We start from the raw sequence: 56,253 nt of genomic DNA on the forward strand, positions 1-56,253 counted from the left end.
TTCGTACCGTACTGCTTGGCCAATGCACCTAAGCTCACGCCCTCTCTACGCTTAGCAGCTATCTCGCTTTGCTGAGCATCGGTTAGCGTTGCCGGTCTGCCCAAAATCTTACCCTCAGCCTTAGCTCGGCTAAGCCCGGCCTGTGTCCGCTCAATCAATAGATCACGCTCGAACTCGGCAACGGCAGCGATAACGCCCATTGTCATCTTGCCCGCTGCGCTGGTCAGATCAGTGCCGCCGAGTGCGAGGCAATGCACCTTCACACCTTCACCAGCCAGCATCTCCACAGTAGCCCGCACGTCCATTGCATTGCGGCCTAGGCGATCTAGCTTGGTCACTATCAGTACGTCGCCTGTCTCCAGTCGATCTAGGAGCTTGGCAAAGCCCTTGCGCTCCATAGCTGGCAGCGACCCCGATACCGTCTCAGTGACCACACGCTTAGGATCAATAGAGAAGCCAGCGGCCTCTATCTCTCTCACCTGATTGTCTGTGGTCTGGTCCGCTGTGCTGACGCGGCAGTATGCAAATGTCCTAGCCATGTTTGATGCTCCTGTATCGAATACGTGCATCAATAGCTGGAGTGTATCACAATGCCTGTCAAGCTAGTTTCTGATACAGGCCAGCAAGGTGTATCAAATTCGGTCGATTACGATACATTCAGAAATGCAGGAGGGCAGGGCGAGGCCCCTATGGGGACAATAAGCACACTCTTGTTTAAGTGACCGGCTCGTATAAGAATGATAAAAATAGGTCGAGGAGGATTGATGTCTATTAGACTTTCTGAGCCACTCTCAGAACTAGAACGCTGCCCTCACTGCCAAGTGTACAAACCTACTCTTGAGTTTCTTTATAATTACGTAGACGCGAGGCAGTCGCATTCAGGAGAGGGGCCGGGTTGGCTCGTTTATCGGTGCTCATCTTGCTATAATGTAATCGCATTCTGGACCCCTCTATGGAAGGTCTTCGCAAACCGTACTGATACCGTTGCGTACTTGCACCGCAATAATGTGACAGCCTATCGTATGATACCGGATGGTGGCATTGAAGTTGGCGAATTGCCGGACAAGGTGGCGCGTTATCTGAAACAAGCAGTCAGCACACAATTTGCGCCAGACGGCGCAGTGATGCTAGCCGGATCGGCGGTTGATGCTATGTTGAAAGAGAAAGGATACGATAAAGGCAGCGTGTACGAGCGGATTAAAATCGCGGTCGACGACCGTGTTTTGACTGCAGACATGGCTGAGTGGGCGCATGTCGTTCGTTTGGAAGCAAATAAGCCGCGTCATTCGGACTTAGACGATCCTCATGCAACTGAGGCAGAGGCTAAGCAGTCAATTGAGTTTGCAAAAGCACTTGGTGATTTTCTGTTTGTGTTCCCGGCGCGCGTTGCCGCAGGAAAGAATGCCGCTAATGATGCTCAGGAGCGCGCCTAACTACATCTGGCAAAAGAATGGGGCGGCCCGACCAAACCGCCCCAACCTGCAATTTCAAATTAGTTTAGGCGACTTGCGGCATTAGCAAGCACGCCAGTTCGTAGTCCCGTTTCGCATCTTCAAAGTTGAAGAAGGAATGCGCCGACATTAGGACCAGATTTCCATGCTGGTCGGTGATAAACCACCGCCAGTCATAGTTCTGATCCATGTGGAACATGGGATTTTCGTTCGGCATATTCACCTCCTTGTAAGGGGTGAGCCAAATTCATTGAGTTTTGTTCGAGATATCGCGTCGTATGTGATTGTTAGCGCCTGAGGCACATGCAGTTATCGTTGCCGTTATCTTTATACTTCTGCAATCTTTGCCGCCACCAGCGCCTAGGGATCAAGGAGCCTGCAATTTCTGACGTCACTCAATGAGCAAAATCTACCTTGTAGCTATGGTCCCATTTGATTGCTCCAAACTGGTCGGCTGCATAAATTGCAGGCTTGACGACAGCCTAGAACAGTTCGGGAACAAAGCAATAGTCCGGTCGAATTTATCCACAGGCATTTGAAACGCGAAAGTTTGATTGCCCTTTCTAGTACAAAGGGCTAGTGCAAACGTCCCGGCGCTCTAAGAAAAAGTCTTTATTTTCCAATGCTTGGTGGAAATTTTACCGATCCCCCTCGGCTCCACCATTCCCCTCATCGCAGACCTGTTGGGCGCCATAGAGCGTGCCCCGTCGTGAATGTGCGACGTCGGGCCAGCGCTGCGTCTGAAGCGTCCGGAACGCATCCTCAGCTCTTTCTTAACGGCGACCGACCTGGCTCCGCAGCTTCGCGTCACCCGGTCCACCCTGCCTCTCTCGACAAAAAGTTGGTCGCCCGGCGCAAAGCCAGTCGTGGCGGCGGTTGGTACACATCTTCTCAGCCTGGGGTGCTTCGCGCTGCATGGCGGTTCTGGCCGAGGGTCGGGACTGGACGCGCGGCGCGGCATGGACGCCAATTGCGAGGATGTGACATGACTCTTCTGACCGACAAGTTCTTCGACAGCTTTGCCTCCTCGGTGAAGCCCACGGAAGAGGCGGAGACGCTGCCGCCGGAGATCTACACGAGTCAGGAGTTCTACGAGTTCGAGAAGGACGCGCTGTTTTATCGCGAATGGCTGTGCGTCGGGCGGGACGAGTGGATCGCGGATGTCGGGGATTTCTTCACGACCAGCCACGCCAATGAGCCGATCATCATTTCGCGCGGGCGGGACGGGGAGATCAAGGCCATGTCTGCCGTGTGCCAGCACCGCGCCATGCTGGTGGCGGAAGGCAAGGGCAATACGCGCGGTTTCACCTGCCCCTATCACCACTGGTCCTATGATCTGGACGGCAAGCTGGTCGGCGCACCGGCGATGGGCCGCACCTGCAATTTCGACAAGGCGCAGTATAATCTGCCCAAGCTCAAGGTGGAGCTGTGGCACGGCTTCATCTTCGTCAATTTCGATCCGGAAGCGGAATCGCTGGCCTCGCGCATGGGGCCGATCGAGCCGGTGGTGGCGAATTACGAGTTTGCCAGCCTGCGCGGCCCCGAGCCGCTGTCCCACGAATATCCGTGGAACTGGAAGGTCCAGTTCGAGAATAACAATGATGGCTATCATGCCAGCCGGCTCCACCAGGGGCTGCACGATTTCGTGCCGAGTTCGCTGGCGAGCTTCCCCGAGGTGCCGCGTGAGACGGCCGGCTATTATCGCCTCAATGGCTCCACGCATCCCAATGCGAGCTTCAACCCCACCGAGAAGGCGCTGCTGCCGGTCTTCCCCAAGCTGACGGAGGAGGAGCAGAGCCGGCTGCTGTTCGTGAACCTGCCGCCGACGCTCTCGCTGGTCGTGCTCAACGATGTGGTGATCTACCTCATCATGGATGCGCGTTCGCCGACCACGCACGGCCTGACCTTCGGCAGCCTCTATCATCCCAGCGCCTTCGAGGACCCGGAGTTCGAGGAAAAGCGCCGGATCAATGACGAGCACACGGCGGATATCGTCGCGCAGGATCTGCATGTCGACCTGCTGGTGCAGCAGGGCCTCTCGTCCCGCTTCGCCCCGCGCGGGCGCTACAGCTGGCAGGAAGATGCGCAGCGCCAGCTCAATGTGTGGCTGGTGGACCGCTACCAGCAGGAGTGGGACCGTCGTCGCGGCCCCTCTGCGCCTGTCACGCGGCTGCACGCGACCTCCTGAGCCATTGCGCGACGGCCTGAAGGCTAAATCAAGACATTGTTCGCAGGAGACACAGCTTCGCGTCCGCCGCGCTGCCTAACTGGCGCGGCGGCCGAAAGGCTTGTGTCCAGTCAGAGGTGATGATGACCAATTCGCTTATTTTCTTCGATATTCCCGCCGACGATCCCAATGCTGCCGGCGAATTCTACGCGCAGGTGTTCGGCTGGGAGAATGATCCCCGCCCGATGGGCGTCTATCACCGCATGGTGCCGGGCGGCTTCTTCAAGAAGAAGGACGGGACGGACAGCGAGATCGGCAATCTCCACATGGGCATCGCCAAGGTCGACAATATGCGCCCGCATCCCGACCCGGCAGGCGCCGCGCCGCGCCATATCGCCAGCGATGGCCGCAAGCCGCGCATCTGGGTGTTGATCAGCGACGATGATTCGGCGGATCGAATTCTGGCGACGGCGCAGGAACTGGGCGCGACGCTGCTGTGGCGCGACCATTATTGGGCCGAGTTCAACGGCTATAACCACTGCTTTGTCGACCCCTGGGGCAATGAGATCCTGCTGTGGGGCAAGGCGGGCGAAAATCCGCAGATTCCCGAGACGTTCACCAAGGAATGAGGGGTGCGCGCGGCCCGCTGGCGGGTTGGCGGAACAACATGTTGTGCGCCAATCTGCAAGACCGGGCCGCAACCCTTCCCATAGCCTCCAGTCATCCAATGCAACGGCCCGAGCGGCAAGCATGAGGCAAAAGCGACCATGAGCCTACAAGTTCAACCCTGTCTGTCCGCAAGGCGCGCCTGCGCAACAGGAGCCGGACAATGAGCCGCCTGCCGCTGATCTTCTTTGGTCATGGCAGCCCCATGGTGGCGCTCGAGCAGAGCAGCACCACGCAGGCCTGGCAGGGCATCGCACAGAGCATCGGCAAGCCCAAGGCGATCCTGTGCATCTCGGCGCACTGGCTGACACGCGGCACGGCCGTGACGGCGATGGCGCAGCCCCGCACGATCCATGATTTCGGCGCCTTTCCGCAGGCCTTGTTCGACATGCAATATCCGGCGCCCGGCGATCCCGCCCTGGCGCGGCGCGTTGCCGAACTGCTCGATCCGGTGCCGGTCCATATGGATGCCAATTGGGGCCTGGATCATGGCACCTGGACGGTGCTCGTCCACGCCTATCCCGAGGCCGATATTCCGGTCGTGCAGCTGGGCATGGACGTGAATGCCACGCCCGAGCAGCACTGGAAGATCGGCCAGATGCTCCGCCCGCTGCGCGACGAAGGCGTGCTCATCATGGGCACCGGCAACATCGTCCACAATCTGCCGGCGATGGACTGGAACAACCCGGATGCCGAGCCCTATCCGTGGGCTGACCGGTTCAACAGCACGATGCTAGATGCCGTGGTCGCGGATCGGCCGCAGACCGTCATCGATTTCGCGGCGCTGGGCGACGATGCCCGCCTCTCGGTGCCGACGCCCGACCATTTCTGGCCGCTGCTCTATGTGCTGGGTGCGCGTCATCCGGGTGAGGAAGCGCAGCTGCACCCCAATTTTATCCATCACAAATCGCTCGGCATGACGAGCATTCTCATCGGGGCTTCCTGAGCCTCCACAAACCCAACACTGACTGACGAGCAGGGGAATTATGGCGCTGATCTGCAATCATGGAATGCGACGGAGCGAAACGCAGCCCGGAGCGCTGCACTATTTGCGGGCGACGCCTGAGACCGTGCACTGGGGCTTCTTCTCACCGGAACTGAAACCAGCGCTGACCGTCAAGAGCGGCGATCTCATCCAGGCGCAGGCGGTGACGCACCACGCCGGCGATGATCCCGAGCTGATGTTCGACGAGCACATCCAGCGCATCTTTACCGAGGTCGATCCCAGCACGCGCGCACCGGGCTGTCACATCATGACCGGGCCGATCTATGTCGAGGGCGCAGAGCCCGGCGACATGCTGGAAGTGCGCTATTTCCAGATGACGCCGCGCTTCAATTACGGCTCCAACCTGCAGGCGAACTGGGGGCATCTCTACAAGGAGTTCGGCGAGACCGAGCGCGTGACGATCTACGAGCTGGACCCGAACGCCAACACTGCCACCGCGCTTTACGCCTATGATGTCGAGGGGGTTTACACGATGCCTGGCCGCATCACCAACTGCCCGCATTGCGACCGGCAACCGGCGCTGCCCGGCGTAACCATTCCTGCCCGCCCGCATCTCGGCACCGCCGGCGTCGCGCCTGCGGTCGATGCGCCGGTCAGCACCATTCCGCCGGGCCTGCATGGCGGCAATATCGATAACTGGCGGATCGGCGCCAATGCCCGAATGTATTATCCGGTGCAGGTCAAGGGCGGCCTGTTCTCCATCGGCGATCCGCATGTCAGCCAGGGCGATGGCGAGATCAGCGGCACGGCCATCGAAGCCTCGCTCGACGTGCTGTTCCAGATCATCCTGCGTAAGGATTTCAAGTTCCCATCGCCGTTGCTGGAAACGCCCAATCACTGGATCGTCCACGGCTTTGGCGATGATCTCGATGCGGCGATGAAGAATGCCGCCATGGACATGATCGAGCTGCTCTCCGAGCATCAGGGCCTGTCGCGGACGGACGCCTATTCGCTGATGAGCGTCGGCGCCGACTTCGGTGTGACGCAGGTCGTCGATGGCACGCAGGGCATCCATGTGCGGATCGACCGTGGCATGTTCCCGAACAAGGGCAGTGTCCGCGATCCCCGCTGATCCGGCCCGGCCGGGGGAGGCAGTCTCCAGTCCGGACGCCTGGTCCTTCGACGTCGCGTCGCTGCCGGCGGCGGAGCGCGCCCCGGCCTGGGCCGCCGCCATGCAGCGCCTGCAAATGCCGTTTCCCAATACGGCAGAGGCAGGCGGGTCGGTGCTCGCCATCACCTCGCCGATGGGCTTCGAATTCGCGGTGGTGACGGGCGGCGCCCTCACCATCGCGGGCCGCACGCCGGGGGCCGCACCGGGCCTGTGGCTGGGTCTGCTCATCGATGGCGAGGCCTCGCTGGAGACGCATGAAGGCGTGATGGCGCTCACCGGCGACTGCCTCATCTACGGCGCGACGGGCGTGGATGCCGCGCTTCGGTTCAAGACGCAGTTTCGCCAGTTTTTCGTGCGCATCCCCAGCGTTGCCATCGATGCGCGGATGCTGGCACCGCTGGCGCGGCGCATCGGAGTCATCCAGCCGGACAGTCTGGTGGCCCATGCGCTGCTGGCGCTGTTGCGCAGCGCTGCCGACTCGCTCTCGCTAGGGCGCGCCCGCGAATTCGCGCCGCTTGAGACGGCGCTGATCGAATTGCTCGTGCCGGTGATCGCCCATGCCGGCGGCGTAGAGGCCAAGGGCGGTGCAGCCGCGCACCGCGCTCGACAGTTCGAGCGGATCTGCCGCACGATCGAAACCAATCTGACCGACGCGGACCTCTCGGTGCAGTCCGTTGCGCGCAGCGAGGGCGTGTCGGTGCGCTATATCCAGCAGCTCTTTGCGCGCTCAGGGCAGACAGTGACCGGCTATGTGAAGGGGCGCCGCCTTGAGCGCGCGCGGGCCGATCTCGTCAATCCGCTCCATGCGCAATTGAGCATTTCCGAGATCGCCTTCCGCTGGGGTTTCAACCAGTCGGCGCATTTCAGCCGGGCCTATCGCGAGCGCTTCGAGGAGGCGCCGCGCCAGACCCGCGCCAATGCGCGGCAGGCGCTGCCGGACAATCGAGCTTTCGCGGGCTGACAAGACGTGTGTGCGCCGCTGGCGCATGATCGCGCAGCCCACATGCCAAGGGTTACGTTTCAGTCGAGGTTGTTCGCCATGTCCTATGATGTTCTTGATATCCGCCCCGTCACCCGGCGGATCGGTGCCGAAGTGTTCGGGGTCGATCTGAACGCCCCGCTCGGCAACAAGGTCGTCAGCGAGCTGCATGACGCCCTGATGGAGCATCAGGTGCTGTTCTTCCGCGACCAGAATCTGGAGCACGACAATCACAAGCGCCTGGGCCGCTATTTCGGCGAGCTGGCGCTGCACAGCGGTGTGTCCGGCCTTGCCGAACATCCCGAGATCGTGGCGATCCATGCGGATGCGAACAGCAAGTTCATCGCCGGCGAGGACTGGCATTCGGACCTGAGCGAAGATGCCGAACCGCCCATGGGCAGCATCCTCTACATGCACACCGTGCCCCCCACGGGCGGCGATACGCTGTGGTCGAGCATGTATGCCGCCTATGATGCGCTGTCGCCAGCCATGCAGGCCTTTCTGGAACCGCTCACGGCGGTCCATGATTCCAACCACATCTATCGCGAATTGTTCCCGGATGTGGACAAGGTCTACCCACGCAACACGCACCCTGTCGTCCGCACCCATCCGGTGACCAAGCGCAAATGCCTGTTCATCAGCAAGTCGAAGACGATCAAGATCAACGGCCTCTCGGTCGAGGAAGGAGATGCGGTGCTGCGCTTCCTCACCGAGCATGTTAAGAACCCGAATTTCCAGGTCCGCTTCCGCTGGCAGCCGCATTCGGTCGCCTTCTGGGACAATCGCTGCACTCAGCATTTCGCGACCTGGGATTATTTCCCGGAAACACGCTCGGGCTATCGGGTGACGATCGCAGGCGACCGGCCGTACTGATGCGGGCCGCCGCCCGACTGGCGGCTGGCGTGCTGGCCTGTCTGGGGCTGACGGCCACGCCGCTCGCCGCCAAGGCCGGTGCTACAGCGGAGGCCGTCGCGCCGGCCGATGCACTGTCCGCCCTGCGTGCGGGGCTGCAGGCCATGGTCGACGCGCGGGAGCTGCCCAATGCGCAGGCCGTGATCGTCAAGGACGGCCGGGAGCGGCTTCGCGTTTCGATCGGTAAGCTGGACCTCGAAGCCGACCGCGCACTGCCCGTCGATGCGATCTTCCGGCTCTATTCGATGACCAAGCCGATCACGAGCGTCGCGGTGATGATGCTGGTGGAAGAAGGCATGATCGCCATCGATGCGCCGCTCAGCCGCTACATGCCGGAATTCGCGGATCTGCGGGTCTACAAGAGCGGCAGCCTCGATGCGATGGTGACCGAGCCGCTGAACCGCCCGGTGACCATTGGCGATCTGCTGACCCACAGCAGCGGGGTAACTTACAATTTCACCGGCAACGGCCCGGTGCAGCAATATTATCGCCGCCATGGCGTGATGCGCGCTGGCGGGGTCGGGCAGAATGCCGATGATGCGCCTCCAGCCAGAACGATGGACGAGCTGATCGCGCGCCTCGCCAAGGCCCCGCTGCTGCATCAGCCCGGCGCGCGCTTCTCTTATGGCAATTCCACCGGCATTCTGGGCGCGCTGATCGAGCGGGTCACGGGGCAGGGCCTCGATGCGTTCTTGCAAGCCCGCATTTTCGATCCGCTCGAGATGACGGACACGCGCTTCGTGGTGGACGATGCGCGCGCCACGCGGCTCGTCACCAATTATGCGGCGGTGGACGGCGGCCTGCAGGCTATCGAGCCGGCGGCGACGTCCGAATATCGCGACCCCGCCCGGCCGTTCGACGGCGGCGGGGCGCTGGCCGGCACACTGCATGATTATCTGAACTTCGCGCAGATGCTGGCCAATCGGGGGGCATGGCACGGCAAGCGCCTCCTCCGGCCCGAGACAGTGGACCAGATGTTCCAGCCCCGGCTGGAGACTGGCGGGCAGCCGCACGAGAATGTCCTGTTCGGCTATGGCCTGGGCCTCGGCGATGCGGTCAGCGAGCAGCGCGGCGGGATGCCGGCCGGCGCCGGCGGCTGGTCGGGCTCTGCCAACAGCTATTTCTTCGTCCATCCCGGCCGAAATCTGGTCGCCATCGTGATGACCAATGTGCTGGTCGGCCCCGCCTTGGTGGATCGCACGATCAGATTGCGGGGCCTCGTCGATCAGGCAGCGCAGGCCGTGCTTGCCGAGCAGGAGCCAGCGATCAGGCGGTAAACAGTTCCTTGCGAATGATCGCGTGGACGCCCCAATTGCCGTTGGCGACCTGCGAGATGCCGAAATCCACCCCGACCGACAGAAGCGAGATGGTTTCGTCTTCCGAGAGATCCTTGGTGGTCATCAGGAAGCGCCGCGCCTTGCGGAACGCGTCGCGCATGGCGGCATCGATGGATGCGCGCTTGTAGACTTCGCTCTGCGCGTCCTCGCCCAGTTCCTTCAGATAATCCGGGTGACTGAAACCCATGATGACCCATTCGGTCTCGGTTTCGATCATAGGGTAATCGAGGTCGCGCAGCTTGCCGGTCAGCTCGCCGGCGGGGTGGCGGATCACTTGAATGAGCGCGGTCATCGAGCATTCGATGGCGGTGCCGCATAGTTCGGAATCGCCCTGCGAGGCATGTGGGTCGCCTAGCGAAAGCAGTCCGCCCGAGACCTGCACGGGCAGGAACACGCTCGATCCGGGGCCGGTCCGCCAATTGTCCATATTGCCGCCAAAGGCGCTGGGCGGAATGGTATCGACCGGCTCGGCATGGGCCGGCGCCAGCGCGATGACGCCGAAATGCGGGCGGATCGGGATTTCGACATTCTGGAGGATGTCGTAATTGCGCTCGATCGTCTCAGGATCGACCGGCACGCCAGGATAATCATAGCGCTCGTGGACGGTGCCTGAGGGGTCGGTCTGTGGTGTCCAATGATAGGAATAGACCGCGTGAGCCGTGGGCCGCCGTTCGCCGCCGGATTCAACCTCGTAGATGGTGATCACTTCGCGGTTCTTAGGCTCGGTGAGCAGATCGTTATAGTGGAAGCCCCAGAAGGTTGCGGCATTGCTGCCGAAGGACTTGCCCTGAAAGCGCGGATTGCCGCTCCGACGCGGCTCCAGGCTGAGGATGCGTACTTCGATGATGTCGCCCGGCTCCGCGCCCTGAATGGCGATCGGCCCGGTGCAGATGTGCACGCCAAAGCCCTCGCCGGGGCCGCGCCCGAACTCGCTGGCGCTCATCGGGCCAGCACCGCGCCGCTCGATAGCCCGGCCTGTCTCGTCCCAGCGATAGACGCTCTCTGCGCCATGATCGCCCTCGACCATGCGTTCGGGATCGTCATTGGCGTGGTGGGTTAGCGTCTCCACCGTCACGAAGTCGCCCGAGCGCACCATCAGCGCCGGTTTGATCGCCGAGCTGAAATAGCCCCAATGGACCGTGCGCGGGCTCACCGGCAGATGATGATGCCGCACCGTGCCTTCATCGCCGATCGCCGGGATGACATTGGCCTCGACGCCGTCTGTTTCCGCCTCGCCGCTGTCCAACTCCTCGACCGGCGCGACGGCGGCTTCGTCGTTGACCGCCCGCTTGGCCGTCGACCGACCGCGCCGCAGCGTGTCGGGGCCATGATCGGCCTCGTCCACGGCCGGCATCTTGCGATAGTCGCGCGGGGAAATGCCATATTGCTCGCGGAAGGCGCGGCTGAACGAGGCGGAATCGTTGAAGCCCCATTGGAACAGAATGTCCGAGATAGATTTCTGGACGTGGAGCGGACTGCGCAGGTCGAGCCGGCAGCGCTCCAGCCGCCGCACCTTCACATAATGGCCAAAGCTGTCGTCGATCGATTCAAAAAGCTTCTGCAGATAGCGCGGGGAAATGCCATGTTCGGCCGCGACCTGCTGGTAATTCAGATTGGGGTCCGAGAGGCGCATCTCGATGGTCTGGAAGATCCGCTCCAGCAGCGCGGCGCGCATCCCCGCCGCGCCACCGAGCGCGCGGGCGGGCGCATCGTTGAGCAGGCTGGCCAGCAGAAACTCGGGGAGGGCCAGTTCGACGGGGCGCAGTTCCTCGTCCGTCACGTCATTGCCCATGTCCGCCAGCGAGCGCAGCACGGTCGAGAGCAGGCGGGCAGGGCCACTGTCGGCGGAAAGGTGCCGGGGCTTTTCGGGCAGCAGGGCCTTGAGGCGCTGATCGAGCGCGCGCGGCGGAATCTTGAGCAGCAGCACGCGGTGATCGCCGGTGAACTGCAGCGACATCGGCATTTCGCTGCGCGCGCAGACCATGTGACCATCATCGAGGGTGAAGCTGGTGGTGGCGTTGCGCGCAATGCTGGGCGCATCGAGCGTCACGGCCAGCCAGAAGCAGCCCGGCTCGTCGCGAAAATCAACGGTATATTCCTGAGCGGTGGCCAGCAGGCGCACAAACACGATTCCGTTGCTGCTGGTGAACTGGATAAGCTCGCCGTAGAGCGTGGCCTCGTCGGCGGCCTCCAGCGTGATCGAAAGGCGCTTGAGCGCAAAGCTCCATGCGCTGAGTCGCTGCTCCTTGGGGTAGGCATTTGTAGTCGAGCGCAACGGCGGTTCTCTATGTTTTGGTGCGCCTCTCCCGGGTCTTTATGCCCGCCAAGATGCGCGCCTGAGAGAGCCCGGTCAATCCATCACGCGGCGGCTGTTTCAGAATGGGTCATCCCTGCCTCCGTAAACGGATGAAATCGCAGCAGAATTCGGTGCGTGCTCGGAGCGTCCGCACACTGCCAGCATGGTCAGCGCGTAGATGAGGGCGCTCGAGTGCAGATCCTCGGGCGTCGGGCGCCAGCGTGGCATGCCAGTTGTGATGGCGGGAATGCCCTGCATGTTGAACACATTATGGTCGCGCCACATGCTGGAATAGACCGGATGCGCGCGCTCCACCGGCGCCTGCCGGGCGAGGCGCGTAGCGGCATCCACCGCGCCGGCGAGTGGCGCGACTTCGTCCGCGTCGGCAACGAAACCGTGGCGGACGACCATTGGCTCGACATCGAAGCTGTCGAGATCGAGCGTGCGCATGGCCGCGACGATCTGATGATAGGCCTGCGCGGATTTCTGCCCCGGCGCGAGGCACACTTCCACATAGATGGCGCACACTTCGGTGCCGGCGCCATAATCGGTCGGTGCACCGGCGCGCACTGAGGCGATCTGCGTCTTGGGAAGGGAGAGGCCCCCAGCCGTCTCGAACACGCCCTGCGCTTCCCACTGCCGGCCCCACTGGTGCAGCGCGTCGATCACCGGGCCGAGTTTATAGATGGGGTTGAGGTGCTGGGCGACGGTCTCCGGCGTCTCCAGGATCGGCGTGAACATGCCGGTGCCGAAGATGCGCACGCGGAAGAGGGCATAGCCGCAGCCCTGCCAGGTCAGGCCGAAATCCGTGCCTTCGGCGGCAATGGCGTAATCGGGCGCGACGCCGCCATGGTGGAACAGATAATGCGCGCCGATATCCTTGCCGAGATAGTCGATGCCGGAGAATTCCTCGATCGGCTCCGGGCCGATCTCGCCGGGGCAGGCGGTGAGCCAGGCCTTGCCGGCAAGGCCGATGCCCGCCTTCTTGAGCGCTTTGGCCGCCATCAGGAAACAGGCCATCGGCCCGCGATCGTTGGAGATGGGGAAGCCGCGCAGGCGCCCATCCTCATCGAGCCAGCACTGCGTCCATTCCGGATCGCGCATCGTTGTCTCGCGATAGCGGAACTTGTCCTGCGAGAGGTCGCCGCTCGGGCTTTCCGTATCGAGATGGGCGGTGAAGAGCAGGTTGGCGCCCGTACCCAAGCCGCCATATTCGCCGATGATGTTGGGTCGCTCGGGCGTGGCGCCGGCGCGGCGGGGCTGGAAGCCTTCGCGATCCATCCATTCATAGACATATTGCGCGGCGGCGGCTTCCTCACGTGAGCGGCTCGGAATGTTGCCGAGTTCAAGGGCGAGGGTGACCAACTCATCGGAATCGATGGCGGCGGCGAGCGCGTCCTTCTCGGCTTCGGTCACCTGATAGGGAGCCGTGGCGGGATTGGCGAACATCGGAGCGGGTTTGGGCTGGGCTTGGGTCATGTCATGCTGCCAAGGCGGGCTCGGCATCCTCCGCTGTGTCTTGTTGGGGAAGCTCCGGCGTGCGGAGCAAGAGCAAGGCTCCGACGAAGATGAAGCCGAGCAGGGCGCAGCCGAGGAATACAAGCGAGAACCCGCCCGTTTCGTCACGAATGACGCCGCCCAGCGCCGGGCCGATGGCGGCTGCAGTCGATATCAGGCTCATCGTGGAATAGAGCTCCAGATTGGCGCGCTTGCCGAACAGGTTGAGCATCAACATCGCCGTGCTGACATAGCTGAAGCCGAAGCCGACACCCAGACCGATCACGGCCAGCGAGACGACGAACAGATTGCCGCCGATCATCAGCGCCAGCACGCCGAGCGAGGTGGAGGTGATGGAGAGCAAGGTGAGCTCGCGCGCGCCGATTTTCTCGCCCGCCATGCCGGCGATCATCGATCCGGCGGCGCTGACGAGGGCAATGCCGCTCATCACGGTGGCGGCCGCACCCATGGTCAGGCCGGTCTCGGTCAGATGCTTCACCGCAAAGCCGTGGACGGTGGTGTTGATCAGCAGGAATGAGGTGTAGACGCCGACCACGATGTAATATTGCGCGGTGCGCATCGCGGCCCGTGCCGTCCAGCCGTCCGTGGCCATGGCTTTCCGGGGCTTAGGCGCAACCTCGGCATCACCGGGCCGGTCGCTGGTGACGAGGGCGGCGAACATCGAGAGCAGCACGGCGGCAATGGCGGCCGTCCACCAGTAATGGCGCCACTCGCCGGTGATCGCCTGCGTGGAAAACGCGATCAGCGGCCCGACAACCGCGCCCATGCCGCCCGCGGTGAAGTACACGCCCATGGCGGTCGAGCGCTTCTCGAAGGAGTGGGAAATGACGTTCACGCCGCCCGTGGTCCCGCACATCGAGAAGCCGACGCCGGCAAACGCCGTGCCGATGAAGTAGACCATCGCCGTTCTGGTGACGGCCAGGCAGGTGAAGCCGATGAGGAGAAGCGCGCCGCCGATCATCATCGTGCGGGAAACGCCGAGGCGCCGGATCGAGATAGCGGGTGCAAGACTGGACAAGCCGCACGCCACGCCCAGGAATGTGAAGCCAAGGCCGGCGACGGCCCAGGGCCAGCCCATCTCCTCGACCATATAGGGAAGCACGACGCCAAGCCCGTTGAAGGTGAAGGCGTTGAGCATGAAAAACAGCAGGCAGAACGCCGTCAGCGCCAGGTATTTTTTCCGTCCTTCATAGGTCATGCAGCGACTCGCCTATCTGGAGTAAGTGCCTGGAAGATGCCGGTTTGGGTGTGCCGGTGTCTTGACGTGGGGCGTCCTCTCGCTTGGCGAGCCGCCGTCCGTCTCATTCGGCGGGAGCAGACGACCTGGTGCTGGCGGCGTAGGGCGGAAGCAGAAAAAGCAGCAGGCTGCCGACGGCCATGACGCCGACCGCGACGACCACTGCCGCGCGATAATGGCCGATCATGTCGTAGCTCAGATCCATCAGCACCGGCGTGATGCCCTGCGCGCCGATGACAGCCGAATACATGACGCCGATGATGACGCCAAAGCTGCGCAGCCCGAAATATTGGGCGATGAAGTAAGGCAGCGCGCCGAACTGGGCGCCGAGCGCAATGCCAAGGCACAGGCCGGCAACGGGCAGAAGGGCGCCGAAGGGCGAAAATTCGAGCAGCAGCAGGCCGAGAATGGCCAGCGCATACATCGGCACGACCACGCGCGGCCCGCGGCTCTTGTCGAGCACGCGTCCGGTGAAGATCTGCCAGAGCGAGCCAGTGAGCGCGAAGATGCTGACGATGGCGGTGCCGGTGCCAAGGCCATAGCCACGGTCCGCCAGAATGGGCACGACATGGCTCAGCACGGCGATCATGGTCCCGCCACCGGCCGCGATGGCGATGAGCATCAGCCAGAAGGGTGCGGTGCCGATGGCCTCACGCAAGGTCATGCCGTCCACGATGTGGGAGGCTGTCTCCGATGGGTTGCTCGGCGCTGCCGGGCGCGGTGCATCGCGCAGCAGGAAGAAAAAGATCGGAAAGCCGACGCAAAGGATCAGCGCGCCGATCCCCAGATAGCCCGCGCGCCAGCCCGCGGTGGAGACGATCAGCGCGGTCATGATCGGCACGCAGACCGAGCCGATGCCGTTGCCGAGCCCTGCGCTCACGCCAAGCGCGGTGCCCCGATTGGTGTCGAACCATTCCGCCACCAGGCGCGAGAAGACCGAGGTAGCGGGCAGCGAGCCGAACAGGCTGATGGCCAGAAAGTTGAGGTAGAACAGCATTAAATTGCCGTTCGTGAGCGCAAGGCAGGCGACCGAAGCGGCGAACAGCACATTGCCCAACAGCACCATGTTGCGGGTGCCATGCCGATCGGCATAGCGACCGGCGAGCGGATAGATGCAGGCGCTCACGACGGCGAGGATCGCCAGCACCATCGAAATGCTGGACCGCGCCCAGCCGAATTCCTGAGAGAGGGGCACGAGGAAGGTGCCGAAAACCGCATGAACCGTGGCGGTCTTGCCGAGCGCATTGCCTGCCGTGGCGGCGATCAGCACGCCGGTCCTGCTTTTGTTCAGTGCGGGCGCTTCGCTGAGAGGGCCGTTCGCGGCGTCGAGGGCGATCGCCGGCTGCGCGGTCATTGCGTCCAGGCCGTTTTGGCAGCTTGCGTGGTGACTATCAGGGCGCAGTTCTTGCTGAGCACCTTGAGCGTCGCTTCATGCAGGCCGGGCTCATAGGCGGCAGTGGCGTCCGACGCGACGAACACATTGAAATTGCGGTGGAAGGCCGAGCGGGCTGCGGCGTCGACGCAGCAATCGGTGCTCAGGCCCGTAATCAGCAACGTGTCGATGCCGCGCTCGTTGAGCTGGGCCTCGAAGTCGGTGCCGTAGAAGCAATCGTAGAGGACCTTCTCGACCTCGATATCGCCCGGCTCGGGCAAGAGCCGATAATAGTCAGCACCATAGCCCTTGCGACAGATGACCTGCCCGCCGGGTTCGCCGCGACGCGTGTAGAAGGTCTTGAGTGCCTCGGAATCGGTTTCGGGTGTCGTCACCACCCGCACGAAGGCGAGCGTGACGCCAGCGGCACGCGCCGCGGCGACCAGCTCCTCGGCCTTGTCGATGGCAGCATGGGGTGCGGAGAGGTCCACCCCATGCTGCCCGAGCAGGCCCTCGGGGGCGGCCCAGTCGTTCTGGATATCCACCAGCACGAGCGCGGTGCGCTCGGGCGCGATCATCCCGGCCAGATCACCGGCGGCGACGTGGGGAATGTCCACGAGCGCCGCGTCAGGCATGGACCGGAACCTTGCCGGGGAAGCGCTCGCGCAGGACCGGGAGGACACGCTCGCCGAAGATCGGGATGTCCTTCATGTAATCCGGGAAGATCAGCATCAGCCCGTCCGTACCGGAAACCTCGAACAGTTCGGTGAGCTTCTCGACCACCGTCTCGGGCGTGCCGATGACATGGGGGGTCATGAAGCCGGCCCGGCTCTTGCGGGTGAAGTCGTTTTCCTTGCCGATCTCGCTGTCGAGGAAGCCGTAGGCGCGCATCATGCCGTGCAACGCGCCTTCGTCGAAGCCGTCGCGGATCGATTGCGCAAAGGCTTCCGCTTCCGCATCGGTCTCGCCAAACACGGGCGTCATCATCGAATAGGTGCGGATCGGCTTGCCGATGTCGGCAGCGACGGCCTTGGCCTTCTCACTGGCGGTCTTGAGTTCTTCCGGGGTGCCGCCGGAGAGGAAGATCGCATCCACCTCGTCAGCCGAAAAGCGCATGCCCTTGCCGGAGGTGCCGGCGCAGACGAGGAAGGGGCGGGTGGAGGGTGTCGGCAGCGAGCGACAATCCTCCAGCGAGAAATATTTGCCTTCCTTCGTGACGGTTTCGCCGGTCCACAGCGCCTTGATCGCCTGGATCCATTCATAAGCGAGGTCATAGCGCTCATCATGGTTCACATCGTCGCGCCACGCGCCCATCTGCGCGAACTCGTCCTTATAGGAGCCGGTGACGATGTTGAGGCCGGCGCGGCCCCCGCTGATCTGGTCCAGCGTGGCGACCATCTTGGCGACAACGCCTGGATTCTGCAGGAGCGTGTGAACCGTGCCCCACACCTTCACCCGGCTGGTCGCTTCCGCCACGCCGGCAATGGTGAGGTAGGAATCGAGCTGATAGTCCCAATGTTCGGTCTCACCGCCGAAGCCGCGGTACTTGGCCATCGCCATCGCGAAATCGAGCCCGTGCTTTTCCGTCAGCACCGCCGCATCGCGGCAGTAGCTGTAGGACGCATCGATGTGCGGCTTGTTTTTCGAGAGGATCCATCCGCCGTTGGCGATGGGAAGGAACACGCCCAAATCCTTTCCTCCTGTGTCGGAGGGCAACCCGAAGGGCGTCGGCGTAATCTCGCTCATAATCTCAATCCCGTGACCTTATTGGCACGCCCACCTTATCGCGCGGACCGATCCGTTCTTGATCATTCGCGCATATTATATTGGTCGGCCCTCGTTCGGATGGGCGGCGATGAAGGCTTCCACGTCGCTACGCAGTGGCATGGCGGGCACGGCACCGGGCTTTTGCGTGCACAGGGCGGCCGCGGCATTGGCGAAGATCAGCAGGGCCTCGTCCGTTGGCCGAGCGTCGCCGGCGCGATCGAGCATGGCGCACAGCGCGCCGACAAAGCAGTCGCCCGCGCCCACGGCGTCGCGCGGCACGACCGGAAAGGCCGGAACATGCACAGCGCTGCCCGCCCGCACCGCTACCGAACCGGATGCGCCGAGCGTGACGATGACGAGCTGATCGTCGCGGCTGATCAACGTCCGCGCGGCCAGCGCGGCCTGCGGCGTCGCTCGCTCCTCATGCCGGCCGAGATAGACGGCCAGCTCATGCTGGTTGACGATCAGCACGTCCGTGGAGGCAAACAGGCGTTTGGCGTCGATCACCGCAGGGGCCGCATTGAGGACTCGCACCGCCTGCTTTCCCGGCGATGCGGCGAAGAAGGCCGCGACGGTTTCGACCGGCACTTCGAGCTGAGCCACGCGGATATCGGCGTCTGCCACGGTATCGACCATGGCGGGCGCCAAGGCGGCGTTGGCGCCGGACGCCACGATGATCTGATTCTCGCCGGACGTGTCGACGGTGATGTAGGCTGTGCCGGTCGCCGCTCCTTCGACGGCGACCACTGCGAGGGTGTCGACTCCAGCGGCGGAGAGCTGCTCAGTCATCCAGACGCCGGATTCGTCTTCGCCGACCGCACCGATCATGCGCGTCTGCGCCCCTGCGCGCGCTGCGGCGACGGCCTGATTGGCGCCCTTGCCGCCGGGCAGGCGCTCGGACTGCAAGGCAAGCACCGTTTCGCCGGGCCGGGGGAGGGCATCCACGGACTGGATCAGGTCCACATTGATCGATCCTGCTACCACCACCGCCATGCCGGCCTCCTTCTGAACTGCCTCGCTCCCAACCATGATCGGCGCCGCGTCACAATGCGCCGCGCGCCGGCGTGCGCTCCCTGACAACAATTGCGGTCTGCCTTGCAAAGCGCTGCGCCGCCACGGGCGTACACAGGGCGCAGCAACTCTCAACAAGGTAGATGACGCATGGTGAACTGGCTGATCACAGGTATTGGCGGCGGTCTCGGCGAAGCGCTGGCCCAGGCCGCGCTCGACCGGGGCGACCAGGTTTTCGGCACGTCGCGCAGTGGCGAGGCGTGCGCCCGTTTCGCGGCGCTGGCGCCGGGGCGCTCCTTTGCGCACGGCCTCGATTTCGGCGATCCGGCCGCGCCGGCCGCGCTCGTGGCGCTCGCTGAGGAAACCATGGGCAGTGTCGACCGGCTGGTGAACAATGCCGGATACGGGCTGATCGGTGCCGTCGAGGAAATCACGCTGGATGACGCGCGCGCGCTGTTCGACATCAACCTCTTCGGTGCGATTGCGATGATCCAGTCGGTGCTGCCGGCGATGCGCGCACGGAAGGCGGGGCATATCGTCAACATCACCTCCGTCAGTGGCCTCGCGCCTTGGGCGGGGACGTCCATCTACGGGGCGAGCAAATATGCGCTGGAGTGCATCGGGCAGACGCTGGCGCAGGAGGTCGCGCCGCTCGGCATCAAGGTCACCAATGTCGCCCCGGGTGGCCTGCGCACCAATTTCGCGGGCGGATCGCTGCGTCTCGCTGACCGGATGATCGCCGATTATGAGGACTCGGCCCATTTCGCCCGCCAGTCGCTCAAGGAAGGCGTCGGCAAGGAGAAGGGCGATCCGATCCGCGCCGCTGCCGCAATCCTCGCCGCGCTGGACGCGCCGCAGCCGCCCATGCACCTGTTGCTGGGTGAGGATGCGCTGCATTATGCCGAAGGGCAGACCGATCTGCTGCGCGCAGAGATGGAGCGTTGGAAGGACTATTCCCTCTCCATCGCCTACCCGGCCGAGGAGATGGCAAGCGCCGATGCATGACAGCCGCCTGCCGGCATGGGCCATCGAGCGCGGGCGCTATCTGAACAGCTTTTCGGCGATCGTTCCGGAGCGGACTGCGCTGGTTGTGATCGACATGCAGACGGCCTTCCTGGCCCCCGGCGCGGTGTTCGGCAATCCGCATGGGATGGACATCATCCCGGCGGTCAACCTCCTCGCCATAGCGATGCGGGCAGCCGGCTGCCCGATCCTCTGGACCCGGCAGAGCGTCTCGGACGATCCCCCGCTCGCCATGGCGCCCTGGCAATATGCTCGGGCCGATCCCTATGTGCAGGCCGCCATGGAGGCCCTGACCCCCGGGTATCCGGCGCATGGCCTGCATCCGGCTATGGCGGTGGAGACGGGCGATGTGGTGCTCGACAAATATCGCTATAGCGCTTTCGCCTGCCCGGCTGGCCAGCTTGAGGCGCAGCTGCGCGAGCGGGGCATCGAGATGCTGGTCATCGCCGGAACGCTGACCAATGTCTGCTGTGAAAGTACCGCGCGCGATGCATATATGCGCGGCTACAAGGTCATTGCGACGCTGGACGCGATGGCCGCCGTGACGGATGAGGAGCATGAGGCGGCGCTGCTCAACCTGCGCCTCAATTTCGCGGACGTGCGTAAGAGCACGTCCATCATCAACATGCTGTAAAGCAAGGAAGACGCTGACATATGACTGACGCTGGCTCGAGGACGACCCACCACGAGATCGATGACATCTTCACCCGCCGCTGGTCTCCGCGCGCCTTTGATGGCAGCGCGGTGGCGGAAAGCGAGTTGCTGCGGTTGTTCGAAGCCGCGCGCTGGGCGCCGTCGGCGTTCAACGCGCAACCCTGGCGGTTCCTGTACGCCGTGCGCGACGGGGCGGACTGGACGCGGTTCCTCGATCTGCTGATTCCGTTCAACCGGAGCTGGGCGGAAAGCGCCGGCGCGCTGATCATCATCCTTTCCGACACGCAGATGCGAAATCCGGACGGCACGCCGAAATCCGCATCGCACAGCCATTCCTTCGATGCTGGCGCGGCATGGGGCATGCTCGCTGTGCAGGCTACGCTCAGCGGGCTTTACACGCACGGCATGACCGGAGTCGACTTCGACAAGGTCCGCAGTGAGCTGAGCGTGCCGGAAGACTTTCGCATCGAGGCGGCCGTTGCGGTAGGGCGCATTGGCGATGCATCGACCTTGCCCGAAGGTCTGCGCGAGCGCGAGCAGCCCTCTGACCGCAAGCCCGTGGCCGACTTCGCCTTTGCAGGGGGCTTTCCCGCGGTCTGATCGTCCCGTCTCTCGGCAATAAAAGACCCCGGAAAGCAGTGCTTTCCGGGGTTTCTTCATGTTTGCGGGAGAAGCAGGCAGGTCAGGACAGCAGCCGGGGGACGGAAATCGCGCCGACGGTGAATCGTGCGTCCGGATGCTCCTCACCGCCGTCGCGCGGCTTTTCGCGGTGCTGTACGACGCCATTCTTGCCGAAATTCTCGACCACAGGCCGTCCGGAATCCCGGTGCAGCCACAGGCGAAGCAGGTGGCGGCGGCGCTGCGGTTCAGGGAAATCGTTGAACGATGTGCGCGCGTGCAGCGCGGCGTAGTTGGAGAGCCACTGGATGTCGCCGGGGCGGAAATCCATCTCGATGGCCATGCCCGGCTCATAGGTGATGTCGTCGAACAGCTTGAGCACTTCGATCTGCTCGGGCGTCAGGCGCGGTGCTTCGGGATAATCCTGCGCGGTAAGGATATAGAGCGACCCGGCGTACATGCTGAACACGCCCTCTTCCATGCTGATAATGGGCGAGGTGTAGGTGTTCGCCGGGGCATTATGGTCCTGCCGCCGCCAGTCCCAATGGAACGGCTCGAGCAGCAGGGGCGCCAGGTCGGGCCGGCGGGCGAGGATCTCGTTGTAGATCTGCGCGCCCGAGACGAGACAGGATGCGCCACCCTCCTTGGCTGGGCGCAGGCACATCAGCGCCACGATATCCGAGCTGTCCGAGTGGTAGACGAGCTTGTCCCGCACCTTGGAGGAGAGGGCGGTGGGATCGTCCATCGTCTTGTCGGAGGTCGCATAGACATGGTCGATCAGGTCGCCCATTTCGTTCTGGCGGATGGGGTCGCCCATGTGCAGGCCCAGAATATAGTAGATCGCGGCCGAGAGCGCGTCCGAGTAGAGATGGGTGCGCAGGCCGCGCACCAGCACGAAGCCCCGGCCGTAATCGACATCGCGGCCCCATTCGGCGGCAGCGTCGGCGCAGGCAACCAGCGGATAATCCTGCTTGGAGACGAAGCGCAGGTCAGGATTGGCCTCTACGAACCGGGTGCCCAGCGTTTCCAGTTCCGCAACCTGATCCTCCGAGAGCCGGTAGATCCAATCCTGAGATTGGGACAGCGTATCGCCGCGCCAGGCGGCGTCGGTCCGTACCGGTTCCAGGGCTATGGTCGTCGTCGTGGACATGGTCAGCGCGGCTCCTCTTGCAAGGCCATTATCGTCGTCTGGGTCTGATCCTGCCTGACTAAAGCGTCCCTTTCTTCCCGTCTTGGCAGCACATGCAAAATTAGTGTCCGGTGCGCGAATCAAACGCACGCTTGAGCGCATCGCGGTCATTCGCGCCGACCAGCCGGTGGTGATGCTTCTTATATAGGGCGCGCGGGCCAAGCACTCGCCCGGACTGTGCTGCAATGCAGCATGGCGCATTTGCATCAACAAGTTCTGCGCCCCGCCTCAAGATTAAGTTCCCCAAAACTGGCTCAATGCAGGCTCAGCGGCACTCAGGGAAAACCGGGGCCGGAACAATCGCCGGAGAGGAGCCGCGAGGTCAGGCCGAGAAGGGGACCGCGACAATGAGCGACAGACTAGGAAAGACATACGGATATTTCATGGCGGGTGCGGCGATGGCCGCGCTGATGACCAGCGCAGGTTTCGCGCAGGAAGCGCCTGCGGATAGCGCGAGCGCACATGATGGCGACGAGATCGTCATCACCGCCTCCAAGGTGGATGTGAGCCTGCAGCGCGCCAACCTCTCGGTGTCCGCCGTGACCGCAGAGACGCTGAGCATGGCCAACGTCACGGATGTGACCGGCCTCAACGGCTCGGTGCCCGGCCTCGTGGTCGCCAAGAGCGGCGGCGCCGAGCGCATCATCACCATCCGCGGCATCGGCTCGGAAACGCCGGAGAACACGAACACTCAGCCGGGCGTCTCCTATCATGTCGATGGCGTCTACATCTTCAACTCCATCGCCGCCAATGCGGCGTTTATCGACGTCGCCCAGGTCGAGGTGCTGCGCGGCCCGCAGGGCACGACCTTCGGTCAGGGCTCGACGGGCGGCACGATCAACGTCGTGTCCCGCCAGCCTGTGCTGGGCGAATCCAGCGCGAACGGCGAGATCGGCATCGGCAACTACAACATGCTGAAGATGAATGCCGGCGTGAACGTGCCGCTGGGCGATACGCTCGCCCTGCGCGTCGCCGGGCAGCACCAGAAGCATGACGGTTATGCCGTGGCGACTGATGTCGTGGGCTTCGGCCAATATGAACTGGATGACGCCAATGAGACCGGCTGGAAGGCGGCCCTGCTCTGGGAGCCGACTGACAGCATCTCGGTCAGCCTGAACACCATTCAGTACCGCAGCAATACCCATGGCACGGCGCAGAAGAACGTGCTCGATCCCGAGACCGATCCGCGGCGCCTCACGCAGGATTATCCCGGTCGGTCGGTGGTGAACACGGAGCTTTACTACGGTGTGGTTGCTTTCGACGCCGGCTTCGCGACAGTGAAGTCGATCACCAGCTACCAGAAGGTCCACAGCGAGCAGAGCTGGGATGCGGACGGCCTGACGGCCGACCTCTTCGAGGCACTGACCTACAGCCCGCTCACCTTTGGCGGCACCCGCTACGACCACGTGGCCATGTGGGAGAGCAACACCAAGAGCTGGACGCAGGAGTTCAATATCTCCTCCACGCACGAGGGGCCGTTCCAGTGGATCGCTGGTGCGGTGTATCTGCAGTCGACCAACGACCAGTATATTCTCGAATATCGCGGCAGTGACGACAATCTCGTTCCGCCTGTCCTGCCGGTTACCACACCCTATAACGACCCGCTGGTCGGCAATCTCACTTATGCGGAACTGTCGTCGATCAAGCGTGAAGCCTGGGCGGCCTACGTGCAGGGCACATACGACTTCTCGTCGCAGCTCAGCCTCACGGCAGGCATCCGTTACAACAGCGACAAATATAGCGGTCAGGGAGCCAGCAACAGCGACACCGCAAGCTACACGTCCGGCGCCTTTCTCCAGCCGACCCCCACGGACGGCCTGAGCACGACGGAATGGACAGGCAAGGTGGCGCTGGACTTCAAGATCACGCCGGAAAATCTGCTCTACGCCAGCTTCACCCGTGGCTTCAAACCGGGCGGCATCAACAGTTCGGCTGCAGGAGGCAACAGCTCCTCGTCGCTGGGCTTTGCGACCGGCATTCAACCGACCTACAAGCCCGAGACGGTGAATTCGTTCGAGATCGGTTCCAAGAACCGCTTCTTCAACAATGCTCTGACCTTCAACGCCTCCGCTTTCTATTATGACTACAGCAACATGCAGTTCCTCGACGAGGATGCGATCCTGTATGGCGAAGGTACGGCCAACGCCCCCGGCGCGCATATCTACGGACTGGAGCTGGAAGGGGCATGGGCGGTCACCAGCAAGCTGAAGATCGACGGATCCGCCTCCTTCCTGCGCGGCAAGTTCGACGAGGATTATCTCGCCCTCGATCCGGTGAAGGCCGACGAAGCGCAGACGGCGGCGGGCTATCCCGACTGGCTGTTCTGGAGCAACTTCTACCCCGCCGTGCTGGCGCGTGAAGCGGCTCGCGAGAATATCAACGGCAACCGGGTGCCCAAGCTGCCCAAGTTCCAGGGCTCGATTGCGGTCACCTACACCGATCAGCTCGGGGCCGGCGAACTTACGGCGCGGGCGCAATATCTCTATCGCGGCCAGTTCTTCTATCGTGTGTTCAACGACGATTTCTACGACAAGACGCCGTCCTACGACACGGTCAACCTGTTCGTGAAATATGCGCTGGACGATGCGCCGGTGTACTTCAGCGCTTCGGTTACCAATGTGTTCGATACGACCGGCGTGAACTCGCGCTTCTCCGACCCTTACGGCAGCTCGCAAGGATTCGAGACGTACATCGCGCCCCGGCAGGCGATCTTCTCGGTCGGCTTCAACTTCTGATCACCACTGGCACTGCCTTATAAGGGCAGGCTGACACAGCGGCGCTCTTCTTCTCGGGGAAGGGCGCCGCTCCTGTTTGGCGGTGTGCGCTGTGGCTAGGTGGGATTAGGCGGGCGTCATTCCGGACCTTCACTTTCTCCCCTTGAGGGAGAAGGATACGGAGCCTTGCCGCCGATAGGCGGCTAGGCGCAGTTGGATGAGGGGTGGCGGATCGTTGATCCGCGCGATCCAGCGGATCGCTGACCCCTCTCCCAGCTTCGACTAAGGCAGCACGCTGCCAAGTCTGCGCATCCCTCTCCCTCAAGGGGAGAGGGTTTAACAATGTCGGCTTTCCCCTCCCATGCCACCTAGCCGCTCTGCGCACCGATCATAGGAAGTTGTTCGGCCAGATCATCGTGCGCCACATGTGCGCGGTGGGTGAGCGATCGAAGCCCAGGCCTTCTTCTGGCTCCCGGAAGTGCCGCCCGATGATGTCGGTAAACTCTTCGGGATCGATCGGCGGAGACTGGTCGAAGAAGTAATAATCGTAGATCGTGACTAGCCGCGAGCTCATGTACCATTTGTGGTTGCGGGCATATTCGGCATCGCGCTGGATATATTCGGGCGGAACATAGTCCGGCCCGAAGAAGCGATCATAGCTCTCCGGATATTCATATCCCACCGACTCATCCGCGAAATAGCGGAGCGGCTGGTGATATTGCACGGCCCAGGCGATCTCCTCGGAGACATAAGGCGCAATCATCTGCGCGCCCCAATAGCCGTGGTCGGCGCGCACGAAGCAGCCATTGGAGATGTCGTGCAGCAAGCAGGCAAGGACGATCTTCTCTTCCTGCCCATCATCCAGCGCGCGCTTGGCGCTGGTCAGCAGATGGCGGATGGCAATATCGTTGAAGCGATATTTGAAGAAATCCATCAGCTTGGGCTGTTTCGGCATGCGCGGCAGCGCGGGGTTGTCGCCCATCATGAAGACGTGATTCTCGTCCATCTGCCGGATGAGGTCCGGCTCCGGGTCAGGCATGCCGGTGCCGATCCTGCCCACCGGGGCAGGCACGATCATGCGGGTGCGGCCTTCCTGGGGCCAGGGATGGTCATCGCACATCAGGTCTCTCCATATTCAATCGCGGTAGCGCTCATAAGGAACGATTATCACCTTTATGCGGGCATGAATGATCTTAATGCACCGAAATTTTCAGATTATAGGGTGAATATGGGCAAACGGAGCACTGGACGCGGTCGATTACGCCACATTGAGCGGCAGCCCCGGACTGTCCTTGACGACGTCCAGCGCAAAGGTGGTGCGCATGTCGCGCACGCCCGGCAGTTTGAGGAGCACGCGCTGGGCCAGTTCGGCATAGGCATCCATATCCGGCGCCAGCACTTTCAACAGGAAATCGAACTGCCCGGCCGTAATGACGCAACTCACGATCGCCGGCTCGTTCAGCACGGCCTGCTTGAACTGTTCGATAATCGAGGAACTGGAGGAGCCCTTGGCAGCGCCGCTGGGCGTCTGGGGTACTTTCACCTCTACATAGGCAAGGATGCCAAGGCCCACCCGCTTGCGATCGACGATCGCTGTATAGCCGGTGATGATGCCCTCTTCCTCCAGCCGCCGCACATGGCGCAGGCACGGGCTGGGCGACATGCCGACGCGCTCCGCGAGGGCCAGATTGGTGATGCGGCCGTCCTGCTGCAGTTCGTGGAGAAGCTTCAGGTCGGTGCGGGAAAGATCCGTCATGCGCTGGTGCCGTTCGCTCGCGATGATGAGTGGTCGCCCGACCTATCATCGCTTCGCTGGCGTGAACATGGCTGGCATGAGGTGGCCGCGCTCGACTTGCAAAGTCGAGTTGGCACCCAGCGCGGTTTGAAGGGAAATATGACGATAAAATAGCTAAAGTTATCAAGCAAAAATGCCAAAATATTGACATTTCGGGCAATCGGCACCATCTAATATCCGCTAACGTCGCACCTCGACGGATTTTGATGCCATTGCAGCGGATTCTTCCTTTGATACTTCGGCCAGCGCCACCGGAGCACGCGTTTCGGTGGGTTTCTTATGTAAAAGGAATGATCCCATGCCCATTGGCACAGTAAAATTCTTCAACGCCGACAAAGGCTATGGCTTCATCGCGCCCGACGATGGCGGTGAGGATAGCTTCGTCCATATCAGCGCGGTCGAGCAAGCCGGTATGCACACGCTCGACAAGAATCAGCGCGTGAAGTTCGAGATCACGACCGACCAGCGCGGCCGCGCCTCGGCGACGCAGCTCGAAGAAGCCTGAGCAGCACGCTCGCCCCTGGCTGGCTCGTCCAGTCGGGGGTGTGCCTCGCAAGGATTTCTCGCAAGGATTTCCGGGCGGGGCAGGGGAGACGGCAAAACGCCAGTCTTCCCATCAGAGTTCACGCTGGGGCCGCCGCGGCCCCCGCGCACAGCCGGCAAGGAGCGTGCAATGTCAGCGACCAGTGATTTCTATCTCGCCCGCGCGGCGGAAAGTGCCGATGCCGCCAGCAAGGCCGATCTGGCCAATGTCCGCGAGCGCTGCCTGCGCGCAGAGGCCGCCTGGCAGCAGATGGCCGACCGTCTTATCGAGATCGAGCGCAAGAAGCGTCAGGCCGCCGCTTAAGCGGATCGGACTTGTCTATCAAAACGGCGTGGCTTGCGGGTCACGCCGTTTTTCGTGCTGATTTTCGCGATGTGATTGTGTCCGCCGCCCGATTAATCTCAGGCCGACGGCGAAATTAAATGGTCGGGGAGAGAGGATTCGAACCTCCGGCCCCTGCCTCCCGAAGACAGTGCTCTACCAGGCTGAGCTACTCCCCGACCGGGCCGACGCTTGAAGCGCCGGCAAGACAGGCGCTGCCCTATAGTCAGGGGTTGGCGTGCTGGCAAGCGCTGCATCGAGAAATCGTCAAACAGCGCGGTAACCGTTGGCTGCGGGATCGTTTGGTCGCGCTTATCAGGGTGGCAGATGGCATGTGCTGGCGCTCGCGCGGCGGCGCGGTTAAGCTCGATCCATGCTTTCATCTGCCTCCCTCGCCGAGTCTGCGCCGCCAACAAGCGCTTTGCCCCATTATGAGCAGCAATATCTCGATCTGATGCGGCATATCTGGAACGCGGGCGATGAACGGGTGGACCGCACCGGCGTGGGCACGCGGTCGATTTTCGGGGCGACCATGCGATTCTCGCTCGCCGGTGACGCCGTGCCTCTGCTGACGACCAAGCGCGTCTACTGGAAGGTCGCCGCGCGGGAGATGCTGTGGTTTCTCTCGGGGGACACCAGCATCCGCCCTCTGGTGGCACAGGGCGTCCATATCTGGACCGACTGGCCGCTGGATCGCTACCGGCGCGAAACCGGCGACATGATCTCCATGGAGGATTTCGAGGCGCGCATTCTGGCAGATGATGACTTCGCGCAGGCGTGGGGCAATCTGGGCCCGGTCTACGGCCGGCAGTGGGTCAACTGGCCGCATTATGAGCTGGCGCCGGAGGCCGGGGAGGGGCTCTATCGCCGCGCGGCGACGGGTCACAACCAGATCGCGACGCTTGTCGATGCCATTCGCAACAATCCCGGCTCGCGCAGGCTGCTCTTCACTGGCTGGAATGTCGATGAGCTGGAGGGCATGGCCCTGCCGCCCTGCCATATGACCTATCAGTTCCATGTCTCGAACGGGCGCCTCAACGGCCTTTTGTTCCAGCGCAGCTGCGACCTGGGGCTCGGCTTTTCCTTCAACATCTTCGGGCTGGCGCTGCTGACGCGGATGCTGGCGCTGCAGTGCGATCTGGAGGCCGGCGAGATCGTCTGGCAGGGCGGGGACGTCCATCTCTATCTCAATCACGCCGATCTGGTCGAAGAGCAGCTGTCGCGGAGGCCGTCCGGAGCGCCCAAGCTGAAAATCCTGCGCAGACCGAACACCATCTTCGCGCATCGCATCGAGGACTTCGTGGTCGAGGACTATGCGCCGCAACGCGGCATCGCTGCCCCGGTCGCGGTCTAAGGGGCTTGTCGGTGCCGCTGGAGGAGCAAAATCTGGCCACAGAGCACGGCGCGGGCGATCAGCCCTCCGCCGAGCGCTTTGACCGCAGCACCTGGGAGCGCAACCGGCTGGTTGCCTCGATCGCGTTGTTCGCGGGGCTGGGCGTGTTGCTGGCCCTGCCGTTCGTGCTTCGCGCCGGCGGTGCTTTCTTTCTTCCCCTCACGGTCGCGCTGGTGATCGCAATTTGCCTCGTGCCCTTCCTCGAGTGGCTCGAGCGGCGGCGCATCCCGTCGCCGCTGGCCGCGCTGATCGCGCTCGTGTCCTTCCTGTTCGCTGTGAATGCCGCGCTGGTGCTCATCGTGGTGCCGGCGGTCGACTGGATCGCCCAGCTTCCCGAGCGGATCGGCCAGATCAAGACGACGCTGGAGCCGGTCATCCGCCTCTATACCGAGGCGCAGGGTTTCATCGACGGGCTGCTCAAGCTGGTCACGGAAACCCGCAGGGCGCCGATGGTGCCCGGCGAGGTGCCGCGCCCCGGCTCGCTACTGGACATGCTGACCACCGCCGCGCCGAGTGTGGTCATCAATGTCGTGTTCGGGCTGCTGGTGATCTTCTTCTTCCTCTCCGGCTGGACGCGCATGCGCCGGCGGACGATTCAGGGGCGGGGCAGCTTCTCGGGCGCGCTGACCATTGCCCGGGTGATCCAGAACGTCGTCGATGCCACGTCGCGTTATGTGCTCACCATCGCGCTCATCAATGTGCTGCTGGGCTTCACCGTCGCCATCGCGCTCAGCCTGTTCGGGATGCCCACGCCGTTCATGTGGGGCGGATTCGTCGCGCTGCTCAACTTCATTCCCTATTTCGGCCCCTTCGTGGCGGCGATCCTGCTGGCGATGGGCGGGCTGATGACCTTTTCCACGGTCGGCTGGGCGCTGATGCCGGCGATCATCATGACCGGGCTGCACCTTATCGAGGCGAATGTCGTGACGCCGCTGGTGCTCGGCGAGCGCCTGAAGCTCAGTCCGCTGATGATTCTCGTCTCGCTGAGCTTCTGGACGTGGGTGTGGGGCACGGCAGGCGCGCTGCTGGCGGTGCCGCTGTTGATCATCATCCAGACGGTGCTGGCGGCAGCCGGTAAGCCGGATATCGCCGGTTTCCTGTTCGAGTCCGGAACGCTCACCAGCGTGCCATCGGACCCGCAGGAAGAATATCGCAATTGATCGCGCGAAGCGTGTTGACAGGGCCGGCGCCCTCTTATACCTGCGCCCTCCTCAGCCAAGCGCGGGTGTAGCTCAGTTGGTTAGAGTGCCGGCCTGTCACGCCGGAGGTCGCGGGTTCGAGCCCCGTCACTCGCGCCATTTTCTTCAATGAAGAGAATGGCATCGCGCTGGCTTCCCCCTCCTTAACGGAGCGGGATAAGCCCCTGGAAAATGGATTTGGAACTGGCGCTCAGGCGCGCCAGCGGCCCGTCTCCATCCACACCAGGATGGGCCGGGTCGGGAAGATCCAGATGATCCCCACGATCACATAGAAGACGAGTTGAAGGGCGCCGGGCCAGCGCGCGATCTGCTCCGAGAAGGAGCCGATGATGGCGGCCCAGACGGCGATGATGCCGAGGATGGCAAACATGCCCGCCGGCTTGCGCCAGCTCGGTTGCGGCGCGTCGTTCACGCGGCCTCTCCCTCGATGACGCTCTGCTCGGTGAACAGCATGTGCAGGGGCACGTCCCACGGCTGGATGGGCAGCGCATCGACCATCTGGCAGCTCCACGCCATCCCGATTCGCAGCGCGTTGGGCAGCTTGGCGAAAGCGCGGTCATAATAGCCCGCACCATGGCCGATGCGATTGAGCGAGGGATCGAACCCGACGAGCGGCGTCAGCACCACGTCCGGCGTGACCGTGGCGGCCTGCGGGGCGGGCTGGGGGATGCGGAGCTGACCCGGCACCAATATGTCGTCCGGCGACCAATCGGCAAATTCCATGTCCTCGGCCGTGGTCTTGCCGAGCCGTGGCAGGCACAGCTTGAAGCCGCGCTCGTGGAGGAAGTCGATCAGCGCTTCGGTCGGCGCTTCCGAGCCCATGGCCCGGTAGATGGCGACCCGCGAGCCCGGCGGCATGCGGGCGAGCACGGGGGAAGGGAGAACCCGGAAGGCCAGCGTGCGCACCGAAGGCGGCAGGCCGGCGACAAAGGCGGAGCGCCGGGCGAGCAAAGAGGAGCGCAGTTTGGCGCGATCAGTATCGGTCATTCTTTGGGTCCTGTCCGAGATGCCGGCGGGGTGACGGGACCGCCATGGCCGTTTGCCGGAAAATCCTCTGACGCCTCAACGTCAGGTGGGGACCATGTAGTTCGGACCTGGGTCCGGCCAGGGACAGCCCCCTTGGATGTGATTATCGCCTCAGGGATGTTCGCTAATGCGCGCACCGGGCAGTACCCGTCCCGCCTTACTTAGGCGTTGGACAGCTGGGCTGCAAGGCTGTCGCCCAAGGCTTCGATCCGCTGGGCCAGCGCATCGAGCGCATCCAAGGTCGCGGATTCATCCTCCGGCTCGGCTGGTGGTGGCGGCGCGGCTGCCGGGGCGGGGGCCTTGTCGGTGAGGGAATCGGCCAGCAACAGGCCCGCGAACAGCAGTTGCCGCACCTCCGTCAGCCCGGGACTGCCGCTGCTGACCTGCTGGACCCGCTCGGACATCAATGCGGCCAGCTCGTGCAGGCGCGCTTCCTCGCCATCCCGGCAGTGCACTGCATATTGCCGCCCGCCGACCATGATTCGTACTTCTGCCATAGATCAGGCTTCGCTCCTGGCCTTTTGAAGATCGCCAATGAGCGCATCGAGCGATTTCAGCGCTGCAATCGCCTTGTCGCGCGAGAAGGGGTCGATATCCACCGGCGGTCCATCGTCCTCGATGCTGCCGGCCGCGAGCTGCGCCTCGATTTCCTGCGCACGCGCCTCGGTCAATTCCCGCGCCAGTCCCTCGGCGCGCGTCACGGCGCGTTCCAGCCGCTCGATCGCCTGCATCATCGCCTTGCTTGCCATGAGCGAACCCTTATCACGCTCCCGAGCGAATGCAAAAACTCGTTGCGCAGCTGCGGATTGAGCGTGACGGTGCCAGAATCACCGTGCCTTTGAGGCTGTGGGGCGCCCCGCAGGTTGACGCTCGGGCCGCTAGACGACATGGAGACCGCGCGGCGACTCATGGCCCGTTCTCTCGGCGCCGGCGCGGCCGTTCATCGACCATCTTCGGTCCTTGATCGCTCTGGAGCAACACGCCTGCGGGCCAGATAAAGAAGAAGGGGCGCTCGCCCATGTCAGTCACCGAAAAGCGGCTCGCCGACGCCATTCGCGTCCTTTCCATGGACGGCGTGCAGGCCGCCAATAGCGGCCACCCAGGCATGCCGATGGGCATGGCCGATGTCGCGACGGTGCTCTTCAAGGATTATCTGAAGTTCGATCCGAGTGCGCCAGGCTGGCACGACCGTGACCGCTTCGTGCTCTCGGCCGGCCATGGCTCCATGCTGATCTATTCGCTGCTGCACCTGTCCGGCTATGCCAGACCGACCATGGCGGACATTCGCAATTTCCGCCAGATGGGCAGCCCCTGCGCAGGTCACCCCGAGAATTTCGAACTGGCGGGCGTTGAAGCCACCACCGGTCCGCTGGGTCAGGGGCTGGCCATGGCCGTCGGCATGGCAATGGCCGAGCGGCATCTCAATGCGACCTTCGGCGATCCGCTGGTCGATCACCGCACCTGGGTGATCGCGGGCGATGGCTGCCTGATGGAAGGCATCAACCACGAAGCAATTGGTCTTGCCGGTCATCTGGGCCTCGGGCGCCTGAATGTGCTGTGGGACGATAACAAGATCACCATCGACGGCGCTGTCAGCCTCTCCTCCAGCGAGGATGTCCTGGCCCGTTATGCCGCGACCGGCTGGCACGTGACGGCCTGCGACGGCCATGATTTCGGCGATATCCGCCGGGCGATGGATGAGGCCATGGCCGATCCGCGGCCCTCACTCATCGCCTGTCGTACCCGCATCGGCCAGGGCGCGCCCAACAAGGCCGGCTCGCACAAGGTGCACGGATCGCCCCTGGGTGAGGATGAAATCACGGCGACCCGCGAGGCGCTGGGCTGGGATCTGCCGCCGTTCGAGCTGCCCGATGATGTGAAGGCCGCCTGGGCAGAAACCGGCACGCGCGGCAAGAAGGCTCATGCCGATTGGCAGGGCCGCCTTACAAGCCATTCTGACAAGGATGAATTCGAGCGGCGCATGGCGGGCAAGCTGCCGGCCGGCTTCTCCATCCAGTCCTATCTCGATGGCCTGATCGCCCAGCCCAAGAAGGTCGCGACGCGTAAGGCGAGCGAGATGGCGCTCGATGCGATCAACGTGCAGCTGCCCGAGATGTTCGGCGGCTCGGCGGACCTGACCGGCTCCAACCTGACCCAGTCCAAGGACCAGAAGGTCGCTTTCAGCCGCGACGATTACAGCGGTCGCTATGTCTATTACGGCATCCGCGAGTTCGGCATGTCCGCCGCGATGAATGGCATCGCGCTCCATGGCGGCATGATCCCCTATGGGGGCACCTTCCTCGTCTTCTCCGATTATGCGCGCAATGCCATCCGCATGTCCGCTTTGCAGCGGCTGCGCGTGGTCTATGTCATGACGCATGACAGCATTGGCCTGGGCGAAGATGGCCCCACCCACCAGCCCATCGAGCATGTGATGTCGCTGCGGATGATCCCCAATCTTGAGGTCTTCCGTCCCGCCGACACCATTGAGACAGCCGAGTGCTGGGCGCTTGCCTTGCAGCAGGAGTCCACACCGTCCTTGCTGGCGCTCAGCCGCCAGAACCTGCCGCAATTGCGCACCGACGCTTCTGAAAATCTCTGTGCCAAGGGGGCCTACACCCTCGTGACCAGCGGTACCGCGCCCAAGGTGGTGCTGATCGCCACGGGATCGGAAGTGGAGATCGCCGTGAACGCAGCCAAGCTGCTGGAAGCGCAGGGGGTCGCCACCAATGTCGTCTCCATGCCCAGCATGTCGCGCTTCCTGGCGCAGGAAGAGGGCTACCGGGCTTCGGTGCTGCCGCAGGGCGCGCTGCGTGTCTCGATCGAGGCCGGCACCACCTTCGGCTGGGCGACGATTACGGGAACCGATGGCATCAATATCGGTATCGACAGCTTCGGCCTCTCGGCGCCGGCGCAGGAAATTTACGATCATTTCGGGCTGAACGCCCAGAGTGTCGCGGCACGGGTTTCCGCCGCGCTGGTTTGACTTTGAGCTAAGGAGTGCAGGACATGGCGATCAAGGTAGCAATCAACGGGTTCGGACGGATCGGGCGCCTCGTCGCGCGCGCGCTGCTGGAGCGCACCGATCATGATTTCGAGCTGGTCGCGATCAACGACCTCGGCGATGCCAAGTCGAACGCGCTGCTGTTCAAGCGGGACAGCGTGCATGGCAATTGGAAGGGCGAGGTCTCGGTCGACGGCGACAGCCTCGTCGTGGACGGCAAGCGCATCAAGGTGACGGCGGAGCGTGACCCCGCCAATCTGCCGCACGCCGAGCTCGGCGTGGTGATCGCGCTCGAATGCACCGGCATCTTCGCGGACAAAGCCAAGGCCAGCGCCCACCTGACCGCCGGCGCCAAGCGCGTCGTCATTTCCGCGCCCGCTACGGGCGTCGACAAGACCATCGTGTTCGGCGTGAACCACGATGCGCTGACCGCCGACGACATCGTCATCTCCAACGCGAGCTGCACCACCAACTGCCTCGCGCCGCTCGCCAAGGTGCTGAACGACGCGGTCGGCATCGAGAGCGGCTTCATGACGACGATCCACAGCTACACCAACGATCAGAACACGCTGGACCAGATCCACAAGGACATGCGCCGCGCCCGTGCCGCTGCGCTCTCCATGATCCCGACCACGACGGGCGCCGCCCGCGCCGTGGGCGAGGTCCTGCCGGAGCTCAAGGGCAAGCTGGACGGTTCCTCGGTGCGCGTGCCGACGCCGAACGTGTCGGTCGTCGACCTCAAGTTCATCGCCAAGCGTGACACGACGAAGGAAGAGGTCAACAGCCTGCTCAAGGCTGCTGCCGACAACGGCCCGCTCAAGGGCGTGCTGGGCTATTCGGATGAGCCGCTGGTCTCCATCGACTATAATGGCGATCCGCGCAGCTCCACCGTCGACAGCCTCGAGACGGCGGTCATCGACGGCAAGCTCGTGCGCGTGCTGAGCTGGTACGACAATGAGTGGGGCTTCTCGAACCGCATGATCGACACCAGCAAGGTTGTTGCTGGCCTGATCTGAGGATTGCGGAACACCGCTGACATTTCTTCGGGCCGGGCATGTTCACACACGCTCGGCCCGATTTACGAACGGGAGAGTGACGACGTGGCCAAACCCTTCAAGACGCTGGACGACATGGGTGATATCGCCGGCAAGGCCGTGCTGGTCCGTGAGGATCTGAACGTGCCGATGTCGGAAGGGTCGGTGAGCGACGACACGCGCCTGCGGGCCGCCGTGCCGACGCTGCTCGAACTGGCGGACCGGGGCGCCAAAGTGCTGATCCTCGCGCATTTCGGACGCCCCAAGGGCCAGAAGTCTGCCGATCTCTCGCTCAGCCTCGTCACGCGCGGGCTGAGCCAGGTGCTGGGCCGCGACGTGCAGTTCATTCCCGATTGCCAGGGCGAAGCGGCGGCTGCCGGCATTGCGGTGATGCGCGGCGGCGACATCGCCATATTGGAAAACACCCGCTTCCATGCGGGCGAGGAAAAGAATGATCCGGCGCTCGCCGATGCTATGGCCGCGCTCGGTGACATGTACGTCAACGACGCCTTTTCAGCTGCTCATCGCGCGCACTGCTCGACCGAGGGCCTTGCGCATCGCCTGCCGTGCTTTGCCGGCCGCTCGATGGAGAAGGAACTGGACGCGCTTGAGGCTGCGCTGGGCCAGCCGGAAAAGCCGGTTGCGGCGGTCGTGGGCGGCGCCAAGGTTTCGACCAAGCTCGCCGTGCTCGAGAACCTCGTCGCCAAGGTCGATCATCTGATCATCGGCGGTGGCATGGCCAACACCTTCCTCGCGGCGCGCGGCGTCGACGTGAAGAAGTCGCTGTGCGAGCATGATCTGGTCGATACGGCCAACGAGATTTTCGAGAAGGCCGAAGCAGCGGGCTGCACCCTGCACCTGCCCTATGACGTCGCCGTCGCGACCGAATTCGCTGCCAATCCGGCCAGCTACCGCGTGTGCAACGTGAACGAGCTGGCCGATGGCGAAATGATCCTCGACGTGGGACCGGCCGCCGTCGAGGCTCTGGCGGACGTTCTCAAGACCTGCAAGACCCTGGTGTGGAACGGCCCGCTCGGCGCGTTTGAGCTGACGCCCTTCGACACCGCCACCGTTGCGCTGGCCCGCACGGCCGCGGCGCTGACGGCGGAAGGCTCGCTGGTATCGGTTGCCGGTGGCGGCGATACGGTCGCTGCCCTCAATCATGCTGGCGTGGCTGCGGATTTCTCGTTCGTCTCGACCGCAGGCGGCGCCTTCCTCGAGTGGATGGAAGGCAAGGAACTGCCGGGCGTCGCGGCGCTTACGCGCGGTTGATCAACGCGAGCGAGCGGGAGCCGTTGGCGCCCGCTCGTTCATCAGCGGAATGATTACGCGGTTGAGTTGATCGAGGTCGAAGGCGCCGGTGGCGGCATAACGAACGCGTCCGTCGCGCCCGATCACGAAGTTTGTGGGGAGCGCGCCCAGATGGCGATAGGGGCCTTTCACCCGTCGAACCATCGGGATGGTCATCCCGGCCAGCATTTTCTTGAGCTTGGGGAGCGGCACGGAATCTTCTGTCGCCACGGCAAAAACGCGCAGCCCCTTGTCCTTCAGGATGTCGTGAAAGGCGTCCAACGTCGGCAGTTCCTTGATGCATGGTCCGCACCATGTCGCCCAGAAATTGAGGACGACGACTTGCCCTTTGAGATCGGCCAGCGAAACCGAGCTTCCATCAGCCAGCATCAGCGTGAACGCTGGCGCTAGGTCGCCCACCTTGATCTTTTGACCGTGGGCTGGCCGGGCCACGCTCATGCCGATGATCGCAATCAGTGCGGCAACGGCCGCGAATTTTGAGCGCATGGATCGTCCCCCCTTCCAACCATCTTTCGTTCCGGGCAGTGCGCCCGTCAAGATGGTTGACCGGCTTGCAATATGCGGCGCAGGCGCGGCATAGGCGTGCCACACAGCACCGCCGATTTTGGCACCACTTCGAAAAACAGGACAGGATGATGCAGGACTCCGACATGACCGAGAAGATTGCCAAGGGGCAGGGCTTCATTGCCGCGCTCGACCAGAGCGGTGGCTCCACGCCCAAGGCGCTGAAGGGCTACGGCATCGAAGAAAGCGCCTATTCGGGCGATGAAGAGATGTTTGGCCTGATCCACCAGATGCGCAGCCGCATCATCACCTCGCCCGCCTTCACCGGCGAGAAGGTGCTGGGCGCCATCCTGTTCGAGAAGACCATGGACGGCACCGTGGACGGCAAGCCGACGCCGGCCGCGCTCATCGAACGCGGCGTCGTGCCGTTCATCAAGATCGACAAGGGCCTGGAAGATGAGGCCAACGGCGTGCAGATGATGAAGCCGATGCCGGAACTGGACGCGCTGCTCAAGCGTGCCAAGAGCCTTGGCGTGTTCGGCACCAAGGAGCGCTCGGTCGTCAATCTCGCCAACCGCGAGGGGATTGCCGCCATCGTCAAGCAGCAGTTCGAGATTGGCCAGCAGGTGCTGGCGGCGGGCCTGATGCCGATCATCGAGCCGGAAGTGAACATCAAGAGCGCCGAGCGCGCGCAGGCCGATCAGATCCTGCTGGAGGAAATCCTCAAGGCGTTGGATGCACTGCCCGAGGGCCAGCAGGTGATGCTCAAGCTCTCGATTCCCGAGAAGGCCGGCCTGTTCGGTCCGCTGGTCGATCATCCCAAAGTGCTGCGCGTCGTGGCGCTCTCGGGCGGCTACAAGCGTCCCGAGGCGTGCGCCGAACTGGCGAAGAATCGCGGCATGATCGCCAGCTTCAGCCGGGCTCTGCTGGAGGATCTGCGTCACCAGATGAGCGATGAGGAGTTCAACGCCTCGCTCGCCAGCGCGATCGACGAGATCTACGAAGCCTCGACGGACAAGGTCGCGGCCTGACGCGACACGACGGGGCGGCGCCCAATTGCGCCGCCTGCGGTCTCCACCCGATGACAGAGGAAGGGCGGCTCCCTATCTTGGGCGAGCTGCCCTTTTTCATCTGGAGGATGACCATGACCGCGACGACGACTGCTTTGGACGAAATTCCGCTCAAGACCATCAAGGGCGATGATGCGTCGCTGGGCGATTATGCCGGCAAGGTGATGCTGATCGTCAACGTGGCCTCCAAATGCGGCCTCACTCCGCAATATGAGGGGCTGGAAGCGCTCTACCGCAAATATAAGGATGATGGCCTCGTCGTGCTGGGCTTTCCCGCCAATGACTTCGCGGGACAGGAGCCGGGGTCGAACGAGGAGATCGAGAGCTTCTGCACGACGAATTTCGGTGTGGACTTCCCTATGTTCGAGAAGGTGGTCGTCACCGGGCCGGACAAGCATCCGCTCTTCGCCGCGCTGACGCAGGCACAGCCGGAAGCGCGAAACGATGGCGCATTTCGTGAGCGGCTCAGCAGCGGCAATCGCACGCCGAATGATCCGCCGGAACTGCTGTGGAATTTCGAGAAATTCCTCGTCGGGCGTGATGGCACGGTGCTCGCGCGCTTCTCGCCGGATACCAAGCCGGACGATGGCGACCTCGTCGCTGCGATCGAGGCGGCCTTGTCGGGTTCCGCTGCCGCCGGTTGACCGCGCGGCCACCGGGCTTATGGGGGCGGAATGACCGAGACCACACAGGCGCTCAGCCTTCCGCCCTGCCAGCTCTACCTGATCTCCCCGCCGGTGATCGGCGAGGATTTCGCCGCTCGCCTTGCCGAGGCGCTGGACTGCGGCGATGTCGCCGCGTTTCAGCTTCGCCTCAAGGGCGTGAGCGAGGAAGAAGTCGCGCGGCTGGCCGAGCCGCTCCAGCGCCTCTGCGCAGAGCGGGATGTCGCCTTCATCGTCAATGACAGCGTCGCGCTGGCCCAGCGCCTTGGCGCCGATGGCGTTCATCTGGGCCAGGGGGACGGGGATCCTCGCGAGGCCCGGCGCATGCTCGGCCCGTCCGCTCAGATCGGCGTGACCTGTCATGACAGCCGCCACATGGCGATGGAAGCCGGCGAGGCCGGGGCTGATTATGTCGCGTTCGGGGCCTTTTATCCGACCACCACCAAGGAAGTCAGCCACCATGCGGAACCGGACCTGCTGCGCTGGTGGTCGTCGATCTTTGAAATTCCCTGTGTCGCTATCGGCGGCATCACTGCCGACAATGCAGAGCCGTTGGTCGAGGCTGGCGCCGATTTTCTCGCGGTGAGTGGCGCGGTGTGGAACCACCCTGATGGGCCGCGCGCCGGTGTTGCCGCCTTCGCGAAAGTGCTTGGGTGATCCTGACACGCGGGCTTTCCGCCCTTGGCATCGCGGCCCTGTGTGTGGCGGCGGGGCTAATGGGTGCGCCCGCTGCGGCCGGTGAACCGACCGAGACCGCTCAGGTCGTTCTCCCATCAAGCCTGCCGATTGCGCGCGATGGCTGGGTGACTGACGCCGCGGCGCTGTTCACGCCCGATCAGCGGTACCAGATCGAGCGCCGGCTGGTAGGGCTGCAGGCCGCGACCGGGCGGGAGGCCATCGTCGTCACGGTGCCGTCCCTCGATGGGCAGGACATTGCCGGCTATGCAAGCGAGGTTGGGGATCGCTGGGCCGTGGGTGCGCCGGGGGCGGAAGGCATCGTGATTCTGCTCGCGCCGAGGGAACAGCTGGTCCGCATCGCGGTCGGGCAGGGCCTTGCCGCCGCCATTCCGGACGATGACTGCCAGGCGATCATCGACACGGTAATGCTGCCACAGTTTCGCAACGGGCTTTTCGCGGCCGGGCTGGTCGCCGGAATCGCCGAGCTGGAAGGCCGGCTCTAACGACGTCGGGATCAGGCGTCGCCGACGACCATGTCCCGGGTCGGTTCGCCCGAATGCTTGAGCATGTCTGCGATGAAGCTCTGCATGTTGTGCAGGGACTCATCGTAGTTCTTGTCGATCACCGACATGCGGACAAGCAACCCGTCGGCGAGATAGCCGGCGATATTGGCCTTGGTCATCGCGATGCGCTGCATCAGCCAGCTTTGCGGGAAGTCGGAACCGATGCGCGTCCAGTACAGGATGTTCTCGTTGCGCGAGCCGAGCACCGCTGTCACCGACCGAGCCGGAATGACTGTCTGATGGCCGGCGACATCGACCGGAAGACTGATGGGTTCGCTATGCTCGATCGCGAAGCCCCCAGCATAATAGCAAATTTCGGGGCGGTGGAGCTGGACGTTGTTCAACTGCTTGCTGTTGTAAGCCGCCAGGAACATCACGCCCACGCCCTTGGAATTGACGTAGGTACGCGTGAGAATGTGTTGATAGAGCTTGTTGGCAAGGTCGCTCTCGGGCGGCAACACGAGCTCGCTGACCGGGAGCGTCTTCCAATCGCCGAACGCCTTGGGGAACAGGGCCTCGAACTGCTTGTCGGACAGATCACGATAGCGCTGTTGCGGCTCGCGCGCGACGGCAAGGCCGCTGACGGCCAGCATGGCGCCGCCCATGAGGAGATGGCGACGGCTAAGTGTGCCCGGGGTAGGCTCGCTCTCTACCGCAACTGAATTTACGTCGTCCGCTGCCACTGCACCCTCATTCCTTGGCTCTGTCGCGCAGAATAGCAGCTAAGAGCGGATTTCCAAACTGCAAGCGCCATAGCGGCAAATTCCTGTCAAAGCCTTTCTGGTTCGGCTTCTCCGTGCGTCCACCGCAGGCCCGGATGCCTGCCTTCTTGTCTTAACCGGCGGATTTCGTTAAGGAGCCGCTGTTCCGGCGCGGTTGTCCAACTGCCCGGGCGCCCTGACAGTCCTGGATTTTCACTGTCCAAGGATAGACGCTGGTCGGCGAGGTTTCGCCCACCGGCGCTTTGTGCGTTGTGGCGTTTTGGTTGGTTTTTCAGCGGCTTCTGCCGCAATGAGGTGGTGATGTTCGATAGTCTGAGCGATCGGCTCGGTGGGGTGTTCGAGAAGCTTCGGGGGCGCGGCGCGCTGACCGAGGCGGACGTGCGCGCTGCGATGCGCGAGGTCCGAATCGCCCTGCTGGAAGCCGACGTCGCCTTGCCGGTCGTGCGCGCGTTCGTCGACAAGGCGACCGAGCGCGCGGTGGGGTCGGACGTTCTGCGCTCGGTCACGCCGGGGCAGATGGTCGTCAAGATCGTCTCTGACACGCTGACCGAGACATTGGGCGCCGAGACCAGCGAGCTGCTGATCGACGTGACGCCGCCGGCCGTCATCATGATGGTCGGCCTGCAGGGCTCGGGCAAGACCACGAGCACGGCCAAGCTCGCCAAGCGCCTCAAGGAAAAAGAGCGCAAGAAGGTGCTGATGGCGTCGCTCGACGTCAATCGCCCGGCGGCGCAGGAGCAGCTGGCCGTTCTCGGCACGCAGACCGATGTCGCGACGCTGCCGATCGTGCCCGGCCAGCAGCCGGTGGATATCGCCCGCCGCGCGCTCCAGTCCGCGAAGCTGCAGGGCTTCGACGTGCTGATGCTGGACACGGCCGGCCGCCTGCATGTCGATCAGGCACTGATGGACGAGATGAAGGCGGTCGCGGACGTGGCCACGCCGGCAGAAATCCTGCTGGTCGTCGACAGCCTGACCGGTCAGGACGCCGTCAACGTCGCCAAGAGCTTCACCGAGCAGGTGCCGCTCACCGGTGTGGTGCTGACCCGCATGGATGGCGACGCGCGCGGTGGTGCGGCGCTCTCCATGCGTGCCGTCACTGGCCAGCCGATTAAGTTCGCCGGCACGGGCGAAAAGCTCGATGCCATCGAGCCCTTCCATCCCGCGCGGGTCGCGCAGCGCATCCTTGGTATGGGCGACGTCGTCAGCCTCGTCGAGCGCGCGGCGGAGACGATCCAGCAGGAAGATGCCGACAAGCTGGCCAAGCGCATGGCTGCCGGCAAGTTCGATCTCAACGATCTGCGCGCCCAGCTCAGCCAGATGCAGCGCATGGGCGGCCTCGGCATGCTGGCGGGCATGATCCCCGGCCTCAAAAAGGCGCAGGCGCAGATGACCAATGCCGGCGTCAACGACAAGACACTCGTTCACCTCGATGCACTCATCGGCTCGATGACGCTCAAGGAGCGTGAGCGTCCGGAATTGCTCAACGCCAAGCGCAAGATCCGCGTGGCCAAGGGCGCTGGGCTTCAGGTGCAAGACGTCAACCGTCTCCTCAAGATGCACAAGGAGATGGAAACCGCCATGAAGAAGATCAAGAAAATGGGCGGTCTCAAGGGACTGGCCAAGATGTTCGCGGGCGGCGGTGGCGGCGGCGGGCTGGGCGGTTTGCTCGGCGGTGGCGGCGGTGCGCCGGGAGCGGGGCAGGGCGATCTCAGCGCCCTCAAGGGACTTCCGGGGATGCCGGACATGCCCAAGCTTCCGCCGGGTTTTCAGAATTTTCTCAAGAAGTAACGCAACGAATTTCAGGTTCAGAGTTCAGAAGAAAGGTAAGGTAAGTTACAGATGGCAACCAGCATTCGCCTGTCGCGCGGTGGCTCCAAGAAGCGCCCCTATTACAAGATCGTGGTGACGGACAGCCGCTCACCGCGCGATGGCCGCTTCATCGAGCGCATCGGCAGCTACAACCCGCTGCTCGCCAAGGATGACGAGAAGCGCGTCGTGCTCGACACCGAGCGCGCCAAGCACTGGGTGAGCGTCGGCGCCCAGCCGACCGACCGTGTCGCCCGCTTCCTCGATGCCGCAGGCGTCAAGGAGCGCGCCGCGCGCAACAACCCCAACAAGGCAGAGCCGGGCCAGAAGGCCAAGGACCGCGCCGAGGACAAGGCCACCAAGCTGGCCGAGGCCGAGGAAGCCCGCAAGGCTGCGGAAGAAGCCGCCAATGCTCCGGCTGAAGAGCCGGCTGCTGAAGCCCCCGCCGAGGAAGCACCCGCTACCGAGGCTGCCGCTGAAGAGCAGGCCGAAGGCTGATCTTGCCCGTGGATCGTCCCGTCACGCTCGCGGCTGTCATCGGCGCGCATGGCGTGACGGGGGAAGTGCGTCTCAAGCTCTTCGGCGATGGGCCGGAGAGCTTGAAGCGCTACAAGAGCTTCGAGGCGGGCGGTCGCACCCTCACGCTCAAGACGGTACGCGATGGCTCGAATGGCGCCGTCGCGCGCTTTGCGGAAATTACCGATCGCAATGCCGCCGAAGCCTTGCGCGGCGTGGAACTCACCGTTCCGCGCTCAGCGCTGCCCCCGCTCGAACCCGGCGAATATTATCATGTCGATTTGATCGGCCTGCCATGCGTTGCCGAATCGGCTGAAACGGTGGGGACGGTTGTGGCTGTCGAGAATTTCGGGGCCGGTGACGTCATCGAAATCGAGAAGCCCGGCGGAAAACGGTTCATGGTCCCCATGCTGCCGGAAGCGGTGCTCGACTGGAACGAGGAAAGACTTGTCCTGAGCAGTCTTTTCCTTGCAGACTGACAGGACATTCCGCTTCGGCGAATGAGGACGGGCCTCTTGCTTGCCCACATGGATCGGTCTCGATCGATCACCTCCAAGAGCGCAGGGCCGCATGAACGCGATTGTTTTGGACAATGAGGGTATTGGCTGCCTGCCCGCGCCGGATTGTCCCTTGTGCGGCGAATCGGGCACTCAGCACTATCGCGATCTGCGCGATCCGATGTTCGGCGCGCCGGGACGCTGGGGGCTGAGGATCTGTCGCAATCCGCACTGCGGCTCTGGGTGGATCGACCCCATGCCCACGCCGCAGAGCCTGGCGACGCTCTATCAATCCTACCATACCCATGACCAGGCACCGGTGATCGTGGCGCCGGAGGGGGCCGCCTCGCATGCGCCGGCTTTGCGCTATCGGCTTCTGGGCCTGCTGCCCTGGTGGAAGCATCACTACCAGTCGGGCCTCAATTACTTCGCGCACCGCAAGCCCGGCGTCATGCTGGATGTCGGCTGCGGGTCCGGCGGGTTCCTGCGGTCGATTGTCGAGGCGGGCTGGAGCGCCGTCGGGATCGACTTCGATGAACAGGCGGTAGCCGTGGCGTCGCAGGTGCGCGGCGCACAGGTCTTCGCGACCGATATTTTTGATCCGCGATTTGATGGGAAGAGGTTCGACGGCATCCTGCTCGACAATGTCATCGAGCATGTCCCCGAGCCCGGTCGCACGATTGCGCGGTGCGGTGAACTGCTCGCACCAGGCGGGCGGCTAGTGATGATCACGCCGAACGTCGATGCGCTGGGGCACCGCCATTTTGGCGAACATTGGCGGGGGTTGGAGACTCCCCGGCATCTGCATCTGTTCACCAGACGCGCCCTGAGAAAACTCGCGGTCAGCAATGGCCTGCGGTCCGCCAAGGTTTTTGCCAAGCCCAGCTCGCGGCAGTTCAATTTCATGGTGGGCGCGTCGGAAGAGATCATGCGGACGCGGGGGCTGCGCACAAGGCGCTGGCCGGTCGCGAAACGTCTCCTGCGGGTCAAGTCTCTCCTCTCGGCGCTTCTGGGCGGCGGGGAGGCCGAATTTCTGGTGTGCATCGCCGATCGTCCCGCACGTCCCAAATCCCGCTGATCGCCTTTCAATCATGACCTTCACCGCACAGATCCTCACTTTGTATCCGGAGATGTTTCCGGGGCCGCTCGGCATTTCGCTTGCCGGTCGGGCGCTGGGGGAGGGGGCGTGGTCCTGCGCACCCATCCAGATCCGCGACTTCGCGACGGACAAGCACAAGAGCGTGGACGATACGCCGGCAGGCGGCGGGGCAGGCATGGTGCTGCGCGCCGATGTGCTGGCACGCGCTGTCGATCATGCGCTCGATGCGCGCCCGGATCTGCCGGTGCTGGCAATGACGCCGCGCGGCACGCCGATCACGCAGGCGCGGGTTCGTACGCTGGCCGAGGGGCCGGGCGTCACGATTCTGTGCGGGCGCTTCGAAGGCTTTGACGAACGCCTGTTCGAAGGGCGGCCGATCGAGCAGGTGTCGATGGGCGACATCATCCTCTCGGGCGGAGAAATCGGCGCTTTCATGCTGCTGGATGCTTGCATTCGCTTGCTTCCCGGCGTAATGGGCGCGGCTTCTAGCGGTGTCGAGGAGTCGTTCGAGAACGGCCTCCTTGAATATCCGCAATATACCCGACCTGCTGAGTGGGAAGGGTGTATGATCCCTGAAGTGTTGCGATCGGGGGATCATGCGAAGATCGCCGCCTGGCGGAAACAACGGGCGGAGGATGACACACGGTTACGCAGGCCGGACCTCTGGGAGCGTTACAGGAACGCTCGGGACTGACCTGCCTCTGGCGCGCGACGCAGACGAAGGAAGACAGGACAGATGAACCTGCTGCAGACCATCGAGGCGGAAAACATTGCCGCTATCTCCAAGGATATTCCGGATTTCCGTCCGGGCGACACGCTGCGCGTGGGCGTGAAGGTCGTCGAAGGCGACCGCACCCGCGTCCAGAACTTCGAGGGCGTGTGCATCGCGCGTTCGAACAAGGGCATGGGCTCCAATTTCACCGTGCGCAAGATCAGCTTCGGTGAGGGTGTTGAGCGCGTGTTCCCGCTCTACTCGCCGAACGTCGACAGCGTCACGGTCGTCCGCAAGGGCGTCGTGCGTCGCGCCAAGCTCTATTATCTGCGTGGCCGCACCGGCAAGCGTGCGCGTATCGCCGAGCGTCGCGACACCCGCGACGAGGCATAAGCCTTATGGGCGTGGTGACGCGCCCAAAGCCATCAGGCGATGGCGAGCGATCATCCCGCGGGATGATGTGAGCGGAGGCCTAAGGGCCTCCGTTTTCGTTTGTGGGATGCTGGCATCGCGCCGCATTTGCGGCGGGCCGGGGAAAGTTCGCTTTCTATTCTCGCCAGGCGCCGCCATCATGCCCCGATGAGCCAAGCCGATGCAATCGCGCTGGAGAGCGTTGCCAAGAGTTTCGATGGCGGTCGGACCTTCGCCACGCACGATGTCGATCTGCACATTGGAGCGGGCAGCTTCGTGGCGCTCGTGGGCGCCTCCGGCTCTGGCAAGACGACGCTGCTCAAATGCATCAACCGGCTGATCGAGCCGGACAGCGGTATCGTCCGCATCCACGGCGAGCCGGTGAATGACCGGCCCGCTTATGAAGTGCGGCGGGAGATCGGCTATGTGTTTCAGGGCATCGGCCTGTTTCCGCATCTGAGCGTCGCCGAGAATATCGGCCTGACGCCGCGCCTGCTCGGCTGGCCGGCGCAGGATGTCGCCCGCCGCGTGGCCGAGCTGCTGGCGCTGGTCGAACTGCCCGAGGATTATGGCGTGCGCATGCCTGATGCGCTCTCGGGCGGTCAGCGGCAGCGGGTCGGGATCGCGCGAGCGCTGGCGGCAAGGCCCGGCATCTTGCTGATGGACGAGCCGTTCGGGGCGCTCGACCCGATCACCCGCGACACGCTCGGCCGCGCCTGCCGCCGCCTGCACGAGACGCTGGGCCTCACCACCGTGCTGGTGACCCATGACGTCTTCGAGGCCGTGCTGCTCGCCGACCGGATCGTCATGCTGGAGGGCGGTCGGATCATTGCCGACGATACCCCGCACCGGCTGCTGACCGATCCGCCCAACGAGGCCGTGCGCGCGCTGATGGCGATGCCTATGCGGCAGGCCGAACAGGTCCGCCGCCTGATCGCCGTCGGGCCGGACGGGACCGGCTGAGCGATGGACAGCTCCCTCTCCAGCGCGCTGCGCGTGCTCCCGGAATATCTGGGCTTTCATGTGCTGCTGAGCGCGGCCGCGCTGGGGCTGGGCATCCTGCTCAGCCTGCCGCTGGCCATCGCCGCAAGCCGCAGCGCGCGACTGCGCTGGCCGGTCCTTTCCTTCGTCAGCCTCGTGCAGACCATACCGGGGCTGGCTCTGATGGCGCTGTTCTACCCCCTATTGCTGGCGCTCTCCCTGCTCTCTTTGCGGCTGACCGGGCAGGGCTTCTCGGCGCTCGGCTTCCTGCCGGCGCTGCTGGCGCTGACCCTTTACTCCATGCTGCCGATCGTGCGGAACATCGTCACCGGCATCACCACGCTCGATCCGGCGCTGATCGAGGCGGCGCATGGCGTCGGCATGACCGATCAGCAACGCCTCTGGCAGGTGGAGATGCCGCTGGTCGCCCCGGTCGCGATGGCGGGGGTGCGGACCGCCGCCGTCTGGGTGATCGGCACCGCTACGCTGGCAACGCCGGTCGGGCAGACGAGCCTCGGCAATTATATCTTCTCCGGCCTCCAGACCGAGAATTGGGTGTGGGTGCTGTTCGGCTGCGGCGTCTCTGCGGCGCTGGCGCTGGCCGTGGATCAACTGCTCGGCTTGATTGAGACGGGGATCGCCCGCCGCGCGCGCCGGCGCATCTGGGCGGGCGCGCTGATCCTGTGCCTCGGTATCGCGACGGCCGCGGCCAGCGTGTTCGCCCCGGCAACGAAGGGCGGGTACGTCATCGGCGCCAAGAATTTCACCGAGCAATATATCCTGGCCGATCTTATCGGCCAGCGGCTGGCGGATGAGGGCGGCACGGCCACCGTGCGCAGCGGGCTGGGATCGGCGGTGGTCTTCCGGGCACTCGCGCAGAGCGATGTGGACGTCTATGTCGATTATTCCGGCACGGTCTGGGCCAATGTGATGGGCCGTACCGATCAGCCCGGGCGCGCCGCGATGCTGGCCCAGATGGCGGAATGGCTGAAGCGCGAACATGGCGTGACGCTGGTCGGTCCGCTTGGCTTTGAGAATGCCTATGCGCTGGCGATGCGGGCCGACAAGGCGCAGCAACTCGGCATCCGCTCGATTGCCGACCTCGCGCCCTACGCCCCGCGCTTTGTCATGGGCGGCGATTTCGAGTTCTTCACGCGGCCGGACTGGACGTCGCTGACCGAGGGCTACGGCCTGCGCTTCGCACGGACGCGTGAGTATCAATCCACCTTCCTATATCGCGCGGTGAAGGATGGGGATGTCGATGTGATCTCCGCCTTTTCAAGCGACGGGCGCATCGCAGCGGACAATCTGCTGGTGCTCGCAGACCCGCTGGAGCGCATCCCGCCCTATGACGCGATCGTGATGGTGGCGCCTGGCCGCGAGACGGATGCGCGGCTGATGGCGGCGCTCAAACCGCTGATCGGCGCCATTCCGGTCGAGCGGATGCGCGCGGCCAATCTGATGGTCGACCGCCCGGATCGCCCGGTTGCCCCCGCCGTCGCTGCCCGGTGGCTGATGGAGAAAGAGGCAGCGCCGAGCGACCAATAATCGCGCCCCAATCATCGCCCGCCAATAATCGGAGGGCGGCCTACCTTTGCTCTTGGCCGGCTGCATCAAAACTGATAGCGGACCTTTCCACGCACCCGTAGCTCAGCTGGATAGAGCGTTGCCCTCCGAAGGCAAAGGCCACTGGTTCGAATCCAGTCGGGTGCACCAAAATCTCACAATTTTGATCGCTGCTTGTGATGCAGCCTTTCGATCACCTTCGGGTGTCCCGATCTGGTGCGGTCTCTTCCGCCGCCAGCATCATGGTTAATGAAATGTAATCATCCTGTCATTCGCGCCTCCGATAGGCGGGCGACCTCCATGGGGGAGGGCATGATTCGGAGGTTGCCATGAAGATGATGTTTCTGCGCGCGGGCATTGCGATGTTCGCCTTTTCTGCTGCGTCTTCCCACGCGGCTGGCCTGCTCGACAATTATGTCGTCGGCTTCAGCAAAGCGATCGACACCAAGGAAGCCAGCGCGGTTGCTTATAACTGGGACACGCGCACGCTGATGGTCACCAATGATGAGGAAGAGGATGACGGCACGAACATCTGGGGCGAATATGATCTGAACGGCAACAAGACCGCGACGATCAGCCTCTCCGGCTGCCTCTCGCTCGGCAGTTCGCAATGCGATGCCGAGGGCCTCGCTTATGTGGGCAACGGCCAATATGTCGTCGCCGAAGAGCGCTATCAGGATATCGCGCTGCTCAGCCAGACTGGCGTGGACGGCACAACCCGTACCTACACCGCCTATCCGGATGCGCCGACGATCAGCGTCGGCCCCGATGCCGGCAATAGCGGCCTGGAGGGCATTGCCTACAACAAGGTGACTGGCGACTTTTTCGGCGTGAAAGAACGCAGCCCCGAGACGATCTGGAAGATCTCCGGCGCCAATTTCGGCACGGAGACGGCGACGGTCACCGAACTGTTCGATATTGCGGCGCTGCCGGGCCTCGATCGGCTTTCCGACATCGCGGTGCTCTCCAACGGCATCTTCTCCGCGACGCCGTTCGGCGACAATCTGCTCATCCTCAGCGGCCGCTCATTCAACCTGCTCGAGGTGACGCAGGCCGGCCAGATCGTGAGCAGCTATGATCTCTCCGGCTTCAAGTCGCTGGTCGACCCGGCCAATCAGGGCGGCAAGTTCGAGGGCCTGACCCTCGACGATGCCGGTAACATCTACCTTGTGAGCGACGATGGTGATGGGCCGAACCAGTCCTATCTCGTGAAGCTCAGCTATGCCGGATCGGTGCCGGAGCCGGCGACCTGGGCGATGATGCTGGGCGGCTTCGCGCTGATCGGCAGCACCATGCGGCGGCGCAAGGTTGCACTCGCTTTCAGCTAAACGCAGCGGGAACGGGCGTCGCGGGCAGACCGCGGCGCCCGCTTAGATCAGAGAGGGACTTCCCCCTCGTCGCTGCCGTTCCAATAATGGATGCGACGGGCGCGGACCTGGATCATGACCAGATCGGGTGTGTCGATGCCCTGCTCGAACCACCGTTCGAGATCCTTGTTCCAATGCTCGGCGAAGCGCCCCTTGTCCCGGATCAGCTCCGCGCGACCCTCGACGGCGATGAACAGCGGCGGTCCGCCCAGCAGGCCGACCGCGCCGGTGAAGGTGAGGCCGACCTCGGGGTCGCGCTCGATATCCGCGATGGTGCGCGCCGCCTCATAGGTGAAGAAGAAGCTGTCGCCGCGCCAGGCGACCTCACCATTGTTGCTCATCGGCCGGCTTGCCAGCGCGCCGCCCTCCGTGCGCGTGGAGAGCATCCCGAAATCGATCTTGCCCATCTTCTCGGACAGGTCATCGAGCGTCATGTCAGCCATTGGGGCCTCCTGAAGAAGCCGGACGAGAGCGTCCGGTCTCCTCCAACGGATCATGATGGCTTAAGGTTGCGTCGGGTCGCCTGACGCTGATCTTCAGGGCTTCTTGAACGTCCAGCGGCCGGCCGGACTCTCGGGATCGAACTTGACCAGCGCCGGCGTAGTACCGCCGATGGCAACGAGCGCACGTGCTTCGCCCGTGCCGGGCGTCGCCTTCGGCATGATCCGGTAAGTGCCGTCGGTGAGCTGGTCGATCCGCCAGAGCTGCTCGGGCGCCCCGGTGAAGGCCGGCACCGCTTCCACCTCACCTGTGGCCGTCGCCGCAAGCGCCCGTTGCGTGCCGGCGATGACGATCTTGTAATAAGGCGCACCCATTACGCCGCCGGCGCCCGGCACGGGGGCGACCGTCCAAAGCTGCTGGGGGCGGACCATATAGTCGCCCATATCGACGGGCACGGCTCCGTCCGGCCAGCCGGGTTCGACCTGCACCAAGGTCTGGTCGGGTACGTTGACAGGCGGTGTGCCGGGCGGGGCGAAGAAGCTGCGGCGGGCGTCGAAATCGATCCGCACGAAGTCGGCGGCAAGCTGGAGGGCATAGCCGCTGCGCTCGGCCTCGATCTCGTAGGTGCCCTCGGCGATATTGTCGCCCGCGACGGGCCAGCCATCCTTCCACAGCAGGGGGCGGATGCCGAGCACGCTGCGGCCCCGGTTCATGTCGATCTCATAGTGCATCGAGAACTTCTCGACCCCTTCGCCCAGGTCGATCTGCCCGAAGTGGCCGGGGCCGATGTCCCGCCCGCGCGCGTTGACGACCATCTTGCCGCCGCCCTTGAGCAGGGGAATGCCCATATGATCCACATAAGGCCCAAGCGGATCGCGCGAGCGGCCGACGCGGATGTGGTAGGTGGAATTGGGGCCGTCACAGCAGGTGCCGTGCGTGCCGAGCAGATAATACCAGCCATCGCGGTGGAGCAGGGCAGTCGCTTCCATGTCGATGGCGATATCCACCGCCTTGTTGCCGGCCTTGCGCGCGCCGGTGGCCGGGTCCAGCTCGATCATCTGGATCGCGCCGAAATAGGTGCCATAGCTCAGCCAAAGCCGGCCATCGACATAGAGGAAAGCCGGATCGATGGCGTCGAGATTTTCCTTGCCATCGCTGGAGGCGACCGTGCCCACCTCATGATAGCCAAAATCGGGGGAGGCGGGATCGAGCGACTTGGTCCACATGATCTTCACGTCGCTGGCATGGCCGCCGGACATGCCGCCGCCGCCAACGGCGTAGGAGACATAATAGCGATCGCCGATCTTGATGACATCCGGCGCCACGCCGCCGCCCGGCCGATTGCCGCCGCTGTGCCACGTCCAGCCATCTTCGGAGACCAAGCCGTCCTTACCGGTGCCGAACGTGTAATATTTGCCGTCCGAGAGAGTGATGGTGGACGGATCGTGGATATAGGGCTCGCCTTCAAGCTGCGCGCTGGCGGGGCTCTGGATCAGGAGAGCAAGGGCGAGGCCGGTGGCTGCGATGGTGCGGTTCATGCGATCACCTCGGAAGGATCAAAAAGGAAAGGGGAAGAGCCTCGGGCGCGGCCCGGTTACAGCGTGGTCACCGCCAGATCGGTAACGCCGTGCCCGGCCGCATCGATGAAGCGCACGCAATAGTCGCTCAGGCCCGGCCCGTTGATGACCGCGCCCCGAATGATGTTGCGGCCCTTTTTCAGTGTGATGCGGCGCGAGACGACATCATCCATCACCATGCGGCGATCGTTGAACAGTACCGCCGTCTCTACCCCGTTGACCCACCACATGGAGGCGGAGTTGGAGCCGACGGCTATGCGCACTTCCATGTCGCGCGGGCTGTCCACCACGGTCGCGACATGGAAGATCACGCCATATTTGGTCTTGTCCAGCGACTGGGCGAAATTGAACAGCTTGACGTCGAACGCGGTGGCATCGAGCGCGTGCCAGGTGAGCGTCTGCCCTTCCACGGTCACGGTCTCACCAGCGCGGGGAACACCGGCGGTCTGGGTGGGGAAGGGATAGGCGGTCAGCGTCTTGCGCACATAGCTGCCGGTGAAGACCGAATTGGTGCGGTTGGGCTTGTTGATCGGCTCCAGGATCAGCCAGCGGCGGATGAACCCGTCCCCATCCGGTCTGGCCGGGACGCGTCCGGCTGGCGTGAAATAGGGCGCGAGGGTGGCCGCGCCCTCCGCCGCGCTTGCGACACCCTGCAGGGTGCCCAACAGGACCAGCGGGGCGAGGCAGAAACGCACATGGGATATGGCCTTGGACGCGATCATGGTCATTCCTTCATGGGGCGGGCTGCGGAGCGTGCAGCCCGGAAAGAGACCTGCGGGGCAGGTCAGGACGGTTTGAGCAGCCCGTGCATGTCCAGCCATGCTATGAAGGCATCCAGCCAGCCGGTGCTGGTCGTGCCTTCCTTGCCGAGGCCAAAGCCATGGCCGCCGCGCTCGTAGAGGTGGAATTCGACCGGTTTGCCGGCCTCCTGCCAGGCATCGAGCAGGCCGAAGCCCTTTTTGGCGAACAGCGGATCATCCGAGGCGATGACGCCGAACAGCGGCGGCGCGTTGGCGGGCACGGTCACCCGCTCCATCGAGCCGTAAATGGGCGCGATGAATGCAAGATCGAGATCGGGACGGGCGAGGGTGGTGACCATCGTCGTCATGGCCCCGGCTGAAAAACCCATCATGCCGACGCGCTTGGGGTCGATGCCCCACTCGGCGGACCGTGCGCGCACGAGCGTGATCGCGGCGACGGCATCGGCGATCTGTTCCGGCAGGCCGGCCACGGCCTCGTCGGGGCTCGAGCGCGTCTCAGCCCGGCCGACATTGGCGAAGGCAGCGCGCAACTGGCGGTCGAAATCGGCAAGCGCGGGCGGCGTGGGCTTCAGCCGATATTTGAGCACGAAAGCCGTGATGCCCCGGTCGGCCAGAGCGCGGGCGACCCGCCAGCCTTCATTCTCCATCGAGAGCAGCAGGAAGGCGCCGCCCGGCGCGACGATGACGGCGGTGCCATTGGCCTTGCCGGGTGCCGGCAGCACCGGTGTGAGCGTGGCGGTGGAGACATTGCGCGCCATCGGCACGCCATATTGGCGGAACCAGCTTTCAGCCGCGGTGGCGCCTTTGACCGGCCCGGTGCCGAGCGGAATGGCGCCGGGTTCGGCCGGCGCGGGAATGGCGGTAACGGTCGCATCCTGCGCGGCGGCAGGAGACAGGGTGGCAGGAAACAAGGCGGCGAGAGCCAGCGCGGACAGCACGGTGCGAACGGACGCATGACGAATCGAGATGTTCAAGACTTTCCTCCCCGGTTCAGCGGCGGTCGATAGGCCGACCGCCTGCCTGCTTCTCGATACGACATTGCGGCGAACCTGCGAGTCCCCCGATGCGACGGCGGCAGGATAATCGTCGATTTCTTCAAACGTCAACTTGTCAGACAAAAATAGCGCGTAGTTTCAATCGCTGAGCGGTGCTGGGCGGTCTGTAAGCCCAAGTTATTGCGCAATTTTGTTGCCAATCTGAAAATTTCATCATTATGTTAGCGTTAACAAAATCAGGAGGGATGGATGCGGCGCGCGACTTTGCTTGGATCTTTTGTCGTAGTTTTTATGGCTTCGATGATGCCCGCTGCGCATGGCGAGGAACCGGCCCTGCGACTTGGCGATTCCGGCTATTTCGAGGCGCCGGCCGCCAATGTGCTGGTGTTCAGCAACTGGTATGACGGGCTGTTCGCCGACTCGAAGATCAGCGGGGTCGAGATCATCCAGCAGGACAAGCGGATCGCCACCAATGGCGATGTCCGCCTCTCCGCCACGCCGGGCCAGTGGAATGCCATCGGGCGGATGATCGAACGCAAGGTTGATGCGCGGACCGGCACCATCGAGGCCGTTCTGGAATATCCCGAGCATGATTTCCGCTACATCATCCGCGCCGTTCCGCGCGGCGCCGACCTTCTCCTGACCGTCGAATTGCCGCGCGCCTTGCCGGCGGCGCTGGTGGGCAAGGCGGGGCTGAATTTGGAGTTCCTGCCCTCGGCTTACTACCACAATGCCTTCATGGTGGATGGCAAGGCCGGCGCCTTCCCACGTTATCCGGCCAGCGCGATGGTGCGGACGCCGGAGCGTAATCCTGCGAGCGGACGCAGCGATGGCCCCGGTGCCGAACCGCTCCCTCTGACTCAGGGCAGTGACATCGTCCTCGCGCCGTCCGATGCCGCGCGCCGGGTCCGCCTCCGCTCGCAGACGCCTATCGCGCTGTATGATGGGCGCAATCAGGCGCAGAATGGCTGGTTCGTCCTGCGGTCGCTGCTGCCGGCGGGCAAGACGGGCGTGGTGGTGCAGTGGACCCTCTCGCCGACCAGCACGCCCGGCTGGCTGCGGCCGCCGTCCATCGGCCATTCGCAGCTAGGCTACACGCCGGGGCAGGCGAAGGTCGCGACGATCGAGATCGATCGCGCCGACACCCGTCGGGCCCAAGCGACCCTTCTGCGCGTCGAGCCTTCGGGGCAGGAGGTGCCCGTTCTCAGCGGCACGCCGACTGAAGCGGGGGATTATCTGCGCTATCGCTATCTGCGTTTCGACTTCAGCACCGTGCGCGCGCCGGGCCTCTATCGGCTGGCCTATGGCGACAGCAAGACGGCGCCGTTCCGCATCGCGCAGGATCTGTTCGCCGATGCCTGGCACCCAACGCTCGACGTCTACTTCCCCGTGGCGATGGACCATGTGACCGTTAACGAGGCCTATCGGGTCTGGCACGGCGAATCCCACAAGGACGATGCGCGGCAGGCGCCGCTCAATCATGAGCATATCGACCTCTATGCGCAGGGGCCGACCACCGATACGCGCTTCAAGCCCGGCGAGCATATTCCCGGCCTTAACATCGGCGGATGGTACGATGCCGGCGACTATGACATCCGCACGCAGACCCAATATGCCGTGATCCGCTCCATGGTGCGCAGTTGGGAGAGCTTCGGGCTGGATCGCGACACGATGAGCGTGGACGATGCCACACGGCGCGTCGAAATCCATGTGCCCGATGGTCAGCCCGACCTGCTTCAGCAGATCCGCCACGGCACGCTCCAGCTCGTCGCGCAATTCGATGCGGTGGGCCATGCGATCCACGGCATCGTGGAGCCGGATGTGGGGCAGTACACGCATCTTGGCGACGCTGTGACCAAGACCGACGGCAAGATTTATGATCCGGCGCTCAAGCCTTATGAGGTGAAGGGAGACCGCAGCGGCACGCCCGATGATCGCTGGGCGTTCACCAGCCGGTCCTCGGCGCTCAATTACGGCTCGATCGCGGCGCTGGCTGCGGCCAGTCGCGCCCTCAAGACGCTGGACCCGGCGCTCTCCGCCAAGGCACTGGCCATCGCGACGCGGGTGTGGGCCGAGGAGCAGAGCCATCCGCCTTATGTCTTCCAGCATGGCAATACGACCGGCGGGCCGCTCGAAGCCGAGCAGTTTGCGGCCGCCGTGCAATTGCTCAAGACCACGCGCGACAAGCGCTACGTGGCACAGATCGAGGCGCTGTGGCCGTCCGTCTCAAAATTCTTCGGCTTTCAGGCCGCGCTGGCGACAGAAGCCCTGCCGTTCATGCCACCTTCCTATCGCACGGCGATGGAGCCGCTCGTGCGGCAATGGGCCGCGCAGAGCGACAAGATCGCCGCCGCCAATCCCTATGGCGTGCCGATCTCGGAAGGCGGCTGGGCGGGGAATGAAGGCGTGATCGACTATGGCCTCGCCGCTTATGCGCTGCACAAGGCTTTTCCAGCGATCGTGAAGCCCGATGCGGTGTTCCGCAGCATCGACTATCTGCTCGGCAACCATTCCGGCTCGGACATCTCCTTCGTCTCGGCGGTGGGCGCGCGATCCAAGGAAGTGGCCTATGGCACCAATCGTGCGGACTTCAGCTTCATCGCCGGCGGCGTGGTCCCGGGTGCGCTGATCATCAAACCGGATTTTCCGGAGAACCATGAGGACTGGCCG

The 56,253-nt window shown here is 63.8% G+C and carries 55 protein-coding genes and 3 tRNA genes (2 of these 58 cut by a window edge); 35 read left to right on the plus strand and 23 right to left on the minus strand.

The genetic code is table 11. The features are described 5' to 3' along the window. Nucleotides 1–539: the 5' portion of a recombinase family protein gene (locus tag M2337_RS08200; protein WP_264569820.1), read on the minus strand. It extends 52 nt beyond the left edge of the window; only the first 539 of its 591 coding nucleotides appear in the window; the start codon lies at nt 537–539; its stop codon lies off the left edge, out of view. Nucleotides 540–1,007: 468 nt separating this feature from the next. Between M2337_RS08200 and M2337_RS08205 the strand changes: the two genes are divergently transcribed. Next, on the plus strand, nt 1,008–1,433 hold the full coding sequence (locus M2337_RS08205; protein WP_264569821.1) for a DUF4145 domain-containing protein: 426 nt from the start codon (nt 1,008–1,010) through the stop codon (nt 1,431–1,433). Between the two features lie 64 nt (nt 1,434–1,497). Here M2337_RS08205 and M2337_RS08210 read toward each other — a convergent pair whose 3' ends face one another. Next, the gene (locus tag M2337_RS08210) at nt 1,498–1,668 is read right to left on the minus strand and encodes a hypothetical protein (protein ID WP_264569822.1); all 171 of its coding nucleotides are present in this window, start codon (nt 1,666–1,668) and stop codon (nt 1,498–1,500) included. 768 nt (nt 1,669–2,436) lie between these two features. Between M2337_RS08210 and M2337_RS08215 the strand changes: the two genes are divergently transcribed. From M2337_RS08215 to M2337_RS08245, 7 genes are all read left to right on the plus strand, one after another. Continuing rightward, nucleotides 2,437–3,639, plus strand: coding sequence for an aromatic ring-hydroxylating oxygenase subunit alpha (locus M2337_RS08215; RefSeq protein ID WP_264569823.1), 1,203 nt, complete (start codon nt 2,437–2,439; stop codon nt 3,637–3,639). A 122-nt stretch (nt 3,640–3,761) separates the two neighbouring features. Further along, entirely contained in the window at nt 3,762–4,247 is a 486-nt protein-coding gene (locus M2337_RS08220; RefSeq protein WP_264569824.1) for a VOC family protein, read from the plus strand. A 200-nt stretch (nt 4,248–4,447) separates the two neighbouring features. Then, nucleotides 4,448–5,230, plus strand: a complete 783-nt coding sequence (gene ygiD / locus M2337_RS08225) for a 4,5-DOPA dioxygenase extradiol (protein ID WP_264569825.1) — start codon at nt 4,448–4,450, stop codon at nt 5,228–5,230. A gap of 40 nt (nt 5,231–5,270) precedes the next feature. Further along, a complete protein-coding gene (locus tag M2337_RS08230) occupies nt 5,271–6,362 on the plus strand; it encodes an acetamidase/formamidase family protein (RefSeq protein ID WP_264569826.1) in 1,092 nt (363 codons plus the stop codon). Next, entirely contained in the window at nt 6,343–7,362 is a 1,020-nt protein-coding gene (locus tag M2337_RS08235; RefSeq protein ID WP_264569827.1) for a helix-turn-helix domain-containing protein, read from the plus strand. Before M2337_RS08230 ends, M2337_RS08235 begins: the two co-directional genes overlap by 20 nt. Before the next feature lie 78 nt (nt 7,363–7,440). Next, the gene (locus M2337_RS08240) at nt 7,441–8,253 is read left to right on the plus strand and encodes a TauD/TfdA dioxygenase family protein (RefSeq protein ID WP_264569828.1); all 813 of its coding nucleotides are present in this window, start codon (nt 7,441–7,443) and stop codon (nt 8,251–8,253) included. Next, the gene (locus M2337_RS08245) at nt 8,253–9,569 is read left to right on the plus strand and encodes a serine hydrolase domain-containing protein (RefSeq protein ID WP_264569829.1); all 1,317 of its coding nucleotides are present in this window, start codon (nt 8,253–8,255) and stop codon (nt 9,567–9,569) included. Before M2337_RS08240 ends, M2337_RS08245 begins: the two co-directional genes overlap by 1 nt. Here M2337_RS08245 and M2337_RS08250 read toward each other — a convergent pair. From M2337_RS08250 to M2337_RS08280, 7 genes are all read right to left on the minus strand, one after another. Further along, nucleotides 9,559–11,904 carry an acetamidase/formamidase family protein gene (locus M2337_RS08250; RefSeq protein ID WP_264569830.1) on the minus strand — a complete coding sequence of 782 codons (2,346 nt, stop codon included), beginning with the start codon at nt 11,902–11,904 and terminating at the stop codon, nt 9,559–9,561. The genes M2337_RS08245 and M2337_RS08250 overlap by 11 nt on opposite strands. A gap of 99 nt (nt 11,905–12,003) precedes the next feature. Then, a complete protein-coding gene (locus M2337_RS08255; protein WP_264569831.1) occupies nt 12,004–13,404 on the minus strand; it encodes a peptidase M20 in 1,401 nt (466 codons plus the stop codon). A gap of 1 nt (nt 13,405) precedes the next feature. Then, complete coding sequence (locus tag M2337_RS08260; RefSeq protein ID WP_181559151.1) at nt 13,406–14,641, minus strand: CynX/NimT family MFS transporter; 1,236 nt, start codon at nt 14,639–14,641, stop codon at nt 13,406–13,408. 103 nt (nt 14,642–14,744) lie between these two features. Next, nucleotides 14,745–16,034, minus strand: coding sequence for an MFS transporter (locus tag M2337_RS08265; protein WP_181559152.1), 1,290 nt, complete (start codon nt 16,032–16,034; stop codon nt 14,745–14,747). Beyond that, complete coding sequence (locus M2337_RS08270; RefSeq protein ID WP_264569832.1) at nt 16,031–16,687, minus strand: cysteine hydrolase family protein; 657 nt, start codon at nt 16,685–16,687, stop codon at nt 16,031–16,033. The genes M2337_RS08265 and M2337_RS08270 overlap by 4 nt, the downstream gene beginning before the upstream one ends. Continuing rightward, nucleotides 16,680–17,735 (minus strand): LLM class flavin-dependent oxidoreductase, encoded by a 1,056-nt coding sequence (locus M2337_RS08275; protein WP_264569833.1) that lies wholly within the window; start codon nt 17,733–17,735, stop codon nt 16,680–16,682. The genes M2337_RS08270 and M2337_RS08275 overlap by 8 nt, the downstream gene beginning before the upstream one ends. 138 nt (nt 17,736–17,873) lie before the next feature. After that, a complete protein-coding gene (locus tag M2337_RS08280) occupies nt 17,874–18,812 on the minus strand; it encodes a ribokinase (RefSeq protein WP_264569834.1) in 939 nt (312 codons plus the stop codon). Nucleotides 18,813–18,980: 168 nt separating this feature from the next. Between M2337_RS08280 and M2337_RS08285 the strand changes: the two genes are divergently transcribed. The 3 genes from M2337_RS08285 to M2337_RS08295 are packed head-to-tail and all read left to right on the plus strand — an operon-like array spanning nt 18,981 to nt 21,107. After that, a complete protein-coding gene (locus M2337_RS08285) occupies nt 18,981–19,835 on the plus strand; it encodes an oxidoreductase (RefSeq protein WP_264569835.1) in 855 nt (284 codons plus the stop codon). After that, the gene (locus M2337_RS08290) at nt 19,828–20,487 is read left to right on the plus strand and encodes a cysteine hydrolase family protein (RefSeq protein ID WP_264569836.1); all 660 of its coding nucleotides are present in this window, start codon (nt 19,828–19,830) and stop codon (nt 20,485–20,487) included. Before M2337_RS08285 ends, M2337_RS08290 begins: the two co-directional genes overlap by 8 nt. Nucleotides 20,488–20,507: 20 nt before the next feature. Further along, the gene (locus M2337_RS08295) at nt 20,508–21,107 is read left to right on the plus strand and encodes a nitroreductase family protein (protein WP_264569837.1); all 600 of its coding nucleotides are present in this window, start codon (nt 20,508–20,510) and stop codon (nt 21,105–21,107) included. An 82-nt stretch (nt 21,108–21,189) separates the two neighbouring features. On the opposite strand, the gene M2337_RS08300 is transcribed toward M2337_RS08295, so the two are convergent. Then, entirely contained in the window at nt 21,190–22,275 is a 1,086-nt protein-coding gene (locus tag M2337_RS08300) for a TauD/TfdA family dioxygenase (RefSeq protein ID WP_264569838.1), read from the minus strand. A gap of 386 nt (nt 22,276–22,661) precedes the next feature. Here M2337_RS08300 and M2337_RS08305 point away from each other — a divergent pair, with 386 nt between their 5' ends. Further along, the gene (locus tag M2337_RS08305; protein WP_264569839.1) at nt 22,662–25,049 is read left to right on the plus strand and encodes a TonB-dependent receptor; all 2,388 of its coding nucleotides are present in this window, start codon (nt 22,662–22,664) and stop codon (nt 25,047–25,049) included. Between the two features lie 367 nt (nt 25,050–25,416). Here M2337_RS08305 and M2337_RS08310 read toward each other — a convergent pair whose 3' ends face one another. Both M2337_RS08310 and M2337_RS08315 read right to left on the minus strand, forming a co-directional pair. Beyond that, nucleotides 25,417–26,148 carry an HD domain-containing protein gene (locus M2337_RS08310; protein WP_264569840.1) on the minus strand — a complete coding sequence of 244 codons (732 nt, stop codon included), beginning with the start codon at nt 26,146–26,148 and terminating at the stop codon, nt 25,417–25,419. Between the two features lie 138 nt (nt 26,149–26,286). Next, nucleotides 26,287–26,784 carry an Lrp/AsnC family transcriptional regulator gene (locus M2337_RS08315; protein WP_264569841.1) on the minus strand — a complete coding sequence of 166 codons (498 nt, stop codon included), beginning with the start codon at nt 26,782–26,784 and terminating at the stop codon, nt 26,287–26,289. Nucleotides 26,785–27,121: 337 nt separating this feature from the next. Between M2337_RS08315 and M2337_RS08320 the strand changes: the two genes are divergently transcribed. Continuing rightward, nucleotides 27,122–27,328, plus strand: coding sequence for a cold-shock protein (locus tag M2337_RS08320; protein ID WP_181559162.1), 207 nt, complete (start codon nt 27,122–27,124; stop codon nt 27,326–27,328). A gap of 168 nt (nt 27,329–27,496) precedes the next feature. After that, nucleotides 27,497–27,670, plus strand: coding sequence for a hypothetical protein (locus M2337_RS08325; protein ID WP_181559163.1), 174 nt, complete (start codon nt 27,497–27,499; stop codon nt 27,668–27,670). 120 nt (nt 27,671–27,790) lie between these two features. Here M2337_RS08325 and M2337_RS08330 read toward each other — a convergent pair. Further along, nucleotides 27,791–27,867, minus strand: a tRNA-Pro gene (locus M2337_RS08330). Nucleotides 27,868–28,061: 194 nt separating this feature from the next. Here M2337_RS08330 and thyA point away from each other — a divergent pair. The 3 genes from thyA (at nt 28,062) to M2337_RS08345 (ending at nt 30,379) form a co-directional block, all read left to right on the plus strand. Next, on the plus strand, nt 28,062–29,042 hold the full coding sequence (gene thyA / locus M2337_RS08335; protein WP_264569842.1) for a thymidylate synthase: 981 nt from the start codon (nt 28,062–28,064) through the stop codon (nt 29,040–29,042). 107 nt (nt 29,043–29,149) lie between these two features. Continuing rightward, nucleotides 29,150–30,241 carry an AI-2E family transporter gene (locus M2337_RS08340; RefSeq protein WP_264572212.1) on the plus strand — a complete coding sequence of 364 codons (1,092 nt, stop codon included), beginning with the start codon at nt 29,150–29,152 and terminating at the stop codon, nt 30,239–30,241. Nucleotides 30,242–30,302: 61 nt separating this feature from the next. Next, nucleotides 30,303–30,379, plus strand: a tRNA-Asp gene (locus M2337_RS08345). A gap of 91 nt (nt 30,380–30,470) precedes the next feature. Here M2337_RS08345 and M2337_RS08350 read toward each other — a convergent pair. From M2337_RS08350 to M2337_RS08365, 4 genes are all read right to left on the minus strand, one after another. Continuing rightward, nucleotides 30,471–30,692, minus strand: a complete 222-nt coding sequence (locus tag M2337_RS08350) for a DUF2842 domain-containing protein (protein ID WP_264569843.1) — start codon at nt 30,690–30,692, stop codon at nt 30,471–30,473. Further along, nucleotides 30,689–31,267 carry a 5-formyltetrahydrofolate cyclo-ligase gene (locus M2337_RS08355; RefSeq protein ID WP_264569844.1) on the minus strand — a complete coding sequence of 193 codons (579 nt, stop codon included), beginning with the start codon at nt 31,265–31,267 and terminating at the stop codon, nt 30,689–30,691. The genes M2337_RS08350 and M2337_RS08355 overlap by 4 nt, the downstream gene beginning before the upstream one ends. A 200-nt stretch (nt 31,268–31,467) precedes the next feature. Then, on the minus strand, nt 31,468–31,803 hold the full coding sequence (locus tag M2337_RS08360) for a cell division protein ZapA (RefSeq protein WP_264569845.1): 336 nt from the start codon (nt 31,801–31,803) through the stop codon (nt 31,468–31,470). A 3-nt stretch (nt 31,804–31,806) separates the two neighbouring features. Then, on the minus strand, nt 31,807–32,055 hold the full coding sequence (locus tag M2337_RS08365) for a hypothetical protein (RefSeq protein WP_181559167.1): 249 nt from the start codon (nt 32,053–32,055) through the stop codon (nt 31,807–31,809). Nucleotides 32,056–32,324: 269 nt separating this feature from the next. On the opposite strand from M2337_RS08365, the gene tkt reads away from it, so the two are divergent. The 3 genes from tkt (at nt 32,325) to M2337_RS08380 (ending at nt 36,616) form a co-directional block, all read left to right on the plus strand. After that, complete coding sequence (tkt, locus tag M2337_RS08370) at nt 32,325–34,292, plus strand: transketolase (protein ID WP_264569846.1); 1,968 nt, start codon at nt 32,325–32,327, stop codon at nt 34,290–34,292. Between the two features lie 23 nt (nt 34,293–34,315). Then, nucleotides 34,316–35,326, plus strand: coding sequence for a type I glyceraldehyde-3-phosphate dehydrogenase (gene gap / locus M2337_RS08375; protein ID WP_181559169.1), 1,011 nt, complete (start codon nt 34,316–34,318; stop codon nt 35,324–35,326). Between the two features lie 84 nt (nt 35,327–35,410). Continuing rightward, a complete protein-coding gene (locus M2337_RS08380) occupies nt 35,411–36,616 on the plus strand; it encodes a phosphoglycerate kinase (protein WP_264569847.1) in 1,206 nt (401 codons plus the stop codon). On the opposite strand, the gene M2337_RS08385 is transcribed toward M2337_RS08380, so the two are convergent. Then, nucleotides 36,617–37,141: a TlpA family protein disulfide reductase gene (locus tag M2337_RS08385; RefSeq protein ID WP_264569848.1), complete on the minus strand. Its 525-nt coding sequence runs from the start codon at nt 37,139–37,141 to the stop codon at nt 36,617–36,619. Nucleotides 37,142–37,290: 149 nt separating this feature from the next. On the opposite strand from M2337_RS08385, the gene M2337_RS08390 reads away from it, so the two are divergent. The 4 genes from M2337_RS08390 to M2337_RS08405 all read left to right on the plus strand — a co-directional run bounded on the left by M2337_RS08390 (nt 37,291) and on the right by M2337_RS08405 (nt 40,072). Continuing rightward, nucleotides 37,291–38,190 (plus strand): fructose bisphosphate aldolase, encoded by a 900-nt coding sequence (locus tag M2337_RS08390; RefSeq protein WP_264572213.1) that lies wholly within the window; start codon nt 37,291–37,293, stop codon nt 38,188–38,190. Nucleotides 38,191–38,303: 113 nt separating this feature from the next. Further along, nucleotides 38,304–38,873: a glutathione peroxidase gene (locus tag M2337_RS08395; protein WP_264569849.1), complete on the plus strand. Its 570-nt coding sequence runs from the start codon at nt 38,304–38,306 to the stop codon at nt 38,871–38,873. 30 nt (nt 38,874–38,903) lie between these two features. Next, nucleotides 38,904–39,548: a thiamine phosphate synthase gene (gene thiE / locus M2337_RS08400; RefSeq protein WP_264569850.1), complete on the plus strand. Its 645-nt coding sequence runs from the start codon at nt 38,904–38,906 to the stop codon at nt 39,546–39,548. Further along, nucleotides 39,545–40,072, plus strand: a complete 528-nt coding sequence (locus tag M2337_RS08405) for a TPM domain-containing protein (RefSeq protein WP_264569851.1) — start codon at nt 39,545–39,547, stop codon at nt 40,070–40,072. Before thiE ends, M2337_RS08405 begins: the two co-directional genes overlap by 4 nt. Nucleotides 40,073–40,083: 11 nt before the next feature. Here the strand turns inward: M2337_RS08405 and epsI are convergent, their stop codons facing one another. Next, nucleotides 40,084–40,815 (minus strand): exosortase-associated protein EpsI, V-type, encoded by a 732-nt coding sequence (epsI, locus tag M2337_RS08410; protein WP_264605452.1) that lies wholly within the window; start codon nt 40,813–40,815, stop codon nt 40,084–40,086. A gap of 339 nt (nt 40,816–41,154) precedes the next feature. Here epsI and ffh point away from each other — a divergent pair, with 339 nt between their 5' ends. The 10 genes from ffh (at nt 41,155) to M2337_RS08460 (ending at nt 49,770) form a co-directional block, all read left to right on the plus strand. Beyond that, nucleotides 41,155–42,642, plus strand: a complete 1,488-nt coding sequence (gene ffh, locus M2337_RS08415) for a signal recognition particle protein (RefSeq protein WP_181559176.1) — start codon at nt 41,155–41,157, stop codon at nt 42,640–42,642. Nucleotides 42,643–42,693: 51 nt separating this feature from the next. Next, the gene (gene rpsP, locus M2337_RS08420; protein WP_264569852.1) at nt 42,694–43,158 is read left to right on the plus strand and encodes a 30S ribosomal protein S16; all 465 of its coding nucleotides are present in this window, start codon (nt 42,694–42,696) and stop codon (nt 43,156–43,158) included. A gap of 2 nt (nt 43,159–43,160) precedes the next feature. Continuing rightward, nucleotides 43,161–43,655, plus strand: a complete 495-nt coding sequence (gene rimM, locus M2337_RS08425) for a ribosome maturation factor RimM (RefSeq protein WP_264569853.1) — start codon at nt 43,161–43,163, stop codon at nt 43,653–43,655. Nucleotides 43,656–43,854: 199 nt separating this feature from the next. Next, complete coding sequence (locus M2337_RS08430) at nt 43,855–44,751, plus strand: class I SAM-dependent methyltransferase (RefSeq protein WP_264569854.1); 897 nt, start codon at nt 43,855–43,857, stop codon at nt 44,749–44,751. Nucleotides 44,752–44,764: 13 nt separating this feature from the next. Further along, complete coding sequence (gene trmD, locus M2337_RS08435) at nt 44,765–45,466, plus strand: tRNA (guanosine(37)-N1)-methyltransferase TrmD (RefSeq protein WP_264569855.1); 702 nt, start codon at nt 44,765–44,767, stop codon at nt 45,464–45,466. A gap of 42 nt (nt 45,467–45,508) precedes the next feature. After that, entirely contained in the window at nt 45,509–45,877 is a 369-nt protein-coding gene (gene rplS, locus M2337_RS08440) for a 50S ribosomal protein L19 (RefSeq protein WP_264569856.1), read from the plus strand. 186 nt (nt 45,878–46,063) lie between these two features. After that, nucleotides 46,064–46,858: an ATP-binding cassette domain-containing protein gene (locus M2337_RS08445; protein WP_264569857.1), complete on the plus strand. Its 795-nt coding sequence runs from the start codon at nt 46,064–46,066 to the stop codon at nt 46,856–46,858. Nucleotides 46,859–46,861: 3 nt separating this feature from the next. Continuing rightward, nucleotides 46,862–48,424, plus strand: coding sequence for an ABC transporter permease/substrate-binding protein (locus M2337_RS08450; RefSeq protein ID WP_264569858.1), 1,563 nt, complete (start codon nt 46,862–46,864; stop codon nt 48,422–48,424). Between the two features lie 91 nt (nt 48,425–48,515). After that, nucleotides 48,516–48,592, plus strand: a tRNA-Arg gene (locus M2337_RS08455). Between the two features lie 179 nt (nt 48,593–48,771). After that, nucleotides 48,772–49,770, plus strand: a complete 999-nt coding sequence (locus M2337_RS08460; protein ID WP_264569859.1) for an SdiA-regulated domain-containing protein — start codon at nt 48,772–48,774, stop codon at nt 49,768–49,770. 47 nt (nt 49,771–49,817) lie between these two features. On the opposite strand, the gene M2337_RS08465 is transcribed toward M2337_RS08460, so the two are convergent. The 4 genes from M2337_RS08465 to M2337_RS08480 form a co-directional block, all read right to left on the minus strand. Continuing rightward, nucleotides 49,818–50,252, minus strand: a complete 435-nt coding sequence (locus M2337_RS08465; RefSeq protein WP_264569860.1) for a pyridoxamine 5'-phosphate oxidase family protein — start codon at nt 50,250–50,252, stop codon at nt 49,818–49,820. Nucleotides 50,253–50,345: 93 nt separating this feature from the next. Then, entirely contained in the window at nt 50,346–51,788 is a 1,443-nt protein-coding gene (locus M2337_RS08470) for a family 43 glycosylhydrolase (protein WP_264569861.1), read from the minus strand. Between the two features lie 56 nt (nt 51,789–51,844). After that, on the minus strand, nt 51,845–52,549 hold the full coding sequence (locus M2337_RS08475; RefSeq protein ID WP_264569862.1) for an acetylxylan esterase: 705 nt from the start codon (nt 52,547–52,549) through the stop codon (nt 51,845–51,847). Nucleotides 52,550–52,611: 62 nt separating this feature from the next. After that, nucleotides 52,612–53,562: an alpha/beta hydrolase gene (locus M2337_RS08480; RefSeq protein ID WP_264569863.1), complete on the minus strand. Its 951-nt coding sequence runs from the start codon at nt 53,560–53,562 to the stop codon at nt 52,612–52,614. Nucleotides 53,563–53,883: 321 nt separating this feature from the next. Between M2337_RS08480 and M2337_RS08485 the strand changes: the two genes are divergently transcribed. Beyond that, nucleotides 53,884–56,253, plus strand: partial view of a glycoside hydrolase family 9 protein gene (locus M2337_RS08485; RefSeq protein ID WP_264588593.1) — the 5' portion only. The gene runs 96 nt beyond the window's last position; 2,370 of the gene's 2,466 nt are visible here — the first part of the coding sequence; the start codon lies at nt 53,884–53,886; its stop codon lies off the right edge, out of view.

The organism is Sphingobium sp. B2D3A (genome assembly GCF_025961795.1).
GTDB lineage: Bacteria > Pseudomonadota > Alphaproteobacteria > Sphingomonadales > Sphingomonadaceae > Sphingobium.

Coding starts and splice junctions, on each gene's coding strand:
- thiE (WP_264569850.1), top strand. CDS start 38,904: ATGACCGAGACCACACAGGCGCTCAGCCTTCCGCCCTGCCAGCTCTAC.
- M2337_RS08220 (WP_264569824.1), top strand. CDS start 3,762: ATGACCAATTCGCTTATTTTCTTCGATATTCCCGCCGACGATCCCAAT.
- M2337_RS08280 (WP_264569834.1), bottom strand. CDS start 18,812: ATGGCGGTGGTGGTAGCAGGATCGATCAATGTGGACCTGATCCAGTCC.
- M2337_RS08305 (WP_264569839.1), top strand. CDS start 22,662: ATGAGCGACAGACTAGGAAAGACATACGGATATTTCATGGCGGGTGCG.
- M2337_RS08470 (WP_264569861.1), bottom strand. CDS start 51,788: ATGAACCGCACCATCGCAGCCACCGGCCTCGCCCTTGCTCTCCTGATC.
- M2337_RS08210 (WP_264569822.1), bottom strand. CDS start 1,668: ATGCCGAACGAAAATCCCATGTTCCACATGGATCAGAACTATGACTGG.
- M2337_RS08360 (WP_264569845.1), bottom strand. CDS start 31,803: ATGGCAGAAGTACGAATCATGGTCGGCGGGCGGCAATATGCAGTGCAC.
- M2337_RS08395 (WP_264569849.1), top strand. CDS start 38,304: ATGACCGCGACGACGACTGCTTTGGACGAAATTCCGCTCAAGACCATC.
- M2337_RS08445 (WP_264569857.1), top strand. CDS start 46,064: ATGAGCCAAGCCGATGCAATCGCGCTGGAGAGCGTTGCCAAGAGTTTC.
- gap (WP_181559169.1), top strand. CDS start 34,316: ATGGCGATCAAGGTAGCAATCAACGGGTTCGGACGGATCGGGCGCCTC.
- tkt (WP_264569846.1), top strand. CDS start 32,325: ATGTCAGTCACCGAAAAGCGGCTCGCCGACGCCATTCGCGTCCTTTCC.
- M2337_RS08240 (WP_264569828.1), top strand. CDS start 7,441: ATGTCCTATGATGTTCTTGATATCCGCCCCGTCACCCGGCGGATCGGT.
- M2337_RS08230 (WP_264569826.1), top strand. CDS start 5,271: ATGGCGCTGATCTGCAATCATGGAATGCGACGGAGCGAAACGCAGCCC.
- rpsP (WP_264569852.1), top strand. CDS start 42,694: ATGGCAACCAGCATTCGCCTGTCGCGCGGTGGCTCCAAGAAGCGCCCC.
- M2337_RS08290 (WP_264569836.1), top strand. CDS start 19,828: ATGCATGACAGCCGCCTGCCGGCATGGGCCATCGAGCGCGGGCGCTAT.
- M2337_RS08450 (WP_264569858.1), top strand. CDS start 46,862: ATGGACAGCTCCCTCTCCAGCGCGCTGCGCGTGCTCCCGGAATATCTG.
- M2337_RS08385 (WP_264569848.1), bottom strand. CDS start 37,141: ATGCGCTCAAAATTCGCGGCCGTTGCCGCACTGATTGCGATCATCGGC.
- M2337_RS08260 (WP_181559151.1), bottom strand. CDS start 14,641: ATGACCTATGAAGGACGGAAAAAATACCTGGCGCTGACGGCGTTCTGC.
- ffh (WP_181559176.1), top strand. CDS start 41,155: ATGTTCGATAGTCTGAGCGATCGGCTCGGTGGGGTGTTCGAGAAGCTT.
- M2337_RS08265 (WP_181559152.1), bottom strand. CDS start 16,034: ATGACCGCGCAGCCGGCGATCGCCCTCGACGCCGCGAACGGCCCTCTC.
- M2337_RS08475 (WP_264569862.1), bottom strand. CDS start 52,549: ATGATCGCGTCCAAGGCCATATCCCATGTGCGTTTCTGCCTCGCCCCG.
- M2337_RS08355 (WP_264569844.1), bottom strand. CDS start 31,267: ATGACCGATACTGATCGCGCCAAACTGCGCTCCTCTTTGCTCGCCCGG.
- M2337_RS08465 (WP_264569860.1), bottom strand. CDS start 50,252: ATGGCTGACATGACGCTCGATGACCTGTCCGAGAAGATGGGCAAGATC.
- M2337_RS08365 (WP_181559167.1), bottom strand. CDS start 32,055: ATGGCAAGCAAGGCGATGATGCAGGCGATCGAGCGGCTGGAACGCGCC.
- M2337_RS08310 (WP_264569840.1), bottom strand. CDS start 26,148: ATGTGCGATGACCATCCCTGGCCCCAGGAAGGCCGCACCCGCATGATC.
- M2337_RS08245 (WP_264569829.1), top strand. CDS start 8,253: ATGCGGGCCGCCGCCCGACTGGCGGCTGGCGTGCTGGCCTGTCTGGGG.
- M2337_RS08285 (WP_264569835.1), top strand. CDS start 18,981: ATGGTGAACTGGCTGATCACAGGTATTGGCGGCGGTCTCGGCGAAGCG.
- M2337_RS08215 (WP_264569823.1), top strand. CDS start 2,437: ATGACTCTTCTGACCGACAAGTTCTTCGACAGCTTTGCCTCCTCGGTG.
- M2337_RS08270 (WP_264569832.1), bottom strand. CDS start 16,687: ATGCCTGACGCGGCGCTCGTGGACATTCCCCACGTCGCCGCCGGTGAT.
- M2337_RS08255 (WP_264569831.1), bottom strand. CDS start 13,404: ATGACCCAAGCCCAGCCCAAACCCGCTCCGATGTTCGCCAATCCCGCC.
- rplS (WP_264569856.1), top strand. CDS start 45,509: ATGAACCTGCTGCAGACCATCGAGGCGGAAAACATTGCCGCTATCTCC.
- thyA (WP_264569842.1), top strand. CDS start 28,062: ATGCTTTCATCTGCCTCCCTCGCCGAGTCTGCGCCGCCAACAAGCGCT.
- M2337_RS08460 (WP_264569859.1), top strand. CDS start 48,772: ATGAAGATGATGTTTCTGCGCGCGGGCATTGCGATGTTCGCCTTTTCT.
- trmD (WP_264569855.1), top strand. CDS start 44,765: ATGACCTTCACCGCACAGATCCTCACTTTGTATCCGGAGATGTTTCCG.
- M2337_RS08430 (WP_264569854.1), top strand. CDS start 43,855: ATGTTCGGCGCGCCGGGACGCTGGGGGCTGAGGATCTGTCGCAATCCG.
- M2337_RS08320 (WP_181559162.1), top strand. CDS start 27,122: ATGCCCATTGGCACAGTAAAATTCTTCAACGCCGACAAAGGCTATGGC.
- M2337_RS08325 (WP_181559163.1), top strand. CDS start 27,497: ATGTCAGCGACCAGTGATTTCTATCTCGCCCGCGCGGCGGAAAGTGCC.
- M2337_RS08295 (WP_264569837.1), top strand. CDS start 20,508: ATGACTGACGCTGGCTCGAGGACGACCCACCACGAGATCGATGACATC.
- M2337_RS08390 (WP_264572213.1), top strand. CDS start 37,291: ATGCAGGACTCCGACATGACCGAGAAGATTGCCAAGGGGCAGGGCTTC.
- M2337_RS08315 (WP_264569841.1), bottom strand. CDS start 26,784: ATGACGGATCTTTCCCGCACCGACCTGAAGCTTCTCCACGAACTGCAG.
- M2337_RS08300 (WP_264569838.1), bottom strand. CDS start 22,275: ATGTCCACGACGACGACCATAGCCCTGGAACCGGTACGGACCGACGCC.
- ygiD (WP_264569825.1), top strand. CDS start 4,448: ATGAGCCGCCTGCCGCTGATCTTCTTTGGTCATGGCAGCCCCATGGTG.